The organism is Leucobacter luti (assembly GCF_004217175.1).
GTDB classification, from domain to species: domain Bacteria; phylum Actinomycetota; class Actinomycetes; order Actinomycetales; family Microbacteriaceae; genus Leucobacter; species Leucobacter luti.
In genome coordinates, this window is sequence record NZ_SHKI01000003.1 from 66,215 (window position 1) to 123,488 (window position 57,274).

Consider the following 57,274-nt stretch of genomic DNA (forward strand, 5'->3'; position numbering starts at 1 on the left):
CACGCAGGAGATCCGAACTCACGCAGGAGATCCGAACTCACGCAGGAGATCCGAACTCACGCAGGAGATCCGAACTCACGCAGGAGATCCGAACTCACGCAGGAGATCCGAACTCAGGCGGGGAGAATCGGGCGAATCCGTCCGCCTGAGTTCGGATCTCCTGCGTGAGCGCGCGTGGGTGGGCGGTTGAGCGCGCGTGGGTCGGCGGACGAGCGCGCGTGGGCGGGCGGTCGAGCACGCTTAGGCGGGCGGATGAGCGCGGGCGCGCGGCTAGGCGCGGCTAGGCGCGCGCGGGTCACAGTTCGGTCACGAGGCACGATTCGCCGAAATTCGACTTGCGCATATTTAGTTCGTTAGCTTTACTAACTTCCATGACTGCTGCGATGACGCACCCCCCGGCGCCCCGGGATCCGGTGTTCCCCGCCACCCCCGCTCCCGGCGGGGCGGGGGCCGGGGCCCCGGCGCGTGCTGGCGGCTTCGGTACCCGCGGCATGCGCCCCAGCGAGAAGGCGACCCCGGGCGGCGCGAAGCAGCACAACCGCACGCTCGTGCTCCAGACGCTGCACGGCGCCGGCCCGCTCAGCCGGGCCGATGTCGCCCGCGCGACGGGCCTCACCAAGGTCACCGTCTCCGGCCTCGTCGCCGAACTCGTCGAGGAGGGCCTGATCCGCGAGCTCGGCCAGCGCGAGTCGCCGCGCCCCGGCAAGCCCGCGATCCTCGTTGACCTCGCGCGCGACGCGTTCGCCGTCGTCGCGCTCGACCTCAGCGATCACCTCACCATGCGCGGCGCGGTCGTGACGATCGACGGCGCGGTGCTCTCGCGCGCGGAGGTCGAGCGCGCCGGTGCGACGGGCGCCGCCGCGAGCGACCTCGCGCTCTCCCTCGCGGCCGAGCTCACCGCCGCGGCAACCGTGCCGCTGCTCGGCGTCGGCGTCGGCACCCCCGGCGTGGTCGACGATGCCGGAGTGGTGCGCACGGCCCCCAACCTCGGCTGGGAGGGCCTGCCGCTGCGCGAGCTGCTCGCGGAGCACACGGGCCTGCCGACCGTGGTGGCGAACGACGCGAACGTGGCCGCGCTCTCCGAGTACAGCTTCGGCGGCACGAGCGACAGCTTCATCCTCATCACGATCGGGCACGGCGTGGGCTCCGGCCTCGTCATCGACGGCCACCCGATCGTGGGCTCGCGCTTCGCCTCGGGCGAGATCGGCCAGGTGATGGTCGGCACCGATCTCGGCCTCGACGCGCCCTACTCCCGCGATCAGGTGCTAGAGCACTGGCTTTCGGTGCCGTCGCTCACCGCGGCGACCGGAGCCACGCACACGCCGGCAGACCGCGCGCGCGTGCTGCGCGAGGCCGGGCAGCGCCTCGGGATCGCGCTCGCCCCAGTGGTGGGCGCGCTCAACCTCGCCGAGATCGTGCTCGCCGGGCCGCTCGACCTCATCGACGGCACGCTCGCCGAGGCGACCCTCGACATCCTCCGCAGGCGGACGATGCCGGACACGCACGGCGACCTCGTCCTGCGCACGAGCACGCAGGGCGCAGACCTGATCCTGCGCGGCGCCACCGCCACTGTTCTCAAGGAGCAGCTCGGGATCAGCTGAACCCGCACCCCCCAGACCTTCACAGACCGTGATCCCACACCCGTCGGATCGCACCACCCGCATTGCGCGGCACCCCCGCGCAACGCCCACCGAAAGGAAAACACCATGAAGAGAAAGCTCACAGGTCTCACCGCAGCGGCCGTGGCTTCGGCGCTGCTGTTCACCGGCTGCAGCCAGGGGGCTCAGGGTGACGGAGGCGCGGAGGGCGACGGCAAGTCGATCACCCTCTGGCTCGCCGGAGGCGACACCCCGGACGAACTCCGCGACTACCTCAAGACCGAGTTCAAGGACGAGACCGGCGCAACACTCAAGATCGAGGAGCAGGGCTGGGGCGACCTGGTCACGAAGCTCACGACCGCGCTGCCGGATCCGAACAACACCCCGGACGTTGCAGAGGTGGGCAACACGCAGTCGCCCACGTTCACGAACGTCGGCGGGTTCCTCGACATCAGCGATATGAAGGAGGAGCTCGGCGGCGACAACCTGCTGCCCTCGTTCGTTGAGGTGGGCGAGGTTGACGGCAAGAACTACACGCTCCCCTACTACTTCGGGTCGCGCTACATGTTCTACCGCAAGGACGTGTGGGACGCGGCGGGCGTCGCCCTGCCGAAGACGCTCGACGAGTTCAACTCCGCGGTCACTACGATCACGGAGAAGAATCCGAAGGGCATCGATAAGTTCTCCGGCTTCTACCTGGGCGGCCAGGACTGGCGCGACGGCATCTCCTGGATCTTCGCCAACGGCGGCGAGATCGCGGAGCTGCAGGACGGCGAGTGGGTGGCGACGCTCGACTCCCCCGAGGCGGTCAAGGGCCTGGAGCAGCTCCAGGCGATCTACCGCACCGCTTCGAATGCGCCGAACGACGCGAAGGACGCGAACCAGTACCAGTTCCTCAACGACTCCGACGAGGTGAAGGACGAAGAGGGCGAGGTCACCGAGGACCTCTCACTCGCGGCAGCCACCATCATGGCGCCGGGCTGGGCACACTGGTCGATCGGCGATCTCGTCACCGGCGAGGACGGCGAGCCCGCCCGCGAGTGGAACGACGACGTGTTCGGCACCTTCGTGCTGCCCGGGAACGACGGCAAGCCGGCGCCCGTGTTCGCTGGCGGCTCGAACATCGGCATCTCCGCGACGTCGAAGGAGCCGGAGCTCGCCAAGGAGCTGCTGCGCATCATCTACTCGGAGGAGTACCAGACGATGCTCGGCGAGAACGGTCTGGGCCCGGCGAACCAGGAGTACGCCTCCTCGCTCGGCGATGACCAGTTCGCGAAGGCGCTCATCGAGTCGGCATCGAACTCGAAGCTGACCCCGGCCGCACCCGGCTGGGCCGCGGTTGAGGCGAAGAACATCATGGAGAGCTTCTTCTCCAAGATCCGTGATGCAGACGACCTCACGAAACTGGCACAGGACACCAACGCCGAGCTCGACGCGCTGCTCAACCAGAAGTAACCGCGCTGTGGGGCGCGGCCGCGCCGCGCCCCACAGGCACCCCGATCTCTCCGAGAGGCTCGCGATGACCACGAGTGCCCCACCCGCACCGAAACGGCGCAGGATCCGGCTCACGCCGTACGCCCTGCTGCTGCCGGCAACGCTCATCGTGTTGCTCGCGCTCGGGTACCCGATCGTGTGGCAGCTCGTCACCTCGATGCAGCACTTCGGCCTCGCCCAGCAGTTTGGGCAACCGCCGGAGTGGGTGTGGTTCTCGAACTACATCGAGCTGTTCACCAACCCCACCACCTGGCTCGTCGTCGCGCGCTCGGTGGCGTTCTGCCTCGTGACGGCCGGGGTGACGATGGTGGTGGGCGTGGGCTTCGCGCTGCTGATGCAGGCGGTGTCGACGTGGATTCGGCTGACGCTCCAGATCGCCCTGCTGCTCGCCTGGGCCACCCCGGTGGTTGCGGCGATGACGATCTGGAACTGGATCTTCGACTGGCGCCGCGGGCTTGTGAACTGGCTCCTTTCGGGGCTCGGTTTCCCCGCGCAGGGCCACAACTGGCTTCAGGAGCCGCTCTCGTTCTTCGCCGTCGCGCTCATCATCGTCGTGTGGATGAGCGTGCCGTTCGTCGCGTTCTCCGTGTACGCGGCGCTCACGCAGATGCCGGGTGAGGTGCTCGAGGCCGCGCAGATGGACGGCGCGAGCCCCTGGCAGCGCCTCCGCTTCATCATCATCCCGGTGATCAAACCGATCCTCGGGATCGTGATGCTGTTGCAGATCATCTGGGACCTGCGCGTGTTCACGCAGATCAAGCTGCTGCAGGATCGCGGCTCGATCGCGAAAGACACCGACGTGCTGGGCACCTACATCTACCAGCTCGGCGTCGGCTCGAGCGACTTCGCAATGGCGAGCGCAATGTCGATCTTCGTGCTCCTGCTCACTATTGCCCTGAGCTGGGCCTATGTCCGCAATCTTGTGAAGGAGGACGAGCAGCCATGAGTCGCAGCGACACCGTCACCATGACCGCCCCGCTCGAGGTCGTGCGCCGCCGCGGCCGGACGAGGCCGCGCAGGGTGCCCCGGATCCTCCTCGGCGTCCTCGCCATCGTCGTGGCGCTCCTGTGGGCGTTCCCCGTGTACTGGATGCTCAACTCGGCGCTGCTGCCCGGAGTGGTGCTCGATAAGACCACCCCCACGCTGCTGCCGTTCGGCGGCTCGTTCAAGAACTTCGCCTCGGTGTTCGCCGACGGGAGTTTCTTTCAGGCGCTCGGGATCAGCCTCGCGGTCGCGGGGATCGCGGTCGTGTGCTGCCTCATCTTCGCGTTCCTCGCGGCGCTCGCGATCAGCCGGTTCCGGTTCAAGGGCCGCCGCAGCTTCGTGCTCGCCGTGCTGTTTATCCAGATGCTCCCCGCGGAGGGGATGTTCATTGCGCAGTACAAGCTCATGGGCTCGATCGGGCTGCTGAACTCGGTGCTCGGCGTGAGCATCATCTACATCGCCGCCGTGGTGCCGTTCACGATCTGGATGCTGCGCGGCTTCGTCGCGGGGATCCCGGCGGAGCTTGAGGAGGCCGCAATGGTCGACGGGCTCAGCCGCACGCAGGCGTTCCTGCGCATCACCTTCCCACTCCTCGCTCCCGGGCTGATCGCCAGTGGTGTCTACGCGTTCTTGCAGGCCTGGAACGAGTTCACCGTCGCCCTCGTGATCCTGCAGGACTCGAGCATGCAGACCCTTCCGCTGTGGCTGCGCGGCTTCATTCAGCAGTCGTCCTCGCGCGCGATCGACTGGGGCGAAGTGATGGCGGCGTCGACGCTCGTCGCGGTGCCCGTGATCATCTTCTTCATGTTCGTGCAGGGGCGCATGACGAGCGGCCTCGTCAGCGGGGCGGTGAAGGGATGAGCACCGCCGCCCCCTCGGCCGCGGACGAGCTCCGTCGCGCGGTGCGCGCAACGCTGATGCCGGGCTTCGAGGGCTTCGTTGCCCCGGAGTGGCTGTGCGACGCGCTCGGCGATGGGCTGCTCTCGGCCTGCGTGTACGGCGCCAACGTGCGCGACCGCGCGCAGCTCGATGCGCTCGGCGCGCAGCTGCAGGCGGCGGCCCCCGGCGCGCTCATCGCGATCGATGAGGAGGGCGGCGAGGTGACTCGGCTGCACTACCTCGACGGCGCACCCTACCCCGGCGCCGCGATCCTCGGCCGCATCGACGATCTCGCCTACACCGAGGAGATTGGGCGCCGCGTCGCCGCGGACATCCTCGCCTCCGGTTTCACGCTCGCGCTCGCGCCAGACGCCGACGTCAACAGCAACCCAGACAACCCGGTGATCGGCACGCGCAGCTTCGGTGCAGACCCCGAGCTCGCCGCGCGCCACACCGCGGCGTGGGTGCGCGGGCTCCAGAGCGTCGGCGCGATCGCCTGCCCCAAACACTTCCCCGGGCACGGGGACACCGCGCAGGATTCGCACCTGATGCTGCCGACCGTGGACGCCGACCTGGCGCTGCTTGAGGCGCGCGACCTGCCGCCGTTCCGCGCGGCGATTGCCGCGGGCGCGCGCACCATCATGACCTCGCACATCCTGCTCCCCGAGATCGATCCGAGCGGCCCGGCGACCTTCAGCCGGCCGATCCTCGAGGGGCTGCTGCGCGAGCGCCTCGGCTTCACCGGCGCAATCGTCTCGGACGCGCTCGACATGCGCGGCGCGAGCGGCGAGATCGGGATCCCCGAGGCCGCGGTGCGCGCCCTCGCCGCCGGCTGCGACCTGCTGTGCCTCGGCACCGCGACGGGGGCCGCCGGTCTGCGCGCGATTGAGGACCACGTGCTCGCCGCCGTCGCGGCGGGCAGGCTCGACGCCGCCCGAGTCACCCAGGCAGCGGCGCGCGTGCGCGAGCTGTGCGCGGTGAGCGGCGCGTCCGGGCTCGCCGAGATCCCGGCCCCGCCGGCGCCCGGCGCGGCCGAGCTCGACCGCGTCGCGCGCAGCTTCGCCGGGGCCGACGCCGCGCGCGCCTGGTGCGCCGCGCACCCCGGCGCGCGCGTGCTCCGCGTCGACACCGAGGCAAACATGGCGGTGGGACACACCCCCTGGGGACCGTTCGCGCCCGCGGCGCACGAGCTGGCGGGCAGCGCCGCCGCGCGCTCGTTCACGGCCCGGCCGCTCGTCGCGGTCACCGAGCAGACCGCCGCGCCGTGGCTCCCGGCGCCCGGCGGAGCGGTCTCGGCAATGCCCGCTCCGGCGACGCCCGCTCTGGCGACCCCGGCCGCCCCAGCGGCTGACCCCGGCACCCTCGTGATCGGCCGCGATCTGCACCGCAGCCAGTTTGCGCGGGGCGGCATCGCTGCGCTGCGCGCCGCCGGGCACGCGGTGTTCACCGTTGACATGGGGTGGCCGGCGGACCCGGGCGGTGCGTCCGGCTACGCTGATCTCGCAAGCTTCGGCTCCTCGGCGCTCGCCGGGGCCGCGCTGCTGCACATCACAGAGGGAGCTGGCGCATGAGTGCGGCACTGCGCATTGGCATGGACATCGGCGGTTCGAAAACCGCCGCCGTCGCGCTCGACGACGCCGGGACGGTGGTCGCCGCCACCGAGCTCGGCACCGTGCGCGGCGACGACGGCGTGGTCGACACCGCGGAGTCGGCGATCGTGGCGCTCGCGACGCAGACCGGGGTCGCGCCGAGCGGCTTCGCCTCCGTGGGGATCGGGATCCCCGGCCAGGTTGATCGCGGGCTCGGGGTGGTGCGCAACGCGTACAACATCGGTGTCGCCCGGCTCCCGCTCGCGCAGCGGCTGAGCGCCCGGACCGGCCTCGCCGTGAGCCTCGACAACGATGTGACGGCGGCGGCGATCGGTGCGGCGCACCTCATGCGGCTCTCGGGCACCGTTGCCTACCTCAACCTCGGCACGGGTCTGTCCGCGGGCTTCGTGGTCGACGGCGTTCCGCTGCGCGGCGCGCACGGGGTCGCCGGCGAGATCGGGCACCTCGCGGTCGATCCGCGCGAGCGCCCGTGCCCGTGCGGCCAGCGGGGCTGTCTTGAGACGGTAGCGAGCGGGTCCGCGCTGCGAACGTACTGGCCCGCGGGCGGCGACCACCCCGGCCGCGTGCTCCTCAGCGCGATCGCCGCCGGCGACGCCGAGGCGCGCGCGGCGTACGACGCCCTCGTCGCCGGCGCCGCGAGCTGCGTGCGCCTCCTCGTGCTGGCGCTCGACCCGCACACGGTCGTGATCGGCGGCGGGCTGCGCCTCCTGGGTGCGCCGCTCGTCGACGGGATCCGGGGAGAGCTCGACCTGGCCGCGGCGACTTCCCCGTTCCTCACGGAGCTCGAGCTCAGTGCTCGGGTGCAGGTGCTCCCGGCGGACTCCTCAGCCGCGGCCGTGGGCGCGGCGCTCGCCGGGAATCTGTAGTTCGCAGGGTCACGTTCGTGTCGTGGGGCTTGCGAAGAGCCGGGCAGACGCTAGCCTGGGGGTATGACCGATCTCAGGCTTGAAGAACTCTCCGCCGCGACCATCGTCGCCGTGAACACGCTCGGTCTGAAGCCTGGCCAGGAGCAGTTCATTACCCCCGTGTCCTACGCGGCCGCGGCTGCGGTGACCCCAGCCCACACCGCGTGGCAGCGCGTGATCCTCGATGGCGACGAGGTGGTGGGGTTCATCCACGGCCACTTCGACGCCGACGCGACGCAGGAGGAGTTCCGCGCGGCGCTGTGGCGCATCAACGTCGACGCCGAGGCGCAGGGCGCCGGTGTTGGCACCTTCGCGGTCAACGCGCTCATCGACGAGGCGCGCAACCGCGGCGTCTCGCGCCTCACCGTGCTCTGGGAGCGCGGCGAGGACGGCCCGGAGGAGTTCTTCCTGCACATTGGCTTCGTCCCGGTCGGGGAAACCCCGTACGGCGAGGTCATTGGCGCGATCACGCTGTAGCCGGGAGTGACCGGCACCTCCACTCCCACTTCGCGCGGAATTCTCGCGTCGGTCGGATCCTCGATCGCCTTCGCGGGCGTGTATTTCGTGACCCCGATGCTCGCGCCGGCGTCAGCCGAGTCGATCTGGGGGATTCGCAACCTCATCACGATCCCGCTGATCGCGCTCGCGCTGCTCGCGGTGCGCCAGTGGCACCTCGTCACCGACATCGCCGCCCGGATCAAGCGGCGCCCGGTGCTCGCGCTCGGGATCCTCGCCTGCGGCTTCCTCGTTTCCGCGCAGCTCTGGGTGTTCAGCTGGGCGCCGCTGCACGGCCGCGGGCTGCAGGTCGCGCTCGGCTATTTCCTGCTGCCCCTCGTGCTGGTGATCATCGGAAAGTTCCTGTACCGGGACCGGCTCGTGTGGTGGCAGTGGCTCGCGGCGGGAATCGCCGCCGTCGGGGTGGTGTTCGAGCTGGTCCGAGTGGGCGGGATCTCCTGGGAAACCCTGCTGGTCGCGCTCGGCTACCCCGTGTACTTCGTGTTGCGGCGCTCGCTCGGCACCGCGAACCTCGGGGGGATGTTCTGGGAGTTCGTTTCCGTCGCACTCTTCGCCGGGGTGTGTGTGGTGCGCGAGCTCGCGGCTGGAGAATCGACGGCCGCGAACCCCGCCCTGTGGTGGGCCGCACCGGTGTTCGCGCTCTGGACCGGGGTGGCGCTCATGCTCTACATCTCCGCGTCGCGCTTGCTGACCATGAGTCTCTTCGGCCTCCTCAGCTACCTTGAGCCGGCGCTGCTCGTGGTCGCCTCGATCCTCAACGGGGAGCGCATCGGCGCGGGCGAGTGGCTCATCTACGGCGCGATCTGGACCGCCGTGACGGTCCTGCTGGTCGGGGGCGTCTCAAAGATCCTCGCCGATCGCAGATCCCGGCCCGCCGCCGGCGCCTAATCACACCGCCGGCGGGCGCTCTGGCCGCGGTGGTGCGCGGCGGGGTCCTTCCGCGTGTATGGTTCTGGCATGAGCGATGTGACAGCAGAGACCGGTGAGCACCAGACGCACGGCTACATCGGGCAGAAAGACGATCTGCTGAAGCGACTGCGCCGGGCCGAGGGCCAGGTGCGCGGCGTGCACCGCATGGTCGAGGAAGACGTGTACTGCATCGATATCCTCACGCAGGTCTCGGCGGCGACCAAAGCGCTCGAGCGGGTGGCGCTCGCGCTGCTCGACGATCACCTGCGGCACTGCGTGTCCGACGCCGCCGCCGAGGGCGGGGCCGTTGCCGCAGAGAAGCTCGCGGAGGCCTCTGCCGCGATCGCGCGGCTGGTGCGCTAGCGCGGGCACGGGCGCAGAACCGACAGCGGGCGCGAGCGCGGACACAGAACCGGCAGCGGGCGCCACGCGGCCCCCGCGCGACGGCACAGCGGACTATCCCGGCGGGCGCGCGGTCCCCACCGCCTCACCCACCGGGCCGCGTGCCAAACCTCACACGCGAGAGTCCCCATGTTTTATTACGCGCCCTCCCCCGAGAGCGCCTGCCGGGTCCGACTGCATCCGGACCAGCGGCAGTGTCGCGCCGCTCGCCTGACTCAGGCAGCAGCACCGACACTTGAAGACTACAGAGGTCAGACGACCCGGCGCCGGTTGAACGGACCACTTCACCCCGGATTTCACCCGCGTGCGCGCGGGGCGGATCACGGCTAGATCAGTCCGCGCCGCTGGGCCTCGAGCACCGCCGCGCTGCGCTGCGATACCTCGAGCTTGCGATACACCGAGCGCAGCTGCGTCTTCAGGGTGTTGAGGGAGATGAACTGCGTTGCGGCGATCTCCTCGCGCGTGCGCCCGCTCGCGAGCAGCGCGAGCACTTCGATCTCGCGCTCGGTGAGGTGCCGGCCGGTCACCGCCGTGGCCCGCGCGAACGGGCCCGCGGGGGCGAACACCTCGGGCCACCCGGTGACCTCAGTGGCGGCGAATTCGCGCACCGCGTCGTCGAACTCGCGGGCGTCTCTGGCAGTAAACCTGCCGGGCAGGCGCAGCGCACGCTCAAGCACGTTTCTGCACTCGTCGTGCTGATCAAGCCGCAGGTGGGCGGCGGCGAGGACGCCGTGGCGCCAGAGCGCGACCTGCCGCAGCTCCCTGCCGTGCTCGGGCATGTCGAGCATCAGCTGGAGCGCGCGGCGCGGCTGGCCCATATTGAGGCTTAGGACCGCCTGCATCAGGTGCGTGCGCGGCAGCTCAGGGTCCGCGGCGTCGAGGTACGGCTCCGCGCCCCGCGGATTGTCGAGGCCGAGCAGCAGGCTCGCCCGCAGCAGGGAGACGATGCTCCCCGGATAGCCGACGCCCGGGGTGCGCGGGAACGACATCCCGTCGAGCAGTTCAAGCAGCCGCTCGGACTCCGCGTAGGCTCCCCGGTCGGCGAGTACCCGGTTGCGGGCGATCGCGTAGAACGGCCACATTTCGCCGACCTGGCCGAGCTGCACCGATGCCATGAACCGCTCGGCCGCCTCCAGATCCGGATCGAGCATTGCCTCGACGACCGCGATGATCGCGTCGACGCCGGGCTCCGACCAACTGGTCGAGCGCTCGATCACCTGCGCCTCGGTGAGGTACTGCCGCGCGAGCCCGGGGTCGCCGTCGCACGCCTCGAGCAGCGCAGCCTTCGCGCACGCTTCACGCACCAGGAACCGCAGCACCGGAGCGGGCGGGTGCATGCGCGCCTCCGCAAAGTGCAGGAGCGCCTGGGGCATGTCTCCGGCGAGCATCGCGGTGGTGCCGAGCTGCACGGAGAGGAAGAGGTTCCAGCCCCCGCGGCGGTCGAACACCGGGTGCATATGGAGGCGCCGCGCCATGATCTCCGCGCCGGCGGCCGTCGCCTCGGCGGTGCGCCCGCGCAGCCGGTGCTCAAACATGCGCGCAAACGGCTCGGCCTCCGGCAGCACCGCGTCGGCGATCCTGGTACCCCGCAGCGTGGTGGGAAGTGGGTCTCCCAGCAGGAAGGCGTACACCGCGCCGGCGATGCTGTTCTCCGGGGCACCGCGCGCCATGAGGTTGCCCAGGGTGCCGCGCAGCCGGTTCGGAACCGAGCCGAACCACACTTCAAGCGCGTACTGATCGAAGTACGAGAGCGCAATCGAGATGGGTTCCTGTGCGCAGGCGGCCTCAAACTCCCTGACCGCGTCGTCGAGTTGGCGCAACGCCGAAGAATTGCGCACAGCCACCCCCGAATCCACGCCGCCTGGTCCTTTCTTCCACCCTAACCACTGCCGCCTGAAACACCGCATTGAGCGACCCCCCGGCGGAGACGCGCCCGGGCGTCACCGCGGCCCGTAGACTGAAAAGTATCCGGACCACCCGGCACGCGATTGGAAGGTTTCCGCATGGGAGAAGCACCCCGCACGCCCCACAACTCTGAGTCGGAGCCGGAGGAGTTCTCGCTGGCGGATCCGGAACAGATCGACGTCACCCCCGAGATCGACGAGATCGCCGAGCTGCGCAACGCGGGCAAGCCCGCGGACACGCGCGCGGACGCCCCGTGGCGCCAGGGATACCCCTACGACACGAAGATCTCGCGCTCCGAATACGAATCGCGCAAGCGCGTGCTGCAGATCGAGCTCCTCAAGCTGCAGGCGTGGGTCAAGGAATCCGGCGAGCGGATCATGATCGTGTTCGAGGGGCGCGACGCGGCGGGCAAGGGCGGCGCGATCAAGCGATTCACCGAGCACATGAACCCGCGCGGCGCCCGCGTGGTTGCGCTTGAGGTTCCCACCGAGCGCGAGCAGACCCAGTGGTACTTCCAGCGCTACGTGCAGCACTTCCCCGCGGCCGGCGAAATCGTGCTCTTCGACCGCTCCTGGTACAACCGGGCGGGGGTCGAGCGGGTCATGGGCTACTGCACCCCGCAGCAGTACCTCGAGTTCACGCGCTCCGCCCCCGAGCTCGAGGGGATGCTCGTCAACTCCGGGATCCGGCTGATCAAGTTCTGGTTCTCCGTGGGCAAGGCCGAGCAGCACGAGCGCTTCATGTCGCGCTCGCAGGACCCGGTCAAGCAGTGGAAGCTCTCGCCCACCGACCTCGCGAGCATCGACAAGTGGGACGACTACACGGCCGCGAAGCAGGCGATGTTCTTCTACACCGACACCCCGCAGGCGCCCTGGACGGTCGTGAAATCGAACGACAAGAAGCGCGCCCGGCTCGAGGCAATGCGCTGGGTGCTCTCACGCTTCGATTACCCGGGCAAGGACCACGACGTGGTGGGCGAGCCGGATCCGCTCGTGATCGGCTCGCCGGCGACCGTGTATGACGACGGCGAGACGCCCAGCTTTCCCGTGGTCTCCCTGTCTTAGCTCACGATTCGTCCCGGCGCGCTCTGGTTGCTTGCGCCAGGGCGGTTGGCGCGAGAACATGAGGGTATGAGCGCAGACGCGAACCCCACGCAGGCACCGATCGAGCAGCCCGCCCACGCGGCGCCCCCGGGGGAGGTCGCGTTCTCACTGTTCGCGGTGTTCCGCCTGAGTTCTTCGCACCCGGTTGTTCTCGACGGGCGCGAGGTCCCCGAGATCGTGCAGGAGCTTGAAGACGTTGCAGCCTCGCTCGCGGCTGAGCGCGTGTTCGTGCGCGGCTGGTACGACGTCAGCGGGTTCCGCTCGGACGCCGACCTTATGGTGTGGCTGCACGGCACCGAGATCGAGGATCTGCAGTGGGCGCTGCGCCAGCTCCGCCGCTGCGCTCTCCTGCGTCCACTGATCCGCGCGTGGAGCGCGATCGGCGCTGATCCCGGCCCCGGCGACGATCTGGGGACGAGCGAGCCCGCCGAGTGGCTCGCGTGCGCGTCCGCCGAGATTTCAGACGCGACCCCGCTCTCGGGGCTCGACGCCGACGGTGATGTCGCCCTGCACGTCTTCGATGCGGCGGGGCTCACCGACGCCGGCTGGCTGGTCGCTGCGGAGGCAGACGACCCGGTCGCGCTCACGGGCCTTGTCCGCGCGATCCAGAGCGGGGCGCCGATCATTACCGACGTGCGCACCCGCTACACGGGTCGCTTCATTGAGCCCGCCGAGATCGTCGAGGTCTTGCAGTAGCAGCGGCGCCCGCCGCCGCCCGGCGTCGCACACCGAAACGACGAGTGCCGCCGCGCCCCTGACAGGGCGCGGCGGCACTCGTGCGTGTGGGGGTTAGAGCCCCGAGTAGGCGTGCAGCCCCTTGAAGAACACGTTGACGATCGTGAAGTTGAAGATCACCGCGGCGTAGGCGATGATCGACAGCCACGCCGAGCGCGTGCCGCGCCAGCCGCGGGTGGCGCGCGCGTGGATGAAGCCGGCGTAGAGCACCCAGATCACGAAGGTCCAAACCTCCTTGGTGTCCCAGCCCCAGTAGCGGCTCCAGGCAGCCTCAGCCCAGATCGAGCCGGCGATCAGTGTGAAGGTCCAGAACACAAAGCCGATGATCGCGAGCCGGTACGAGAGGTCCTCGAGCCGCACCGCCGAGGGCATCGTCGACAGGAAGCGCAGTCCGCCCGGCTCGCCCGCGGCGATCTTCGCGTCGCGGCGCGCCTGCATGAGCTGCAACACTGAGAGCCCGAACGACAGGGTGAGGAACGCCACTGCGAGCACGGCGACGAGGATGTGGATGACGAGCCAGTACGAGTCGAGCGCCGGCTGCAGCGGAACGATCGCGACGTAGAAGTTCACCTTCGTGACGCCGAGGAACAGGACCGCCATGCCCGTGACCAGGGTCCCCAGGAAGCGGAGGTCCACGAAGAACTGCACCAGCAGGAAGATCAGCATGATCGCGCAGGTCGCGGTCAGTGCGAACTCGTACATGTTTGCCCACGGGACGCGGCCGGCACCGATGCCGCGCAGCACCGTCGCCGCAAGGTGCAGCGCGAATCCGAGCACCGTGAGGGAGAAGCCGATGCGCAGCGCCCGCGACCGGGGCTGTTTCACGGCGGAGGTCGCGGCCCGGGCGCGCGTCAGTGTGCCGACGCCACCGCCCGCCGCCGCCGCGGCCGGAGCCGCCTCGCGGGCCGCCGCTGCGGCATCGCCGCTGCGGTTCGCAAGGTCCACCGCGTAAAACACGAGGGCAATTGAATACACGATCATCGCTGAATACAGCGCGATCGTTGAGAAGGTTTCCAGCTCGCTCAGCACAGTTTCTCAGGGTAGCCGCATCCGCCGCGTGCTGGCTGAGAACTCGCCCCGCTGCCGTGCCGCGCTTGCGACCGCGCACCCGGAACGCTATTGCGCTGAGACGACCACCGTGAAGCGCAGCGGCTCAACTCCGCCCTGCTCGTGCGTGAGTGTCACCTCGGTGGTGCCCACCGCAAGCGCGGTGACGCCGGGGTTGAACTCCGCGCTGTCGTCGCGGTGTCCCGCGGTAAACACGGCAACCTCGGGGTCGGACACGGCCCCGCGGTAGCTCGCGACGTCCAGGCTCGCGGTATCGATGTTGAGCGTCTGCCCCACCACCAGGTCCACGCTCGCCCCGCGCAGCGCGGTCGCGTCTTTCGTGACCGGTGCGATGACATCGCCGCCGATCAGCTCCTGCTCCTCGCTCGTGCGCGCCGCGCCCTCGTCGCGGGCGTCGCCCTGCACCGCGCCGCAGCCCGCGAGCGCCAACGCAAGCAGCACTGCCGCCCCCTGCACCACAACTCCCCGAGTTCCCATGCGCCAATTCTTGCACCGGGCCGGGCCTGGCGCCAGGGGTGCGCGGTGAGCAGCCACTCGGATTCTCGCTTGAAATCCCCGATCCGGATACCGATATGCCATACCATGATGAGCGCGAACTCCCCGCGATGAGAGGACCCCGTGACCGGCGACGAACTCACCACACTCCTCGTGCCGCTCGTAGCGGTAATTGCCCCGCTGCTCGCCGCGCTCGTGCGCCGCGTGCTCGTAATTCCCCTGGTGGTGTTCGAGATCGGCCTCGGTATGCTGCTCGGCCCGTCCGGACTTGGCTGGGTGAGCGACACCGCGGTACTCGACACGATGTCGCAGTTTGGCCTGGCGGCGCTGTTCTTCATGGCGGGAAACGAAATCGATCCCGCCACGCTGCGCGGCCCCGCCGCGCGGCGCGGGCTCGGCTGGTGGGGCGTCTCGGCGGCACTCGCCCTCGCGGCCGGCTTCGTGATCGGCGCCGACCCCGGCGCCGCAGTGATCATCGGCGTAGCCCTCACTGGCACGGCGCTCGGCACGATCATGCCGATGCTCCGCGATGCCGGGCTCTCCCGTACCCCGCTGGGCCGCGCGATCACCACCGCGGGCGCGATCGGGGAATTCGCCCCGCTCGTGGCGATCTCGGTGTTCCTCAGCGGCCGCCAGCCACTCGGCGGCACCCTCGTGCTCGTGCTGTTCGTCGCGGTTGCGGCGGTCGCGTTCTGGCTCGCCAGCCGCGGCCCGCGCGATTGGCTGCGCCGGATGGTGTCGATGACGCTGCACACGAGCGGCCAGTTCGCGGTGCGCTTCGTGCTCCTCCTCCTCGCCGCGCTCGTGTCGCTCGCGATCGCCCTCGGCGTCGACTTCCTCCTGGGCGCGTTCACCGCGGGCATGCTCGCGCGCGTGGTGCTGCAGGGCGGCGACCCCGAGGAGCTGCGGGTCATCGAGGCGAAACTCGACTCCGTGGCCTTCGGGTTCCTCGTCCCCGTGTTCTTCATCACCACCGGGATCTCGTTCCCGCTCGCGGCACTGCTGAGCGACCCCGCGGCGCTCGCGCTCGTGCCCGTCTTCGCCCTGGTGATGCTGCTGGTGCGCGGGGTGGCTGGCTGGTTCGCCGCCGGGCGGGGCGCGCCGCTCAGAGACCGGCGCACGGCCGCGCTGTTCACCGCAACAACGCTGCCGCTCGTGATCGCGGTGACCGCGATCGGCACCGACCACGGCGTCCTCGATTCGCAGGTCGCGGCAGCGATGGTGGGCGGTGCGATGCTCACCGTACTGCTCTTCCCGATGCTCGCGCTCGTGGGGCACCGCCCCGACCCCACGGCCCGGGTTGCGGGCGAGACGGCCCCGGCCGCGGCGGGTGCGCCGGACCCGTTTTCTCAGGGAGCGCACGAGTAGTCCCCCGCCACCCAATATAATTGGACATTATCCAACTTTTTGGACCGCGCGGGACGGCTGCCGCTCGGCACACACGACTCGGGGGAGCACACATGACCACGCAAGAATCACAGAGCGCGCAGGCACCGGGAGCGGCTGGGTGCCCCGTGGCGCACGGCGCCGGTACCCCGTCCCCCTCCCCCGACGCGGCGGACAGCGGGTACTTCGGGCCGGGAAGCGTGAGCTGGCGGCTGTACTCGGACCCGTCATCAAAGCTGGGCGGAATCGCCGCTCTCCTGCTGCAGTCGCTCAACCCGATGATGATGCGGGTGTTCTCGGGAACGAGCGGCTACGCCACCGACATGGAGGGGCGCGGCGAGCGCACGGGGCGCTACATTGACACCACCATTTTCGGTGACCGGGAGCACGCGGACGCGGCGGGCGCCGCGGTGCAGCGACTCCACGCGGCGAGCGTGTGGACCGACCCGCGCACCGGCGAGGAGCTTCGGGCAGACACGCAGGAGTGGCTCGCCTGGACCCACAACTGCATTGTGTACGGCGTGCTGCGCGCCGCAGACGCGTACGGCCCCACGCTCACCGTCGCCGAGCAGGATCGCTTTGTGACCGAGCAGCACGAGGCGGCGCGCATCGTGGGAATCACCGGTGACGAGTTTCTGCCAGGCTCCCGGCTCGCGCTCGACCGCTACATCGACGACAACCGGGAGTGGATGGCGCTCACCATTCCGGCCGCTGAAATCTCCCGCAGCATGCGCAAGCCGAGCCTCTCGGGCAACCCGTTCAAGGTGTGGGCGTCCGTGAACATCCAGGACGGGGTGCTCGCGCTGCTTCCGGAGTGGGCCCTCCTGCTGTTTGGCATCGAGGGGCGTCCGATGAACCTGCGCGCGGCCGCGCGCGTGACGCGTCGCCTCATCGCCTCGGCGCGCGCCGGCCGCTCTTCGGAGGACCTGATCGCGGAGGTCGCCGACCGGGTGCAGACGCACCCGTACCAGAAGCTGCGCACCCGGCGGTAGCCACGCCGCACGCGCAGAGCGCGGGGGCGCTCCTTGCACCCCCGCGCTCTGGCCGCGCTAGTTGCCCTGCTTCAGCGCCTGCAGGCGCTGGTCCACCTCGCTCAGCGAGCCGAGATCGTCAAGCTCGTTGAACTGCGCGTCGAGCGTCGAAGCGGCGAGCTCGGCCTGGCCGCGTACCATGGCCTCCTGCCGCTTGATCTTCTCCTCGAAGCGGCCCAGCTCGCTCGTCGGGTCGAGCACGTCGAGGTTCTTCACCGCGTCCTGCACCTGCGACTGCGCGTCGGCGACCTTGCCCCGCGAGACCAGCTCGTCGCGCTTTGCCTGCAGCTGCACGAGCTTCTCGCGCATCGTCTGCAGGCCCGCCTTCAGCTGCTCAACCACCTGCTGCTGCGCTGTGACGCTCGGCTCGGCGGTCGAGACCTCCTTCTCGAAGGAGATCTGCTTCGACAGGGCAACGCGCGCCAGGTTGTCAAAGCGGTCTGCGTCGGCGGCGTCGCCGCCCGCGCGCAGCGTCTCGGCCTGCGCGGACGCGGCGGCCGCCTTGCTGCCCCACTCGGTGATCGCCTTGCGATCCTCCTCGAGGTCGGCCTCCATGAGGCGCAGGTTGCCGATCGTCTGCGCGACCGAGCTCTCGGCGTCGGCGATGCTGTTCTTGTAGTCGCGCTCCATCTGATTGAGCATCTTCTCGGGATCCTCAGCCGAGTCGAGGAGCGCGTTGATGTTTGCCTTGGCGAGCTGGGTAATACGGCCAAGGATTGACTGTTTAGCCATGTCGGCTTCCTTTCATTACGTTCCACCGAACCCGCTCGGAGGAGCAGTGCACGCTGGCCCGGCCGGGCCAGCGGAGTCTTTCGCGTTTCGACGCCCGGTGGCGCCCGGGATCAGAACCGGCCGCCGCCACCGCGACGCCCTCCGCCACCGCCGCCGCCGCCACTCGAGCCGCCGCCCCACCCGCCGCGGAATCCACCGCCGCCACTCGAGCCGCTCCACCCGCCGCTCGAACCGCCGCCGGAGCCGCCGCTCAGCAGCCCGCCGAGGATCCCGCCGAGCACCGCGCCGCCAAAGCTGCCGTCCGAGCGAGCCCCGCCGCCGTAGCCGCCGCCACCGTAACCGCCCCCGCCGCCCCAGCCGTTGACATCTGAGCCCGCGAGCTGCGACGCGGCGCGCGCGTACTGCGTCGCCTGCTGGGCGCACTGGTACGAGCGTGCCGGGTCGCTCTGCGCGTAGCTCTCGGCGAGCTGCAGCTGACGCTGCGCTTCCGCGAGCCTGGTCCTCGCCTCGGCGCCGATCGCACCGCGACGGGTCTCGATAAACTGCTCGGCCGCGAGCACCTCGGCTCGTGCCGGCACGAGCGCCTCGTCGCGCGCGGCCTCCGCGCGCCTGGTCCGCTCCGCGGCCTCGCGCGCGCCGCCGATCGCGGCGTCGATCTGCACGTTGGCGGCGGCAACTGCGGTGAGTGCGCGCACCGGATCGCCCTGCGTGCCGGCTGCGAGCACCGCGTTCACCTGCTGCGCCGCGGCTTCAAGCGCCTGCCGGTCGCCCTCCGCGGCGCCGCCGATCAGCTGCGCCACCGTCTGGAGGTCCGCCCGCAGGTCCGCCGTCGCTGCGTCGAGCTGCCGCGCGCTCTCGGCGAGCTCGGCCGCGGTGGTCTCGGGCGACCGCGAGAGCGTGCTCGCCTGGTCGAGCGCCGCCTCAGCCGCGCGCAGCGTCACCGCCGCCGCGGCCGGAGTGCCGGCCGCGATCTCTTGCTCGGCGGACCCGAGGCACTCGGCAACAAACACGAGCCGGGTGTCTGCCTCGTCGAGGTTTCGCTGCAGCTGCCCCACGATGCTCTCCGCGTAGCTGGCCGCGAGCCCAGCGACCGTGGCGCGTGCGGCGTCGAGTTGCGTGCGCGCCGCGGGAAGCGCGGCACCGAGCTGGGCGAGCACCTCGGGGGCGCGCTGCTCGACCTCGCGCAGGCGCGAGAACGACTCGGTGTGCTCGTCGAGCGACGCCTTCGCCCCCGAGCAGCGGTCGATGATCTCCGTGAGCCAGGCCCGGCGGTCCTCGTCGGTGTCTGGGACGTCGTCGTCGAGCTTCTGCCGCAGCTCGAACGCGGCCTGCAGCTGCGCACGCGCGTCGGCGATCGCCGCGGCGAACGGCTCGGCCGCGGCGGCACCAAACTGGGCCTGCGCGAACCCGAGCTCCTGCTCGCTGCTGCGCACGTCGTCGTCAACGCGCACGAGCAGCCCGCTCGCCTGCGCCTCAAGCTCCTGCATCGTTGCCGCGGCTTCGCCCTCGGCCGCCGCGCGAGCGCGCTTCTTCTTGCGGGCAACCAGCACGCCAGCGGCGACACCGCCGACCACCACCACGCCACCCACCACGGCAACGGCGACCCCCGTGCCGTTCGACGCCGGGTTGAGCACCACCTGGTCGATCCCGCTGAGCGTGGTACCGACCACCCCGGTCCAGTCGCTCTGCTTCAGCGCCGGGCGCACAAAGTCGTTCGTCAGCCTGGTGTACTGCTCGTCGCTGATCAGGCTCTGCGCCGCGTTCAGGTCGAAGAGCCGATCCTCCACCGCCACGCTCAGCAGCACCCCGTCGTCGCCGAGGAAGTTCTTCTGCGCCGTCGCGGCGCCCCACGCCTCTGGATCGTTCGGGTCGCTGAAGCGATCCACATAGACCACGAAGAGCTGCACCCCGTGCTCCGCAGCGAACTCCCGCACCTCTGACTCGAGCCGCTCCTGGTCGGTGCCGAGCACGGCCTGCGAAGTGTCGTCGATCACGTAGCCACCGGCGAACTCGGGTGGGGCCGTCGCCTGCGCAGCGGCCGGCACCAGCCACGCGAGTGCCGCGAGCACCGCGAGCCCCAGCATCGTAGCGACCCGCTTCATCCCGTTCCTCCCGGCCGCGGCGCACGAGAGCGTCGCCTTGTCGTTGGTCTCAGTCTAGAAGTGCGCGGGCGCGCCCCGCCAGTGGCAAAACATTGGCTCACCTGCGGCTCTAAGCTATTCGAAGGCCCGCACTCGACGCGACACCGGGCCGGAGGATCGGGGAACGGGCATGCGGGGGAAGCGGCTGAGCATTTGGGGCGAGACCGGGGCGATCCTGCGAGCTGCCACCGCGCGCGTGCGGGCCGGTGGCGCGCGCCTTGCCGGCCTCATCCTCGCGACCCAGCTGGTGGTCCTCCTCGTGGCGCTCCCGCTGGTGCGGTGGCTGTTTCGTGAGGCGCTGCGCGCCAACGGGATGTCGGGCCTCGACCTCGGAAAGCTGCCGATCGGGCAGGGATTCCCGCTCACGGTCACCCTCATACTCGCGATCGTCGTGCTCGTGTTCTGGCTGCTCGCACTCCAGTTCACCGCGCTCGTGGTGCTTCTGCGCTGGCCCGCCCTGTCGGGCAGGCAGTTCCTCAGCGAGCTCGGGCGCGTGGCGCGAGCGCTCCTGCGCCCGCGCTCGCTCCCGCTGCTCGGCTACCTGTTTGTGCTGCTCCCCCTCACCGGCTTCGGGTTCACGTCAGCCCTCACGCGCGGGCTCGCGATCCCGCAGTTCATCTCCGGCGAGCTGTTCAAATCGCCGGCGACGGCGATCGGGTTTATAGCGTTCCTCGTGGTGCTCACCTGGCTGAACCTGCGATATGCGCTCACCGTCCCACTGTTCGTGCTGACCACCGGCCGGCGGCCCCTGCGCACCAGCTGGCGACTCACCCGCGGGCTGCGCGCTCCGGTTTCGCTCGCGCTCGCCGGGGCAGTGGTCCTCATCGCGGGCTCGCTGGCGGGCTCGGCACTCGCGCTCATCGCGCTTGCCCCCACGGCGATCGCCGACGCGGTGCTCCCCGGGGCGGCCCCGGGCGTCGCTGCGGTCTCACTCGGCCTTGCACAGGTGGCCGGGATGCTGCTCAGCGGGGCAGTGACCGCGGGCATCGCCGGGGTGCTCATCTCGCGGCTCGAGCGCAGCGCCGATCGCTTCCCGGCCGGCGTCTCGTGGGCCACGGATCCGGCGCGTGCCGAGCGGGTGCCCGCGACGGCAGGGGCGGCAGGGGCGGCAGGTGCCGCGGGCTCCACGGAGTCCGCGGGACCCGCAGTGCCCGCGGGACCCGCCGGGGCGGCGCCCGCCGGCGCTCCGGCAGCGGCCCCGCGCACGGGCCGCCTCGTCCCGGTGGTCGTCACTGCCGCCCTGCTGCTCGCGGCCGGGTGCAGCGTCGCCGGCTGGGACACGATGCACCGGCTCGCGGCGGCACCCGACACGCTGGTGCTCGCCCACCGCGGTTTCTCCGACGGGGGCGTGGAGAACACCCTGGGCGGGCTCGACGCGGCCGCGGCGGCCGGGGCCGACCTCGTCGAGATGGACGTGATGCAGACGCGCGACGGCGAGTTTGTCGCCATGCACGACGCGCGGCTCGAGCGCCTCGCCGGGGAGCCGCTCGCGGTGAAGGACCTCACGCTCGCGGAACTCACCCAGATCATGGTCACCGACGCCGCGGGGCACACCGATCTGATCCCCAGCTTCACCGACTACGTGCGGCACGCACAGGCGCTCGAGATGCCCCTGCTCATCGAGGTGAAGCTCAGCGGCGCCGAGACGCCGGACCACGTCGACCGGCTCGTCGCGGAGCTGGAAGAGCTCGGGGCGCTCGAGGAAAACATGTACCACTCGCTCGACGCCCCGAGCGTGGAGCGGCTGAAACTCCTGCGCCCCGACCTCACCGTGGGCTACACGATGGCCTTCGCTGGCGGCGGGCTGCCCGAGACCGTCGCCGACTTCATCGTCGTCGAGCAGTGGACGGCTACGTCGGTGATGCAGGACGCCGCGCGAGCCGCCGGGCTCGGATTCATGGCGTGGACCGTGAACGACGAGGCCGGGTATCGCGAGCTGCTGCGCCGCGACGCCGACGGCATCATCACCGACCATCCAGACCGGGTGCTCGCGGCCAGAGCGGAGATGCAATCGGGCAGTGGCGTCGCGGGGATTCTGGTCGACGCCCTCGCGCGCTTCGTAACCGTCGTATAGCCGGGCCCGGATCCCGCGCGGCCCGGCGGGACGGCTTGCCCGGCGGCAGGCCGTCCCGCCGGGCAGGGCCCGGATCGCGATTACGCCGGCAGCCCCTCGCGCTCGAGCCTCGCGTAGCTCGTCTCCATCCCGTCGACCATGCCGGTCGCGAGGATCATCTCGCGGGTCTCGGCGTCGGGGTACGTGATCATGAGCGTGAGGCGAGTCCCGTCCGCGGTCGGGGTGAGGGTGAGCTCGTTCAGCGTCACCGGGCCACCGCTCCCGTCCGGATTCTCCGGGGTAGTCATCGCCTCGGTGGTGACGAGCCGCACGGGCGGCACCGCCTCGACCACGTCGCCCGTAAAGCCGAAGCGGTTCGCCCCGCCCGTCTCCGCCCACTCGTAGCGGTAGCGGCTCCCGGGCTCGGCGGCGAACTCGCAGACCGGCATCTCCCAGCCGTCCGGGCCGAGCAGCCACCGCTGCAGCAGCTCCGGCTCGGTGTGCGCGCGCCACACCTGCTCGACTGAGCCGCTGATCAGCCGCGTCACCCGCGCCCGATCGTCGCCCACCCGCTGGAGCAGAGTGCCACGATCCGCGGCGTACTCGGCGAGCTCGGCGAGGACCCCGTCGATCTGGCCCATTGCCGCTCGCATCCCCTCCTCCATCTGCATGGCCATCAGCTGCTCAAGCTCGGCGAGGGAACCGAACAGGGTGGTCGTCGTGAGGCGCGAGCCGAGGGCGGTCTCGGCGAAGTCGAACACCATGCGCATGCTCGGCATGTCCGGGTGCGGCGAGCCGTCCTCGCGCGCGAAGCCGTCGCGCACCTCGAACGAGCGCCCGTCGTCGACGGACACCCACTCCCAGTAGCCACAGCTGCGGTCGCCTTCCGGACCGGTCATGCAGTACGAGCTGCGCCCGCCCGGGGCCGCGTCGTGCCGGAAGAACGTTGCCGGGTACTCGGGTGGCCCCCAGAAGCGTTCGATCTGCCGCGGATCGAGGTAGGCGTCCCAGAGCCGGCGCACGGGAACGGTGAAGTCGGCAACGACCGTGAGCGTCAGCGCTTCAGGGTCGGTGGTGACGGAGGTGATGGGCATGATCGCGCCTTTCAGTTCGGGTCGGGCTCGGCGAGGAAGGCGTCGAGTCGGTCGATTCTGGCGCGCCAGAGCTGCTCGAAAGCACCGAGGAGCTCACGCGCGTGCCGGATCGTCTCGGGGTTGCCGCGGATAATCCGCTCTCGGCCGCGCGGGGTGCGCGCCACCAACTCGGCGGCCTCGAGCACCGCGACGTGCTTCTGGACCGCGGCGAACGACATGTCGTACTCGCCCGCCAGCTCCGAGATCGAGGCCTCCGCCGTGAGCGTGCGGCGCACGATGTCGCGCCGCGTCGTATCGGCGAGGGCCCGGAAGATCCGGTTCGCTCGCTCGTCATCCACCATTTGTGCAACCATTTGGTTGTACGTTACGCCGCGCGACCGCCGACGTCAAGCCCTGAGCAGGAATTTAGTGAGCGTCGCCCTCGACCGCGGGCGCGGCATCCGACGCCGGCGTCGAATCAGCGGCCACCTCAGCCGCCCGGCGCTTCGCCCGCCACGACGAGAACGCGCGCCACAGCTCGAAGAGGATCGGGATCCCAGGGATCAGCACGAGCACGATGATGAACACCTCGCTGTACTCGCGCACGAACGGGATCTGTCCGAGGAAGTAGCCGAGCAGCGTGACGCCAACACCCCACAGCAGGGCCCCCACGGCGTTGTACACCACGAACTGGCGATAGCGCATATTGCCCACACCGGCGGCAGCCGGAACAAACGCGCGGAAGATGGGGAGGAAGCGGGCGATGATGATCGCCTTGGGGCCGTGCTTCTCGAAGAACGCGTGCGTGCGCGCAACGTTTTCGGGGTTGAATAGCCGACTCTTGTCCTTACTGAAGATCGCCGGGCCGAGTTTGCGCCCGATCATGAAGCCCATTTGATCGCCCGCAAACGCAAACACGAACAGCAGCAGGCAGGTGATCCAGATCGGGACGTCGATGATCCCGGTGGCCGAGAACAGGCCCACCGTGAACAGCAGCGAGTCGCCCGGCAGAAACGCCAGCACGAGCACGCCGGTCTCAAGGAACACGAACGCGCACGCGAGGATCAGCGCCGCCCAGCCGCCCGCCTTCAGCAGCGTCTCGGGGTCGAGCCAGTCGATGCCGAAGAGGGCAGGGACAGCTACCGAGGTTAGAGCAGCAAGCATCGAGGTCACGGGATAAATCTCAGCTCTCGTGGGGGGGCGGATCGTGGCAGCACGTGGCGTCTCCACCCCGGCACCCGTCCAGTATGCCGCGAGTCGCTGGACGCGGGCTGGTGAATCGGCCCGGGGGCACAAATCCGGGCGCGGTATCCTGAAGACACTGCGCAGTGACTCACCCGAGGGGGACGCATGAACCGCACTTCGATCCAGCAGGCCGGCGCGATCCGGGCGGGCGGCGCGCTCGCCGCAGCGGCCGCGCTCGCGCTGACGCTCACGGGCTGCGTCACCGTCAACGTGCCCCCAAAGTCGGGCACTGACTCGGACTCCGCGTCCCCGACGGTCCCCTCAGCGACCGCAGCGCCCGGCACACCATCGCCCGGCAAGAGCGACACTGACTTTCCGGCCGGCGGGATCCCCGCGGACGTGGCGTGGCCCACCGAGTGGTTGCAGACGATCGCCGACAAGTCCGTGGGAATCGACGGCGCCGTGGTGGGGATCGACCTCGACTACGACCGCGGCGCGTGGGTGTGGGAGGTCACCAGCCGGGTGCCCGGGGCCGACGCGGCAGCGGCGCGCCGCGGGCTCGGGACTGATCTCGACGCCACCGCGCTCACCCGGATCTCGCAGCGCGACGTCGAGCTCGACCGGGACGAGCTCATCGACATCACGGTCGATGCGGCCGAGGCCGCACGGATCTCGGGCGAGACCAGCCCGGGCACGCGCCTCACTGAGCTCTCGCTCGACGAGGACCGCGGCCGCGCCGTCTGGGACGCCACGATCATCGACGTCACCACGCTCGCCGAAACTGAGCTGAAGATCGACGCGCTCAGCGGCGAGGTGCTGGAGCGCGAGGCGGACTAGCGGCCGCCCCGCGCCCGCAGCTTACGCGGAGGCGCGTTCCGCCATCTCCACGACGTTCTTGAGCAGCAGCGCGCGGGTCATTGGCCCCACACCGCCCGGGTTCGGCGACACCCACCCGGCGACCTGCGCCACGGCTGGGTCCACGTCGCCCACCACGCGGCTCTTGCCCGTTTCGGGGTCGGTCTTGCGCGAGACGCCCACGTCGAGCACGATCGCGCCCGGCTTCACGTTTTCCGCGCGCACGATGCCCTCGACCCCCGCCGCGGCGACAATCACGTCGGCGCGGCGCAGCTCGGCCCCGAGATCCTGGGTGCCCGTGTGCGTCAGCGTGACGGTCGCGTTGAACTCGCGGCGCGTGAGCAGCGGCCCGATGGGGCGGCCGACGGTGATCCCGCGGCCGACCACCACGACGTGCTTACCGGCCCAGGAGAGGCCGTTGCGCTCCACGAGCTCGATCACGCCGCGCGGCGTGCACGGCAGCGGCGAGGTGATCTCGGTGTTCGCGTTGAGTACCAATCGCCCCAGATTGGTGGGGTGCAGGCCGTCGGCGTCCTTCGCCGGGTCGATGCACTCGAGGATGCGATCGGTGTCAATGTGCTTCGGCAGCGGCAGCTGCACGATGTAGCCGGTGCACGCTGGATCGGCGTTCAGCTCGCCGAGCACCGCCTCCAACTCGTCCTGGCTCACCGTCTCCGGCAGCTCACGCTTGATCGACGCGATCCCCACCTCAGCGCAGTCGCGGTGCTTGCCCGCGACGTACCACTGCGAGCCGGGGTCCGCGCCGACGAGCACGGTCGCGAGACCCGGCACGACCCCGCGCTCGGCGAGCGCCGCGACGCGCACGGTCAGCTCAGCCTTGATCGCGGCGGCCGCGGCCGTCCCGTCGAGGATCCGGGCGGTGCCCGAGTCGCTCACCGGACTCACCACTCCTCGAGGCCGGGGTACAGCGGGAACGCGTCGGCGAGGGCCGTGACGCGCGCCTTGAGCGCCTCGATGTCGCCGGCCTGCTGCAGCGTCAGCGCGATGATGTCTGACACCTCGGCGAACTCGACGTCGCCGAAGCCGCGGGTCGCGAGGGCCGGGGTGCCGATGCGCAGGCCGCTCGTCACCATGGGCGGACGCGGATCGAACGGCACCGAGTTGCGGTTGACCGTGATGCCCACCGCGTGGAGCGCATCCTCGGCCTGCTGGCCGTCGAGCTGCGAGTGACGCAGGTCTGCGAGCACGAGGTGCACGTCGGTGCCGCCCGTGAGCACGTCGACGCCGGCCGCCTTCGATGCCTCGGTGGTGAGTGCCGCGGCAAGCAGCTTCGCGCCAGAAAGCGTGCGGGCCTGGCGGTCTGCAAACTCGTCCGTCGCGGCAAGCTTGAACGCGGTCGCCTTCGCGGCGATCACGTGCATCAGCGGGCCACCCTGCTGGCCGGGGAACACGTTCGAGTTGATCTTCTTGTAGAGATCAAGATCGTTCGTGAGGATGAAGCCCGAGCGGGGGCCACCAATGGTCTTGTGCACGGTCGACGAGACCACGTGCGCGTGCGGCACCGGGTTGGGGTACAGGCCCGCGGCGACGAGCCCCGCGAAGTGCGCCATGTCGACCCAGAGCGTGGCGCCCACCTCGTCGGCGATCGCGCGGAACGCCGCGAAATCGAGCGTGCGGGGGTACGCCGACCAGCCGGCGATGATCACCTTCGGCTTGTGCTCGAGCGCCTGCTGGCGAACCACGTCCATGTCGACGAGGAACGTCTCGGGATCGACACCGTACGAGGCGACCTTGTAGAGCTTGCCGGAGAAGTTGAGCTTCATGCCGTGCGTGAGGTGGCCGCCGTGCGAGAGCTCAAGGCCGAGGATGGTGTCGCCCGGCTCGGCGATCGCGGAGAGCACCGCGGCGTTGGCCGAGGCGCCGGAGTGCGGCTGGACGTTTGCGTACGCGGCGCCGAACAGCGACTTCGCGCGGTCGCGGGCGAGATCCTCGGCAACATCGACGAATTCGCAGCCGCCGTAGTAGCGACGCCCGGGGTAGCCCTCGGCGTACTTGTTCGTGAGCACCGAGCCCTGGGCTTCGAGGACCGCGCGCGGCACGAAGTTCTCGCTGGCGATCATCTCGAGCGTGCCGCGCTGGCGGCCGAGCTCGTTCTTCAGGACCTCGGCGATCTCGGGATCGACGACCTCAAGCGGCTCGTTGAAGAAAGCTGACTGGGTGGACATAGTGCGCTCCTCATGCTGTGTTCCGCGCAGGCGGAATTGGTGTCGGATCCGAGACCCAGGCGAGCGGCCAATCCGTGAAGAGGTGTCGTTCCCCGATGGTGGACCATCTGTACGCCAGTCACGACCCACTCAGCATACCAGCGGCCCGGCGCGACACTCCGACGATTGCCAGCTCCGGAGTGGAATAGAATCGGTCGGATGAACACGATCGCTGCTTCCACGTCAGACGCCCAGTGGGTGCTCACGCTGTCATGTGTTGACGGTCCCGGTATCGTCCACGCGATCAGCGGGGCGGTGGTCGCGGCCGGCGGCAACATCGCCGAGAGCCAGCAGTTCGCATCGGCAGACACCGGCCGCTTCTTCATGCGGCTCCAGGTCGAGGCGGTTGCGCAGCCAGACACGTTCGAGGACCGCTTCACCGGCGCGCTTGCCCCGGTCACCGAGCGCTACCACATGAGCTGGCGCCTGGACCAGGTGGGCCGCCCCGTGCGCACGCTGATCCTCGCCTCCACCGCAACTCACTGCGTCAACGATCTGCTCTACCGCCAGCGCGGCGCACAGCTACCGATCGAGGTGCCGCTGATCCTCTCGAACCACGAGACCGTGCGCGACATCGCCGAGTTCTACGACGTGCCGTTCGAGCACCGCGCGATCGCGAACCCGGACGACCGCGACGCGTTCGAGGCCCGGGTCCTCGAGGCGGTCGAGCAGCACGACATCGAGCTCGTGGTGCTCGCGCGCTACATGCAGATCCTGTCGCCCGGCCTGTGCGAGGCGCTCGAGGGGCGCGCGATCAACATCCACCACTCGTTCCTGCCCGGTTTCAAGGGGGCGAACCCCTACAAGCAGGCGCACCAGCGCGGCGTGAAGCTGATCGGGGCGACGGCACACTTCGTCACTACCGACCTCGACGAGGGGCCGATCATCGAGCAGGACGTGACCCGCGTGGACCACTCATACTCGCCGCGCGAGCTGGTGCAGCTGGGGCAGGACGAGGAGGCGCGCGTGCTGCGTCGGGCCGTCGGCTGGTTTGCAGAGAACCGGATCCTCGCGGACGGCGCGCGCACCATCATCTTCCGCTAGCGCGCAGCGCGCGCTGCGGTGAGCCGCACGCGCGCGCTGCACACGCGAGCGTTCGCACGGACGCAGAACGGGCGGGGCGGATCCGACTTCGGATCCCGCCCCGCCCGTTTCACTCTCGCGAGCCGCGGACCCTACAGCAGCTCGCGGTGCTTTTCGGTGAGCTCCGCAACCGCGCGCTCAAGCGCGGGGTCGTCGCCGCGGGCGAGACCCGCGTACTGCAGCGTCACGCCGTCGTCGCTCGTGATCGCCTTCACCCAGAGGCGGCGGCGCGGCACGAACAGCGACCACATGAGGCCACCCAGCGCGGCAAGCGCAAACACGAGCACCCAGATCTGGGCGGGGTTGCGCATCACGTCGAACGATGCGTAGCGCGGAACTTCCTCGAGCGTGATCGTGCCGAGCCCGTTGGGCAGGTCGGCGGTGTCACCCACGGCCAGCTCGATCGAGTCGATATCCACCGCGCGCCCGGTCAGCTGGTCCATCTGTGCCGTGTCGAGCGCGTACACCGACTGCGCCACACCGTCGTCGATCCCGAGGTCGCCGCTGAACACGTCGAGCGTGAGCAGCGGGTTCTCAAGATCGGGGTAGTTCGAGGTGAACGCCCCCGTCTCGAGTTCAGCCTTCGTGGGGTAGAAGAAGCCGCGCAGGCCGAGCTGCGTGCGCGTGCCGTCCTCCTCGGTGATCCCGTACGGCACCTTCAGCACGCCCAGCGAGGTCATGGTCAGGTTGTCCTGCGGGATGAACGGCATCGATTCGCGGTACACGACCTCGCCCTCGGCGTTCTTGATCGTGATGAGCGGCGCGTACCCGTTGGCGATCAGGTAGATCGGCGATCCGTGTACGCGCAGCGGGTGGTTCACCCGGATCGTGTGCTCGGTCTCGGAGCCGTCCTCAGCGTCGATGAGGGTCATGTTCGCCCGGTAGTCCTTCACCTGGCCGAGCGCCGACAGGTTGCCGTCCTCCGGCGTCATGTAGTCGACGTCGAGCGAGTTGAGCCGCAGCCCGAACGGCTCAAGGCTCGACGTATCGAACGCCTGCCCGGAGTTCACCGTGTCGTAGTCGATCAGCTGATTCACCATCGTCTCGCCCTCGATGAGCACCTTCTGCCCGTTGAAGGTCATGGCCGAACCGAGGCCGACGGCGATCAGCACGCCGACGAGCGAGATGTGGAAGATCAGGTTGCCGGTCTCGCGCAGGTACCCGCGCTCAGCCGAGACCGAGATCTCAGAGGTGCCACGGCGCTCGGCACGCTGAATCTCCACGCGGTAGCGCTGCTTCTTCAGCAGGTCGCGCCCGGCCTCGACGGCCCGCAGCGCAAACTCCTCGCGCTCCGCGGGGGTCGCCTCGGGGTTCGACACCCGCACCTCAGTGAACCCGGCCATGCGCTGCAGCCGAGCCGGCGTCTTCGGCGGGGTGCCGCGCCACGCCTTCCAGTGGTGCGTGATGCGCGGCAGCACGCAGCCGATCAGGGAGATGAACAGCAGCAGGTAGATCGCCGAGAACCACACCGAGTTGTAGACATCAAACGCCTGGATCGGGAACGCGTTGAGCACCTTGTAGAGCTCCGGGTAATCCTTCGCGTACTGGATCACGCCGTTCGGGTCGGCGGAGCGCTGCGGCACGAGCGAGCCCGGGATCGCCGCGATCGCAAGCATCAGCAGCAGCAGCAGCGCCACGCGCATGCTGGTGAGCTGGCGCCAGAACCAGCGCGCCCAGCCCTTCAGGCCGAACTCGCCAGACTCGCCGCGGAGCGATCCGCCCGCACCGGTGCCGTCGTCGTAATCAGAGGGGCGTGACATATCCGCCAATCACCGCCTGCAGTGCGAACATCATCTTGCTCCAGAGTCCGGTCACCATGAGGAGACCGATGAGGATCAGCAGCCCGCCGCCGATCAGGTTCACGACACGAATGTGCCGCTTAAAGAAGGTCATCGTCTGCGTCATCCACCCGAAGCCGAACGCGGCAAGCACGAACGGGATGCCGAGTCCCAGGCAGTACGCGAGCGCCAGCACGATCGATCGGGCGACCGACCCCTGCTGCAGGCTCAGCCCCATGATCACGGTCAGCGTGGGCCCCATGCACGGCGTCCACCCGATCGCGAACACCGCGCCGAGCACCGGTGCGCCAGCGATCCCGAGCTTCGGCTTGAGGCGCAGCTTCTTCGTGGTCTGCATGCGCGAGAACATGCCGATGAACACGCCGCCCATGATGATCACGAAGACCCCCATGATGCGCGTGATCAGGCCTTCCCACTCAAGCAGCCAGACGCCGACGGTGCCCGCCGCGGCCAGGAACGTCACGAGCACCACGCTGAATCCCGCCACGAACAGGATCGCACCGACCACGAGCCGCCGCCGCGCCGGGGGTTCCCCGGGTGCGGCACCGGCGCTCGCGCTCGCGTATGCGAGGTAGCCGGGCACGAGCGGGAGCACGCACGGCGACAGGAACGACAGCAGGCCGGCAGCGATCGCGATCAGCGACGCGAAGAGGAGCTGCCCGTCGGCGACGAGGTCAGAGACGTTCACTCTGCCCGCCCGGCGGTGTCACCCGGGTCGGCGTCTGACTCTGCGGCGGCCGCGCCGCCGTCCTCAGCGAGCGTCTCCTTGATCAGTGTGGTCAGCTGCGACTCCGCGGCGAGCTGCCCGAGCACCCGATGGGCCACCCGGCCCTCTCGGTCGAGGATCAGCGTCGTGGGGACCGCGTTGAGCGGCACCTCGCCGGCGAAGGCGCGCTGCACGGAGCGGCCGCCCGGCATGTCCATGATCGACGGGTACTCGACCCCAAACTCCTCCGCGAACTGCTGGGCCTGCGCCACCTGGTCGCGAGTGTTGACGCCGAGGAACGCGACGTCGTCGCCGGCGAACTCGTCGTAGGCTGCCACCAGGTCTGGCGCCTCGGCGCGGCACGGCGCGCACCCCGCGTACCAGAAGTTCACCACGGTCACTTTGCCGAGCGTGTCCGTCGACGCAAACGTGTCGCCGTTCTCCACGGTGCCCGAGAACTCGACCGGGTCAGTGCGCTCGCTCGGGAGGAAGCTCGCCGAGGTGCCGTCCCCAGAGATGTACCCCTTCTCGTTCGACTCCTGCCACTGCTGCGCCAGATCGTTCCCGGCACCACTGCAGCCGGCGAGCGTCAGCGCGGCGGCGAGGCCGAGCGCCACGGCGGCGCTGATCCGCTTGGCCGTCATACGGCGCCCACGTCGACCGCGTCGCCGAGGAGCCCGGCGGCGGGCGTGCGGTAGTCGACCTCAAACCAGCGCTCGCCGCGCTTTTCGAAGCTCGTGATGCTCGACAGCTCGCAGCGCCGGGTCGCCGGGTTGTGGAACAGCGGCTTGCCGGCAACGTCGAGGTGCGCCATCCAGATCGGCGACTGGTGAGACACCATCACGATGTCGCCACCGCGCGTCGACTCCCAGGCGTCGTCCATCGCCTGCCGCACGCGGGCCGCAACCTCGCGGTACGGCTCACCCCAGCTCGGGCGGAACGGGTTCCAGAACTTGTGCCAGTACCGCGGCTTCTTGAACGCCGCGTCGGGCCCGGAGTTCACCATGCCCTCAAAGAAGTTGGTCGGCTCGATGATCCGGTCCTCGGTGTTGATCTCGAGCCCCAGCGCGCTGGCGATCGGCCGCGCCGACTGCTGCGCGCGCTCAAGCGGCGACGCGAACAGCTTCGCCACGAGGCGGTCGCTTCCCGCGAGCTCCAGGGCAGCGGCCTCGGCCATCTGATGCCCCCGCTCGGAGAGTCGGAATCCAGGGATACGCCCGTACAGCACCAGGTCGGGGTTGTGCACCTCGCCGTGGCGCACCAAATGCAGCAGTTTGTCGCTCACACCCCCATTGTACGATCGCTCAGGCTGAGAAAGCCGAGAGGGTGCCCCGCCGTGGCGCTCACCCGCGCGGCAACCCCGGCGCTACGCCAGCCAGGAGCGCAGCTGCGCCGTGGTGAGCTCGTCCACCGCGATCGTTTCTCCGATCGGCACGACCGTGTGCAGCACCCGATCCCCGTACAGGTGCACGAGGTTGAACCCCTGCGCGCCGTCGCGCCCCCGCAGGTGTCCGAAGGGGACGTTGAGGTCTTGCGTGTAGCAGGTGGCCGAGGCCACGGAGACGGGGATGCCGCCGACCGTGCTGAATGAGTTGTAGTGCAGGTGTCCGCCGAGCACCGCGCGCACGTCGGTGCCCGCGATCGCGTCGGCGAAGCGCTGCTGATCGCGCAGCTCGACGAGCTCGAGCGGCTCGAGCAGCGACGGCACGGGCGGGTGGTGCAGCGCGATCAGCGTGCCGTGCGGCGCCGGCTCGGCGAGCACCCCGGCGAGCCACGCGTACTGCGCATCGGTGATCTCGCCGTGGTGTTTGCCCGGCACCGTGGAATCGAGGGCGACGATCCGCAGCCCGTTCACCTCGTGCACCGCGTCAACGCTCGCTTCCCCGGCGTCCGAGTCGAGGAGGAGCTCGCGGAACGGGGTGCGCACGTCGTGGTTGCCCATCACCCAGATCACCCGCGCCCCGATCGCGGCGGCGGCGGGCTCCACGAGCGCGCGCAGCCGGCGGTACGCGTCCTCCTGGCCGGCGTCGGCAAGATCGCCGGTGAACACGATCGCGTCTGGCCGTGCCCCGGATCGCGCAAATTCGGCGAACAGCCGCCGCAGGTTCGCGTCGCTGTCGACGCTGCCGAAGAGCAGTTCGCCGTCGCCCACGAAGTGGGTGTCGCTGATGTGCAGGATGAAGTGCGAGGCCGGCGGATGCTGCGCGGTGTCTGACACGATTGAGTCCTTCCGAGCTGCACCAGCACTGGTGACTGGCGTCTGTTACTGAGGAGGGTACCCCGGCCGCCAGCCGAGTGCGGGGCCGATACTGGTCGCGAGTTCGCGCAGGATCTGTTTCCAGTCGTCGAGCTCGAACTCGAATGGCAGCTCAAACAGGTAGTCGTCGGCGGCGCGGAACGCGAGGTCCTGCCGAATGAACTCGACGATCTCGTCGGTCGAGCCGAGCACGTCTCGCGCGATGATCGTCTTCCCCCCGTGCACCCGCTCCGTGCGCGGCGTGCGCGCCTCGGCGTACGCCAGGTACTTGCGCTGCTGCTCGGGGGAGGCGCCGTCGGTGGGCACGATGACGCGCGCGACGGACGCCCGTGCCGCATCTCCCTCGGGGTGCGCGGCCCGGAACGCGTCGATCTGGGCGCGCTGCACCCGGGAGAAGTCGAGATCCCCGTCCGCCGTCGAGCTGATGTTGCTCACGAGCCAGTTGAAGCCGGCGCGGCCGGCCCACTCCGCGGACCTGAGGGAGCCGCCGCCGTACCAGAGGCGATCCGAGAGGCCCGGGCTGTGCGGTTCCACTCGTTCCGAGTCGAGGTCGCCGCCGATGCCGCTGTACACCGGAATCTCGCGCACCTGCCCGCCGTCGAGCAGCTCGCGCAGGCGCTCAATGCGGCGGTAGGTGTAGTCCTCGTCGCGCCAGCCGGCGTCGTGCACCACGTCGTTGACGGTGTCGCTGTACCCGGGCGGGTGCACGCTCAGGCCCGCGAGCACGCGGCCCCCGGAGAGCGCGTCCGCGGTCGCCAGATCCTCGGCGAGCCGGAACGGGTTCTCGTGCCCCACCGGGATCACGGCGGTGCCGAGGCCGAGCCGCTCGGTGTGCTGCGCGACCGCGGCGAAGAACACGGCGGGCGACGGCAGGCCGTACTGCAGGTGACGGGTGCGCACCCAGCCGCTGTCGAGCCCGAGCTCCTCCGCGTAGCGGAACAGCTCGATGCCGTCGCGCAGCCCGCGCCCCGGATCGGCCCGGTCGAACGGGACCAGGTGGATAAAGCCGAGGCTCCGCAGTGGGCGCGCGTCGGGGCTGGAGGTCATGCCGCTCCTCAATCGGTCTGGCGGGCAAACGGCCCGGGTGTGGGAGCCAGCGTAGGAGCCGCCCGCTCCCCCACACAGTGATGTGACCCATTATTACCGGTTATGAGAATTGAGTTCGCCCGCGCGCGAAGTGTGGCGGGCCCGGCACAGCTAGACTGTGGGAGTGACTGAGCGTGTATTGATTAAGGACCTGGCCGCCCGCGAAGACGGCACCGTACGTGTTTCCGGCTGGGTCGAGAAGGTGCGCGACCAGCGCTACGTCCAGTTCGTCGTGCTCCGCGACGAGTCGGGTGCGGTGCAGCTCGTCAACGGCGGCGTGCTGCGGGAGCCGGATCCGGAGAACCCGCGCTCCGACATCCTCGTGCCCCGCACCACCACCATCTCTGAGCTGACGCACGGCTCATTCATCACCGTGACCGGTGAGCTGCAGCACAACGAGCGCGTGAAGCTCGGCGGCGTGGAGATCCAGATCGAGGAGATCGAGGTCATCACGAAGTCGCTCCCGGACAACCCGGTCGCGGGCGACTCCGGCATCGACGTGCGCCTCGACTGGCGCTTCCTCGACCTGCGTCGCCCCGAGCAGAACCTCGTGTTCCGCGTCCAGACCACGTTCCTGCACGCGCTGCGCAACCTCTGGGTGGAGCGCGGCTTCATCGAGATCCAGACCCCCAAGCTCATGGCTTCGGCATCGGAGTCCCGGGCCGAGCTCTTCGAGGTCGAGTACTTCGAGGGCAAGGCGTTCCTCGCGCAGAGCCCGCAGTTCTTCAAGCAGATGGCTCAGGCCGCCGGCTTCGGCGGCATCTTCGAGGTGGGGCCTGCGTTCCGCGCAGACCACTCGTTCACGTCGCGCCACGCGACCGAGTTCACCTCGATCGACACCGAGCTGAGCTGGATCGACTCCCACGAGGACGTCATGGAGCTCCACGAGGAGCTCATCGTCGCGGGCCTCACCGCGGTCAAGGAGAAGCACGGCGAAGAGATCCAGAAGCTCTTCGGAGTGGAGATCACCGTCCCCGCCCGCCCGTTCCCCCGCATCCCGCTCGCCGAGGCGAAGCAGGTCGTGAAGGATCGCGGCTACGAGGTCCCGCGCGCCGACGCCGACATGGACCCCGAGGGCGAGCGCCAGATCGCCGCGTGGGCGAAGGAGGTGCACGGCTCGGACTTCGTGTTCCTCACCGACTACGACTCGTCGATCCGGCCGTTCTACCACATGCGCCACGAGGGCGACGCGAACCTCACGAAAAGCTACGACCTCATCTACCGCGGCACCGAGATCTCCACGGGCGCGCAGCGTGAGCACCGCATCGAGGTGCTCGAAGCCCAGGCGCGCGACAAGGGGATGGACCCGGCCGAGTTGGGCTTCTACCTCGACTTCTTCCGCTACGGCGTGCCCCCGCACGGCGGCTTCGGCATGGGCCTGAACCGCGTGCTCATGCTCATGCTTGAGCAGTCTTCGATCCGCGAGGTGACCTACCTCTTCCGCGGCCCGAACCGCCTGCTGCCGTAGTCACGCGGCACGCCGCCCGGCGCAACGCGTGCCCCCTGCCTCCCCGCGAGGCAGGGGGCACGCGTGCGTTCGGGGCGGGCCGGGCGCGCTGCGCAGGGCCGGATTGCGCCGAGCCCGGCAGCGCCGAGCCAGCGCCGGGCCCGCATAACCAATGGATCTGCAATGAATTTGCTTGCCGAACCGCCCCCGCGATGTTAGTGTCCAGAGCATCCGGCGACGACGCAGGAAACGGCTTCCCGCTTCGCTACCGGTACGCAACGGGGGAGTTCGCGTACCGCGATCACTGTCGAACCATCAGGCTCTCGCCCGCTGCCTAACCAGGGGAGAAAGCACATGAGCACCACACGTCAGGCGTCGCGCAAATCAAGGAAGATCGCGGCAATCGCCGCCGGAATCCTCGTCGTGGGGGTCGGCGCCACCTACACCCTCGCGTCGTGGAACGACGCTGAGTGGGTTTGGGGCGGCGCGGACGGCGACCCAAACGTCGGCACGAGCAGCTTCAACGTGCAGCAGAACGCCTCGGCACCGTTCACCACCACCGGGTGGGGCGACTTTGAGACGAACCCGGGCGACGAGCTCACGTTCACTGCGGGCTCGCTCACGCTCACGCCCGGTGACACCATCTACGCGCCGGTCGCGCTGCAGACCTCGGCCGACTCGGTCGCCGGCACCGTGCAGTTGCAGGGCGCGGTCGCGGCAACCGGGATCACCGTCTCCGACACCGGCGGCAGCCTCTGGAGCGCCATTCGCGCGACCGTGCACACGGCGACCGGGGCAACCCCGCCCGCGGCCTGCACCGCCGCGGGAGCTGGCAACGCCGGCTGGACCACGCTCGTGACGAACGCCCCGCTCAACACCGTGGGCAACGCCACACAGACCCTCGCGGCCGATGCCGGTTCGGTGCAGCACTACTGCTTCGCGCTGACGCTGCCGGCGGGCTCGCCAGACACGCTGCAGGGCCGCACCATCGCCCCCGCATGGGAGTTCGCCGCAACCTCAAATTGACGTCCGCTCGCGGTCCCCGCCCCGGGCGGGGACCGCGACAACGCAGGAGGTGGGCATGCGCAGGCACGTATTCGGCGTCGCCGGGACGACGCTGCTCGCGGTCGCGGCGATCGCGCTCGTGGGGTGGTTCGCCGTCGCCGCCGCGACAGGGGCCACGCTGGTGATCTTTCGTACGGGATCGATGAGCCCGGCGATCCCGCAGGGCGCGCTCGCAGTGTCGGTGCCGGTTTCCGCCCCCGACATCAGGGTCGGCGACGTCGTCACGGTGCAGCGGGAGACCGGCACCCTCCCCGTGTCGCACCGGGTCGTGTCGACCGGGGTGCCGGCGGTGAGCGAGACGGCGGCCGGCGCGGAGCCAGCCCCGGCGGACGCCCGCGAGCTTGTGCTGCGCGGGGACGCGAACGACACGGCCGACGCGCAACCGTACGTGGTGCGCGAGGCGCGCAGGGTGGTTGCCTCCGCACCGTGGCTCGGCACCGGCCTCACCCTGCTGCAGTCCCCGCTCGGCCTCGGGCTCCTGGTGATCGGCGCCGGTGGCATCACCACCTGGGCGTTCTGGCCGCGGGCGGCGGGCGACGCTGGCGGGCGCGGCTCCGATCCGGGTCTGGCCCAGGCCCACGACCCGGCGCGGGAGCCGGATCCTGCCCCGGAGCCCGCCTCCGGCCCCCGGCACGCCCGCGCGGAGGCACTCCCGTGAGCGCGCGGCGTACTATGACCCGCTCGGTGCTCGTCGCGGCGGCGGGGGCGCTGCTCCTCGGCGTCACGCTCACGGGGGTGCGCGCGGTCGCCGCCTACGAGCACATCGTCGATGCCGGGCAGCCCGGGCTCCTCACGCTCAGCGTCGATGCGGCGACCCCGGTCTGGAGCCGGCTCTCCGCAGGCGAGACCACGCACTGGCTCGTGCGCGCCGAACTCACCGACGCGACGACGGCAAGCTTTGGGCTCGAGCTTGTCGCGAGCGGCAAGCTCGTCGATGCGGCCGGCCTCACCGCGGCGGTGACCGCGTGCTCCGCCGGCTTCGTTGAACGGGCCGGGCGGCCGCGCTGCAGCGGCACGTCCGAGCCGGTCCTCGCGACGACCCCGCTGCGCGACCTCGCGCACACCCACACGCGCTACACGCTCGCCGATCTCACCGCCGACGCCCCGCGCGAGTTCCTCGTCACGCTGCGCCTCCCAGACACCGCAACGCGCGCGGAGCTCACCGACGCGCGCGCCCGCGTCGGCCTCGGACTCTTCGCGGCCGGCGAGACGGTCGATCCAGAGCCGCCCACCCCCGAACCGCCCGGGCCCGAACACCCCACACCCGAGCCGCCGGGACCTGCGACGCCCGGCCCCGAGACGCCAGGCGCCAAGACCCCGCCCGACCCCACCGGGGCCACACCGGCGGCGGGGCCCACCGCCGGGTCGCAGCTCGCGCTCACCGGCGGCGACGTCGCGGCGCTGGCGCTCGTCGCGACCGGCCTCCTGGGCATCGGCATCGCGCTCGCCACCCGCGGCACCGCACGGCGCGGCGGAGCCACGCACCCCGGAGGCCGGCAATGAGGCGCCGCGGTGCCGCGGCACTCGCGGTGGGAGCGCTCGCCGCGTTCGCCCTGCTCGTGCAGAGCGCCTCGCCCACGAGCGCCGCGTGGACCGACACCGAGTGGGGCGCCGAGCGGGTCGGGAGCGCGAACTGCGCCGCTGCCGCACCCGGATTCGCCACGCGCGGTGAGGGCCGCGCGCTCAGCGGCGCGCTGCTCGGCACCAACCTCGACACGGTGGCGGCGGCCTCGGGCGTGACGGTCACGAACAACGGGGCACGGGATCTGCACGCCCCGGCCTCGGCCCAGGCGGCCACCGGGATCCCGCAGGCGTGGGCAGACCCGCTCAACGTGGCGTTGCTCAATGGCGCGCTTCCGCTCAACCTCACGCAGGCGCTCCAGCTGCCCGTGAACGCCGGCACCGGAGCCGTCGGTCAGTTCGGGCAGGCGCAGAACGCCGGCACCGCGGCGGGCGCGGCCGGGTATCTCACGAGCAGCGGCGGCATCAACCTCGACGGCGCGCCCGGCGGCTACCCGAACCTCGCCACGCTCAAACTCTCGAACGTGCTGAGCTCGCTCAACTACAACCTCGGCACCCTGATCCCCGGAATCACCGACGTCTCGCTGACCGCCGGCGCCGTTGCCGGGCGCGCACAGCTCAACGGCTGCGACGCCGCGTGGCGGGGCGCCGTGCCGGTGCCGGCCGCGGGCGGCTCGGGAAATCTCTCGCGGCAGTACCTCGCCTCCCACCTGAACCTCACCCTCACCTCGCCAACGGTCAGCGCGCTCACGCAGGGAATCACCACCACGGTCACGGGACTCGAGACCGCGGTGAACGGGATCGCGGGCAACGCCGGGGTCACCACCGCCATTACCACCGGGGTGACGTCGCTGCTCAACGGGCTCATCGGCGGCAACAGCGGCTCGCTGAGCCTCGGCAACATCACGGTCGGGCCGGTCACCGCCACCGTGAACACCACTCCGCTGCGCAACTTCATCGCGGCCCCGTTCTCGGATCCGGGCGGCGTGCTCACCGTCTCCCCCGCCTCCGGGACGATCTCGGTCAATACGACCGCGCTGCTCGCCGCCGCGTACCCCGGCAGCTACAGCGCCGGACTCAACGGGCTCCCACCCAACACCAACCTCCTCGCGGACCCGGCGATCCTCACCGCGCTGACAACCGCGCTCACGAGTGCGCTCTCAGCCTGGATCGGCAGCGTCAACACCCTGCTCACCCAGACGGTGAACGGGATCGCGGTGCACGCGACACTCACCATCGATCTGCGGGCGAAGGTCCTCGTCACCCCCTGGATCCACATCGGCACGATCACGGCGACCACATCGGGCACGCTCGCGCAGCTCCTCACGCCCGGCAACACCACCACCACCGCGTCGCTCACACTCCTCAACGACCTCGGGCTCGTCGCCGACCTCGTCAACGGCCTCCTGAAACCCGTGCTCAACAGCCTCGTGACGGGACTCGTCGGCGGGCTCGGCGGCATCGTGGGCAACGCGATCTGGGCCGTCGTCGGCGGGCTCGCCGTGCTTCCCACCGCGGTTGCCACGCTCACCACCCCGATCGTCACCGCGGTCTCGACGCTGTATTCGAAACTGTTCGTCGCCGGAATCGTGGCGGTCACCGCGAACGCGCAAAACGATCCGTTCTTAGGCCTCCCCGAACCGCCGGAGTGGGCGAGCCTCCCCGCCGGCAGATACGAGGTCGCCGCGCTGCGCGTGGGCGTGCTCGACACGCTGGGCGGGCTCGGCGTGCGCCTGTACCTGGGCCGCGCGGCCGTGGGACCGGTGTGCTCGCCCGCGCGGGTCGCGGCCGGCAGCTGCGCCGGGTACTAGAGCCCGGTGCGACCGTCGGCGGCTGCACCGAGGATGAGGACCCGGTGCGGCCGCCCGCGACCGCACGCCCGGCTACGCCAACCGCTCCGCGACCACCACGCTGTCGCCGATCGTGCCGGGCGACCCGTCTGGCGCGGTGAGCGCGCGCTCGCGCACCTCGGCGACGGCGATCTGCCAGGCCGCGGGATCGAGTGCGAGTGCCGCTAGCTCCGCCTCGGGCGTGGGAAAATCGAGGTGCGCGTGCGACCCGGCGGCCACCCACGACGGGGCCGCGGCGTGGGCGATCACCACGAGGCGCCCGCCCGGGGCAACGCGCGCCGCCGCCGCGCGCAGGATCCGCTCGCGCGGCAGCTCGACCGGGGACTGCAAGAAGCTCGCGGTGACGAGGTCAAAACCGGCTTCCCCGCCGCCGTCGACCGCGGCGGGATCGGCCGCCCACGCCGCAAGGTCCGCGGCGACAAACGTCGCGTCGAGTCCCCGGGCGGCCGCCTCCGACCGCGCCCGATCGATCGCCGACGGCGCGAGATCAATCCCGCTCGCCGCCCAGCCGCGCTCGGCGAGCCAGAGCACGTCGCCGCCCTCCCCGCAGCCGAGGTCGAGTGAGCGCCCGGGCGCTGCCGCCCCCACCGCTGCGGCGAGCGCGGCGTTCACGCGTCCGGACCAGACCGGCTCCGTACCGGCGTAGTGGTCCTCCCAGAAGGCCGCGGGGTGCGTCGCGAGCGCCACCGCCACGTCGTCCTCGACGAGCGCGAAGTTCACCGCGCCGCCCGCCTGCGCGCCAGCACCCATTGCAATCGGCACGGTCGCCATGGGGTTTGACACGTTGCCGATCGCCCAGATCCGGGGGTGGCTGGTGCGCCCGGTCTGGTCCACCGCGAGGAAGCTGCCCACGGGAGTCTCGGTGCGCTCAAGCTCGAGCTCGGCGAGGAAGGCGTCGTGCGGGGTGACCGCGGCCATGGTGAAGATCGCGTCGAGCGCATGGGTCGCACCCGCCCGGGTGCGCACTCCGGTGACTCGCGCACCGTCGCCGAGCACCTCGACGACCGGGTCTGGCTCGATCACGGTGCCCCGGGCGCGCAGTTGGCGCTCGACCGCGGGGTCCAGCTCCCCGAGCGCCGCACTGAACACCGTGAAGCGGTCGCTCCACTGCCGGATCAGCGTTGCCTGGTGCAGCGAGAGCGGCGCGGTGGCGAGCACGCCCAGGCGGCCGCCGCGCACCTCCCAGCCGTGGCAGTAGGGGCAGTGCAGCACGGTGCTGCCCCAGTAGTCGGCGAGCCCGGGGACGTCTGGCAGGGTGTCGCGCACGCCCGACGCGACCACCACGGCCCGCGCGGTGGCCTGCTGCGTCGGCGCCCCGTCTGCCGCCCGTGCTCCTTCTGCCGGCGGCGCCCCCGGTGCTCCGGTTTCGGCCGGCGCCCCAGTTGCCCCCGGTGCTCCGGTTGCGGCCGGCGCCCCAGTTTCCGTTGTGCGCCACTCGACGCGCACCGTGCCGGGCTCGCCGTCGCGCACCGCCACCACGTGGCCCTGCGCAAACTCGACCCCGTACGCCGCCGCCTCGGCCCGGCCACGAGCGATGAGATCGAGCGGGGGCGTGCCGTCGAGCCCGAGCACGTTGTGCATGTGCGTGGCGAATCGGTTGCGGGGGGCGCCAGCGTCGATCACCAGGGTGCGGCGGAGCGAGCGACCGAGCGCCTGCGCCGCGCTCAGGCCGGCTGTGGCGCCGCCGATGATGATGGCGTCGTAGTGTGTGTTCGTCATGGCTCAATCCTGACCACACTGTGCGATACTGGCAATCTGATTTGCACTATTGGCAAGAAAGTGTGGTGGTGCGCATGGCACTTGACGAACTCGCGCAGCTCGGCCCGCGGCTGCGGGCGGCGCGACAGGACCGCGGTTGGACGCTCGACGAGCTCGCGGGGCGCGCCGGACTCTCGGTGAGCACGCTGTCGCGCCTGGAGTCCGGGAAGCGGCAGGCGAGTCTCGAACTCCTTCTCCCCCTCACCCGGCACCTTGGGATCCGGGTCGACGACCTGCTCGCCCCGCGCGACCGCGACCCGCGCGTGCGCCGCAGCGCAGTAACCCGCGACGGGCTGACGGTTGCCCCGCTCACCCGCGAAGCGTCGGACGTGCGCGCCTTCAGGATCACCTACCACCCGGATGCACCGGAGCGCGGGCCCCAGACCCACGACGGGCACGAGTGGCTCTATGTGCTGTCCGGGCGCCTCCGGCTCGAACTCGGCGAACAGGTGCTCGTGCTCACGAGCGGGGAGGCCGCCGAGTTCGACACCACCGTGCCGCACCGCATGCGCGCGGAGGGCGCCCGCCGGGCCGAGGTGCTGAGCATCTTCAACGCGGTCGGCGAGCGCGTGCACCTGCACTCGCACGCGGCGGCGGCGGCCGTCCCACCCGCGGGCGCCGCGCCCCCACCCGCCGCACCCGCACCCGCCGCCGCACCCGCACCCGCCGCCGCATCCACAACCGCCGCCGCAGATCCGACCCCCTAGCCCAGATCCGACCCGCCGCACGGGCGCGACGGGCCGGTGGCGCGGGTCGGATCTGGGCTCACGGGTCGGATGTGTGCGGGGCGGGGTCGGGGGCGTTGGCGCCGCACGCCAGCGGGCCCGGGCGGGGCGGGGCGGGGCAGGACGCGCGGAGCTAGCTCTCGCCGCCGGCCGTGAACGACTCGGCCCAGGCCCGCACGCGAGCCGCGCTCTCTGCCTCGGACAGATCCTCCACGCGGGTCATCACCGACCACCGCACCCCGAACGGGTCGCGCACGCTCGCGAAGCGGTCGCCGGACACAAAGTTGGCGAGCGGCTCGCGCACGGTCGCGCCGGCGGCCACCATCCGCGCGACCGTCGCGTCGACGTCGGGCACGTACAGGGCCAGCGAGTAGCAGTCGTCTTCGCCCGAGGGCGGCGCGACCAGGTGGTAATCGGGCATCGGCTCGCCGAGCTGGAGATGCCCGGCCCCGAAGTCGAGTTCCGCGTGCACCACCACCCCGCCCATCTCGGTGACATCGACGACGCGCGCGCCGAACACGTCGCGGTAGAACTCGATTGCGCCGGCCGCGCCGGGGATGGCGAGGAACGGGGTGAGGCTCGTGGCGCCGTTGGGGCGGCCGTTCGTGGTGTGCGCGCCGGTCGCGGCGCGGGTCTCGTGTGAAGTCATACGCCCACCGTAAGATTTGAGCACACTGACGCGCTTGCAGATTCGCGCCAGATCGCGGACGCGGGAGGGGACCCATGGCGGAGGATCGCCGCGGCGTGCTGTACCCCGGGCGTCTGCCCGAGTTTCACCGGATCGCGCCGCCGCCCGAACTCGCCCGCGCGGTGCGCTGGTTCTGGATCCCCGAGTGGGACCTCCCGCCCGGCACCACCTCGCGGCAGGAGGTGCTCGCGTTCCCCGCGTGCAACCTGGTCGTGGAGCCCGACGGGGTGACGCTGGTGGGGCCGCCGACGCGGCGCTCCGAGCGCGTGCTGCGCGGATCCGGCTGGGCGGTCGGGGCTCTGCTACTGCCCGCGGCGGTGCCGAGCCTGGCTCCCGAGCCCGCGCGGCTCAGGGACGCGGTTGCACCGCTCGACGAGCCGGCGCTCCTCGCTCGCGTGGCCGCGGCGATGCGGCACCCGACCGCCGCGGGGGCTGAGCGCCGCGCGGGTGCCGTCGCCGCGGTCGGCGCCTGGCTCGGCGCGCGCGTGCCCGAACCGGACGCCGACGGCCAACTCGCAAACGAGCTCGCGGCGGCCCTCGCCGACCCGGCGGTCACGCGCGTCGATCAGCTGGCCCCGCGGCTCCACGCGTCGACGCGCACCCTGCAGCGCACGGCCACCCGCTGCTTCGGGCTGTCGCTGCACGCGATGATCCGGCGCCGCCGACTTCAGGAGGGCGCCGAGCGGCTCCGGGAGCAGCCGGAACTCGGGATCGCGGCGCTCGCGGCGGAGCTCGGCTACGCGGATCACGCGCACTTCTCGACCGACTTCGCCGCGCTGCTCGGCGTCACCCCGAGCGAGTATCGCGCGAACGCGACGCGCTAGCCGGCCCATCGCGACGCCTCCCGCCGCCCGCCCGCCGCGCAGATCCGACCCGCGAGCCCACAACCGACCCGCCCGCGGCATGCCCCGCCGCCCCGCCGCTCCTGCTGCCCGCTGCTCCGCCGCCCCACCTCGCAGATCCGACCCGCTAGTTCACAACCGACCCGGTCCTGGGCGCTCCAGCCCTGAAGTACCGGGTCGGATCTGTCGAACCGGGTCGGATCTGCGAGGTGGGGGGGCGGGCGGGGCCGGGCGGGGCCGGGCGGGGCCGGGCGGGGCCGGGCGGGGCGGACGGGCGGGGCTGGCTAGGGTAGGCGGCTCTGGGCTGCCACACGCCGCCCCGCAGATCCGACCCGCTAGCCCACAACCGACCCGGTCCTGGGCGCTCCAGCCCTGAAGTACCGGGTCGGATCTGTCGAACCGGGTCGGATCTGCGGTTCGGGGGGCGGATCTTTACGGCGGCGGGGGCGGATCTGCGCGGCGGCGCGGCGGCGCGCGGCGCCGCCGCGGGCGAGGGCGGGGCGCAGGGCGACGCGGAGGGCGGATCAGGCGGCGAGCGCGGTCACGGACGCGCCGGGCCCAGCGTCACGAGCTCTCCGCCCGCAGTGCGCAGCGTGAGGCGGAACCCCGAGGCTCCGGCGGCGTCCAGCTCCACCCGCGCGACCCCGTCGCCCAGGCCGAGCGTCGCCAGCTGCGCCGACACCGCGGCAACCGCCTCGGCGCTCGGCTCGAGCCGCACAAACGACACCAGCTCGACGCTCGGCACCACCGTCTCGCCGGGCTGCGGCGTCGCACCCCAGTCGATGAGGAACGGCAGCTCACACCGCCGGCCAGCCGGCCCGTCGCCCGAGACCGTGCCGAGGGTAAGCCGCCACTCGAGCAGCGCCCCGTCCGGGGTGCGACGCGACAGCGCGGAGACGTCGCCGAAGTCGACGCCCCGCTCGCGCGCCCGAGCGACCGCCGCCTCGATGCGCGGCGGGTGCACCGCGTACGCCTGGACCCGCGGCTCGGCCAGCCGGTCGATGCCGAACGTGGTCGGCAGCTCGAGCCCGGCCCGATCGGGATCCGGCCCGATCAGCTCGATGTACTGCGGGCCACGTGCGCCGGCGACCGTGAGCGCGACCAGCGCGTTCGCCGTGCCCGTTGGGTGCGCGCCGCCCGGCGCCGGGACAACGCCGGTGTGCGCGGTGAACCAGGCGCTCAGCGCGTCGAGGTGAGGCCCAGCGATCACCACATGGTCGAGCAGCGCCGGGATCGCGGCGGCAGCAGGCACCCCGGCAGCAGGCACCCCGGCGGCAGGTACCCCGGCGGCCGGATCCCCCGCGGCGGTCACGCGCGCGCCCGTCGCGCCGGCACCTCCGGCTCGCCCAGCGAGAGCATGAGGCGGTTTGCCCAGTTAAAGAACGCCGCCCCGCTGATCACGTCGACGATCTCGGCGTCCCCGAGGCCGACCTCGCGGAGCCGGACGATGTCTTCCTGCCCAAAGCGCAGCGGGGTGTCGGTGAGCGCCACCGAGGAGGCGACCACGGCGTTCCACACGGGATCGCCGAGATCTGCGCCGACGCCCGCGTCGAGCAGCCGCTGCACCGTCTCTGCGCGGCCGGACTCCCGCGTCGCTGCCGCCGAGTGCACCGACGCGCAGAACACGCAGCCGTTGTGCCGCGACGCCGCGGTTGCGGCGAGCTCGCGCTCAGCGCGGCCAATGCCGTCGGTGACGTTGAAGAAGATGTCGAGGTCGGTGAGCGTGCGCGCCTTGAGCGCGGCCGGATCGCGGGCGAGCAGCCGGAAGTACGGCATCTTCGCGCGCTCGGGCTGGATCAGCGCGTCGAGCTGCGTCGCCGTGAGCTCGGCCTCGGCGACCGGCGCGAGCCAGGGCACCCAGCCAAGCCCCTGCTGCGTGAAGCGATCCGGTCGCGCCAGCTCCGGATACGCGGTCACGAGATCGGGCAGATTCGCGGGCGCGGGATCAATGGCGGAATCAAGCGCGGGATCGGGCACTTCGCCCGCGGCGTCGCTCGCCGGGGCGGCGGCCGACGCTGGCTTGAACGCGTCCGCCGACCCACCGAGCACGCGCAGGCCCCACGCGAGGCGCAGCTGGAAGGCGAGGAACGACACGAGCTGCGAGAGCGACACAATCGCGTCGGCACTCCAGCCGGCCGCGACGAGGGCCGCCAGCCACTCCGGCCGTGCCTCGCGCGGCCGGAACACGAGCGCGTGCGCGTGCGCGAGGCCGGCGGCGAGGTGCGCACCGAGGCGTTCGGCCGCGTCGGCGTCGGGGCGCCACACAGCGGCGTGCGTGCCCTCGGACGCGAGATCCGGCTCACGGTACGCGCCCACGGGACCACGCCCGGCGCCCGCAGCGACGACGTCCGCCGCAGCGGCGGCGATCTGGGCGGCGAGCTGCGAATCCTCGTCTCCGAGCAGGTCGGCGTAGAACTCAGCGGCCTCCGGGAAGCCGTGCAGCTGCGCCACGAACGCGGCGATCGCGTAGCGCTCCGCGAGCGAGAAGTCGCCCGGCTGCTCGGGCTCGAGCAGGGCGGTGAAGCTGAGCTGCGCGTTCTCGCGGGCCTGCGTGCGCTGGGCGCGCACCGCGGCGAGCTCGCTGCTCGGCGTGATGCCCGCGAGCAGGTCAATGATGTCGGCGCTCTGGTCGCTCATGTGGGTCTCCTTGGGGGTGGGGTGCGCGCAGGCCGCGAGCGGGCCGGCGCGTGAGTGCTGAGCGGATGCGACCGCTCGGAGTTCGGGACCGCGTCGCTCGGCTAGCCGAGCGCGGCCAGCGACGCGCGGGGATCGGTCCGCCCGGCGGCGGGCTCCCCTGGGGATCCGGCCGCCCCGGCGAGCCCGGCCGGATCGGCCAAGCCATCGGCGCCAACCGAGTCAGCCGGATCAACCGGATCGGCAGGATCAGCCGGATCGGCAGGATCAGCCGGATCGGCAGGATCGGCAGGATCAGCCGGGTCAGCGGGATCGGCCGGGTCCGCCGACGGTGCCGCGCGGGCCCCCGCGCCGGCGGCCGCGCGCGCGGCGCCACCGGGGATCGCCGCGAGGAGCCGGCGCGTGTAGTCGTGCTGCGGGCGCTCGAACACCTGCTCGGCGGTGCCGATCTCGACCTGACGCCCGTGCTGCAGCACCGACACCGTGTCGGAGATCTGGCGCACCACGGCGAGGTCGTGCGAGATGAAGACGTAGGTGAGGCCGAGCTCAGCCTGCAACCGCGCGAGCAGGCGGAGGATCTGGGCCTGCACGGTCACGTCGAGCGCGGAGACCGCCTCGTCGAACACCACGAGTTCTGGCTCGACGATGAGTGCGCGCGCGATCGCCACCCGCTGCCGTTGGCCGCCCGAGAGCTCCTGCGGCTTGCGCCGGCCCATCTCGGGGGCGAGCGCGACGAGTTCGAGCGCGTGCGCGATCCGGTCGGCGCGGTCCTCCTTGGTGCCGATGCCGAAGTTGCGCAGCGGCTCGCCCAGCGCGTCGGCGATCGTCTGCCGGGGGTCGAGTGAGCCGTAGGGGTTCTGGTAGACGAGCTGGGTGCCGCGCCTGAACGCGCGGGCGGCCCGGCCCCGGCGCACCCCGCCCGCGGTGAGGTCGGTGTCGCCCACCCGGATCGTGCCGGCGGTGGGGGCCTGGAACCCGGCGATCGCGCGGCCGGTCGTGGTCTTGCCCGAGCCCGACTCGCCGACCAGCGCGTGCGTGGTGCCGCGGGGCACGGTGAACGAGACGCCGTCAACGGCGACGAATGGCGCGGCCCGGCCCGCGACGCGGAACTCCTGCCGGAGGTCCGCGACGGTCACCAGCGGCGCACCGGCCACCAGCGGCGCACCGGCCACGGGGTCGTCGGCGGCACCACCAGCAGCAGGGCGTGGCGCGCGCTCGACCACGCGGGCGAGCGACGGCGCGTCTGCGAGCAACTCGCGGGCGTACTCTGACTCGGGTGCCGAGAGCACGCGCGCTGCCGGCCCCGATTCTTGCACCTCGCCGTGGCGCATCACCACGACGGTGTCGGCGCGATCCGCCGCGACCGCGAGGTCGTGCGTGATGAACAGCACGCCCATCCCGGTCTCGGCGCGCAGCCGGTCGAGGAGGTCGAGCACGGTCTGCTGGATCGTGACGTCGAGGGCGCTCGTGGGCTCGTCGGCGATGATGAGCTCGGGTTCGAGCGCGAGCGCGGCGGCGATCAGCACGCGCTGTCGCATCCCGCCCGAGAGCTCGTGCGGGTACTGCTTGGCGCGGGTCTCGGGGTCGTCGATGCCGACGCGCTCAAGCAGCTCGAGCACGCGCGCGTCGACCGCCCGGCGGTCCTTCCACCCGTGGATGCGCAGCGCCTCGCCAACGCTCGCGCCGATCCGCGCGACCGGGTTGAGCGAGTTGCCCGGGTCCTGCGGGATGAGCCCGATCCGGCGCCCGCGCACCTGCCGCCAGCTGCGCTCCGAGAGCCCGGCGAGCCGGTCGGTGCCGTGCAGTTCGCTGTGGAGCGTGATCTCGCCGCCGGCGATCTGCCCGTTCGCGGCGAGCAGCCCGATCACCGCTTGCGCGACGGTGGTCTTCCCCGAGCCCGACTCGCCCACGAGGGCCGTGACCGATCCCGCGGCAACGTCGAGCGACACCCCGCGCACGGCGTCGACGCGCCCGTGGTCGGTGCGGTAGGAGACGGCGAGGTCTCGGATGCTGAGCAGTGGTGTGGTGGTCATGAGTCCTGGTCCCCTCCGCGGATCGCCTGGCTGAGTCGGTTGGTGGCGAGCACGATCGCGACGACCACGAGCCCGGGGAGCACCGTGAGCCACCACGCGGTTGCCACGTAGTTGCGGCCCTCGGCGATGAGCAGACCCCACTCCGGGGTGGGCGGCGGCGCGCCGTAGCCGAGGAAGCCGAGGGTGGAGATCTGCAGGATCGCCGAGCCGAGCTGCAGCGCGGCGAGCGCGATCACGGGGGTGAGCGAGTTCGGGAGGATGTGCCGCCACAGCACGCTGCCGAAGGTGCCGCCGGATCCGTATGCCGCCTCAACGTACTCGCTGACGCGCACGCTCACCACCTGCGAGCGGGCGAGCCGCGCGAAGACGGCGATGGACGTGACACCCACGGCGATCGCCGCGTTCGTGGTGCCGAATCCGAGCAGGATCACGATGCTGAGCGAGAGCAGCAGCGCCGGGATCGCGAGCAGCACGTCGACGAGCCGCATGAGCGCGTCGTCGAGCAGCCCGCCGACGGCGCCCGCGAGCACGCCGATCGTGGTGCCCACCACGAAGCCGACGAGCACCGCGACGAGAGCGGCAACGATCGACTGCGAGGCACCGTAGATGACGCGCGCGTACAGGTCGCGACCGGTCGCGTCGGTGCCGAACCAGTGGGCGCCGCTCGGGGCTTGGAGGGCCGGGCCGACGCTCTCGGTGGGGCTCAGCGAGGTGAAGAGTCCGGGCGCGATCGCCCAGACGAGCGCGAGCAGGATCACGAGCGTCGGGAGCAGGAAGCGGGCGCGCAGCAGCGGGTGCCGCGGGCCCTGCGCACCCCGCGCGCGGCGCGTCTGCACCTCGGCGGTGCCGGGAGCGTCGGCAGAGCTCGGGCGGGTTCCGAGGAGCGTCATCGTGAGTCTCCGTTCGTCGGGGTGGGGCGCGAAGCGGCGGGCGTCGCGGCGGCGGGCGTCGCGGCGGCGGGCGTCGCGGCGGCGGGCGTCGCAGCGGCAAGCTGATCCGGATCCCGCCGGGTGCGCTTCCCCCCGCCCGCGGCCCGCGCCTGCGTGCGCAGCCGCGCGTCGAGCACCGGGTAGAGGAGGTCGACGATGAGGTTGATCACCACGAACGTGACCGTTGTGATGACCACGATCGCGAGCAGCACCGGGGTGTCGCGGTTCTCCACCGACTGCGCGGTGAGCTGCCCCAGCCCGGCGCGCGCGAACACGGTCTCAGTGATCACGGCGCCGCCCACCAGCTCACCAAAGAGCAGGCCGGCCATCGTGAGCGTGGGCAGCAGCGCGTTGCGCGCCACGTCGCGCCAGAGCAGCCACGAGGTGCTCGCGCCGCGGGCACGCACCACCGTGACGAACGGCTGGGCGCGCACCTCGTCGATCGAGCGCATGAGCACCTGGGCGAGCGGGGCGGCGATCGGTATCGCGATCGTGATCACTGGCAGAATCAGGGATTCCGGCCCGGTCGCGCCGATCGCGGGCACGAGGCCCAGCTGGAACGAGAACACCTGGATCAGGATGATTCCGATCCAGAACACGGGGAGCGAGACGAAGAACGGCGGCAGGTTGCGGAAGAGGCGACGCAGCCACGAGGCGCCGCCGTAGGTCGCGGTGAACGCGATCGTGACCGCGAGGAACACGGCGAGCGCGAGGCCCAGCACCGCGAGCAGCAGCGTGCTCGGCAGCGCCGTGGCGATGAGCGTGGAGACCGCCGCGCCGCTGTAGACCGAGTAGCCGAGGTCGCCGCGCAGGAACGCGCCGGCCTGTTCAAGGTAGCGCTCGATGAACGAGCGATCGGCCCCGTACGTCTGACGGATCTCGTCGAGCTGCTGCGGGGTGAGCCCCAGGTCGGGGTTGCCGTAGCGCGCCGCCACCGCGTCTCCGGGGAGCGCTCCGAGCAGCACGTACACCGCGGTATAGGCGAGCGCGAGCACCAGCAGCGCCTGCAACACGCGCCTCACGACGTACCTCATCTGTGCGGATCCTTCCTCGGGGTGTGGGGTGCGCAACCGGCTGCGCGGGGTGACGCCGAGTCGGCGTCACCCCGCGCGATCGGCTACTTGTTGAGCCAGGCGCTGTAGAACGTCGGCCGCCCGACCGACTCGGTCGCGAAGCCCTGGAGTGCGTCGGTGAGACCGAACACCTGCGGCTCCTCGAGGATCGGCAGGATGTATGCCTGCTCAGCGAGGCGCTGCTGGGCGGCGGCAGAGGCGGCGGCCCGGTCCTCCGTGACCGGCTCGGAGGCGACGTCGGCGAGCAGCGAGTCGAGCTCCTCGTCGCCGATGCTGCCGTCGGCGGTGTCGAGGTTGAGCAGGGTGTTGCGGTTCGCCGAGAAGAACTGTGACTTCAGCACGTCGTAGTCTGCGCGGCCGACCATCGAGTGGTAGACCTGGATCGTGTCGAGCTCAAGCCGGGCGGCGTCCTGCGCGGCCTGGTCGCCACCGAAGAGCTTCACCTCGACGCCGAGCTTGCCGAGCTGCTCCTGGATCAGGGTCACGACCTCCTTCGAGCGCGGCTGCGGGAGCGCCTCGTTGAAGGTGAGCGAGAGCCGCGCGCCGTCCTTCTCAAGGATGCCGTCGCTGCCGGCCTTCCAGCCGGCCTCGTCGAGCAGCTTCGCGGCCAGCTCGGGGTCGTAGACGTAGTACTCGGAGGTGTCCGTGTAGCCGAGCGCCGTTTTGGCGAGCGCGCCGGTCGCGAGCGGGTAGCTCTCGGTGAACAGGGTGTCGACGATCGCCTCGCGGTCGATCCCGGCGATCAGCGCCTGGCGCACCTTGATGTCTTCGAGCAGCGGGTGGCGGAACCGGAAGTTGAGGCCGTTGTTCACGCCGTTGGTCGACGCGGCGACGATGGAGAGCCCGTCGGCGGCGAACTGCGCCTCGTCGGGTGCGTCGATCTGGCGGGCGAGATCCGCCTGCTTCGAGACGACCGTGCCGACCCGGACGCTGCTCTCGCTCGCGACCACAAAGTTGATGCCGTCGAGGTACGGCCGCCCCTGGTGCTCCACCGACGGCGGCGCCCAGTCGTAGTCGTCGCGCGCCTCCAGATCGATCTGGGTACCCACCTGCTCGTCAGCGATCACGAACGGACCGCTGCCGACGATGTCGGTCGCGTTCCCGGGGCCGAAGCCCTCGCTCGTGAGATCGAGCGTCGCGTCGGAGACGAGGCCCGAGTTGATCGTGGAGACCGCCTGCGCGAAGCCCGGTGAGGGGGCGGTGAAGAAGAACTTCACGGTCGTGTCGTCGACCACTTCGCCGCGGTCGTAGTTGTTGATTGCCTCGGACACGGTGAGCGCGCGGTCCTCGTCCCCGCCACCGTAGAGGTCGAGGTTCTTGACCACGTTCTCCGCGGTGAGCGGGGTCCCGTCTGAGTAGGTCACGTCGTCACGGAGCGTGAAGGTGTACTCGGTCGCGTCGGCGTTCACCTCGGGCAGCGCCGTCGCGATCCACGGCTCGAGCTCGAGGGTCTCGGGGTTCTGGTAGAGCAGCCGGTCGGTCACGTTGTTAATCACGCCACCGTTCGGGTAGAAGCCGGCGGCCGGCGGGTACAGCGTGTTCCAGGTCTGCGGCTCAAGGTAGGTCAGCGTGCCGCCGGTGACCGGGTCACCGGCCGGGGCTGCGCTGCTGTCGGCGCTGGCCGAGCACCCGGCGAGGAGCGCGGTCGTGGCGGCCAGGGAGAGCGCGGCGAGGGCCGAGCGGCGTAAACGTGACATGTGTTTCGGTCTCCGGGAGTCTGAGTGGGTGAGCGCAAGACATGCGCTGTACTTCTACGAGGTATTGCCAGACGTTATTGTTCCATGCCCGGCGCCGAGCACACAAACCGCGCCGCACACGCCCCGTCACACGGCGTAACCCCCGCACCCCCGCCCACCGGGGACCCAGCAACCCCAAGCTAGAGTTATGAGAAGCATAATTGAGACGAAAGCGATCCGGACCCAGACACCATGCCCCACACCCCTGTGCGCACGCATTCGACCGCCGCCACGAGCATCGCCATCGTGGGACTCGGACCGCGGGGCACCTCGCTCATCGAGCGCCTCGGCGCCCACCTCGACGCGGCCGCCGCGCGGGGCGACGCACGCGCGGACGCCCCGCTCGATCTGCACCTGATCGACGATGCGCAGGCGGGCGCCGGGCGGATCTGGCGCACCGACCAAACGCGCGAGCTGTGCATGAACACGCTCGCCGACGCGGTCACGCTCTTCACCGAGCCCGGCAGCACGGTCACAGGGCCGATCCGCCAGGGACCGACGCTCTACGAGTGGGCACTGCTGGTGCGCGACGGCGCGAGCGCCGCCGTCCCCGCGGCGCACGCGGCCGCGTTCTCGGCGCACCCAACGCGGCAGGGGCTCGCCGCGGACTACCGCGCCGAGCTCGCCGAGCTTCGCCCCGAGTCTCACCCGAGCCGGGCGCTCTACGGCGAGTACCTGGTCTGGTGCTTCGACCGCGCCATCGCCGCGCTCCCCGCGAGCGTGCGCGTGGTGCACCACCGCGCCCGCGCCGAGCGTATCGCCCGAGTCGATGGCCGCGAGCGCCTCACCCTCGACACCGGCGCAACCGTGGCCGCCGACGCCGCCATTCTCGCCACCGGCTGGCTGCCGCGCACGAGCACCCCGGCGGAGCGGGCGATCGAGGCGAAGCTTGCGGATCACCCCGGCCTCACCTGGGTGCGACAGGGCAGCCCCGTCGATCAGGACCTCAGCGGGGTCCCCGCGGGCGAGCCGGTGATCGTGCGCGGGCTCGGCATGGGATTCTTCGACACGATGGCGCTGCTCACCATCGGCCGCGGCGGCGTCTTCACCCCGGATCCGGCTGCGCCGGGCGGACTGCGCTACGCGCCGTCGGGTCACGAGCCGATTATCCACGTGACCTCGCACCGCGGCGTCCCCTTCCGCGCAAAGTCGCTGTATCGCTCGCTCCCGCCGCGGGCGGCGCAGACGCTGCTGCGGGAAGTCGAGTGGGACTCGATCCCCCGCCCCATCAACTTCGACCAGCTCCTGTGGCCGCGCATCGTGGGCGACGGCTTCATCGCGCACGCCACCGCGCTGCGCGAGATCCGCCCGGAGGCACTTGGAACCGACGCTGCGCGCGCCGACGCTGCGCTCGGTGCCATCGCCGACGCGGTCCGCACCGCGATCGCCCCGATTCTCGCCGGCGCAGCGTCGGCCGCCCCCACCGCGACCGTCGACGCCGTGGCCGCCGCCGTCGCACCGCACATCCCCAGCCCGGCCGACCGCTTCGATCTTGCCGGGGAGCTCACCCCGGTCGACGTCGCCTTCAGCGGCCCGGCAGCGTTTGACGCCTGGGTCGCCGAGCGCGTCGCCGCCGACCTGCGCGCGGCCGAGCAGGGCCGGGCCAACGCGCTCAAGGCCGGGCTCTGGTCGATCAGCTCGGCGCGGGCAGTCTCGAGCCGGATCGGAACGCTCGGCGGATTCGACGCGGAGTCGCGCCGCGGGGGCTACGCGCTCCTCCTCGCCGTTGGCGGGATGGTCGGCTCGGGTCCGCCCGCGTTCCGCAGCAGCCAGCTCCTCGCGCTCGCGAGCGCGGGGATCGTGCACTTCATCGGGCCGGAAGCCGCGCTCACCGTCGACGATCGCGGGTTCGTCGCGAGCTCGCCGCTCGTCGCGGGATCCGAGGTGGTCGCCCCCGCGCTCATCGACGCCTGGATGCACTTCCACCGCCTCGCCGAGACCGCCGATCCGCTGAGCCACAGCCTCGTCGAGGCCGGGCGCGCACGGCCGTTCACGGTCGCGGCTCGGGCGAGCGGGCCGGCTGCCGGCACGCGCCTCACGACCGGCGGCATCGACATCGACGGGCCCACCGGCCGTCTCCGCGGCGCCGACGGCACGGTGGACGCCGCGGTGCACGCCTCGGGCATCCCCGTCGACGAGACGCTGCACGACACGGTCATCAGCCCGATGCCCGGCACCGATCCGTTCATGCTGCGCGAGACCGACCGCGTCGCGCTGAGCACCCTCGAGGCCGCCCTCGCGGCGACCGCGGCACCCACACTCACCAGCACAGGAGCCACGCATGACTGACCACACCCCCGTAGCACTCGTCACCGGCGCGACCGGCGGGATGGGGTCTGAGATCGTGCGCGAGCTCGCGCGCACCCACCGCGTGATCGCAGTGGGCCGCGACGCGGAGCGCCTCGCCGCCGTGGCCGCGCAGGCCACCGCCGCGACCGGCGGCGAATCGGCGGGCGGCGCCGGGTCGGCGGGCGTCGAGACCTGGGAGCTTGAGCTCACCGACGCGGCGGCCCTCGCGGCGCGCGTGGCGCAGCTCGACCGGCTCGACCTGCTCGTGCAGGCCGCGGCGATCGCCCAGCCGTTCAGCGTGGAGTCCGCGCGCCCCGCTGACTGGGAGCGGCACTTCGCGGTGAATGTCACCGCCCCGGCCGAGCTGACTCGCCTCGCGCTGCCGCTGCTGCGCGCCGCTGCCGGCACGATCGTGTTCATCGGCTCGGGCGCCGGCACCCGACCCGTGCCCGGCAACGTCGTGTATTCAGCGAGCAAGCACGCGCTGCGCGGGCTCGCGGATGCGCTGCGCATCGAGGAGGAGCCGCACCGCATCCGCGTCGTCACGCTGGCCCCCGGCCAGACCGACACCGCAATGCTCCGCAGCTCGGTCCCCGCCGCCGACTACGACGCGGCCCGCTACATCAGGCCGGAGTCGGTCGCCGGCGCGCTCCGCTTCGTGGTTGACGCCCCGGCCGACGTGCAGATCACCGACATCGCGGTACGCCCCCGGCAGGAGATCGCCCGGCTGTAGCGCCGGCACCCGCCGCGGGCGGGTGCCGGCTGGACCGAGCCTAGCGCGCGGTGGTTCGGCGGCGCAGCACGATCACGGCCCCGAAACCGAGCAGCACGAGCCCGGCACCGAGCAGCCAGAGCGGATCCGCCGCGCCCGTCTGCGCAAGCTGGGCGCTTCCGGCGCCGGCCTGCGTCTGCGCCGGAGCATCCGCTGAGCCGCTCGTTCCGGGCTGCGCGTCGTCCGTCGCGCCCGGGGCCGTGGTATCCGGGTTCGTGGTGTCCGGGCCGGTCGTGTCCGGGTTCGACGTGTCCGGGTTTGACGTACCCGGCGGGGTCACCGGCGGGGCTACGGGCGGCGTCACCGGTGGCGTCACAGCCGCGTTCGCGGTCACGGTCAGCGGGAATTCGCGGGTGTCAGAGCCGAACACGTCGGTCACGGTCACAGTGAGTACGTAATCGCCCTCGGCCTCTGGGGTGCCCGAGAGCACACCGGTTGCCGGGTCGAGCGCGAGCCCGACGGGAAGCCCGGGGGTCGTCCGCGTCATGCCGTCAACAGACCACTGCAGATCCGCCTGACCACTCGCCGTGATCGCCGTGTCCTCGTACGCCTCGCCGACGACGCCCGCGGGAAGCGGGGTGTCCAGCGTAATCGCCGGGGCGGGGGTAACGATTCGTGCCGCAGCGCTCTCTCCAGATGCGCCCCAGAACGCATCCGACCAGCGCACGCGATAGCTCTGCGCGAGAGTCTCCGCGTTCACCGCGACCGCGAGTTCGTCGCCGGTCGCGCCGGGTACGTCCGCCCACTCGACACCGTCGTCGGAGCTTTGCCACTGCAGAGCTCCGCCGCCGCGCGGCTTGATTCCGGTTACCGCGGTGGTGAAGACCGCTTCGCCCTCCAACGCAGTGATCGCGACGTCCGCCGGATCAGTCACGCCCGGCGCGTACACGATCGACACTGTGCTGCCTTTGACGCCGTTCGACCAGCCGGCGTTCGCGGACAAGAGGTCTCCAGTGGCAGGGTTCGAGGACAGCGAGAATGGAGCGGTCGGAGTCGCACGGTAGCTCTCGGAGCGCGCTCCGGTATCGAAGTTCGCCGACATGATCATGTCCCAGTACGGCACGTTGCCGTACGCCCGATTGTGTTCGTCCGATCCAACGATCATCGCCATCGGGTTTCCCACGGGCGCCGAAGCGAGCAAGACACCGCTCGCGGGATCGAGCACGCCGAGCCGTGATCCCGTCGAGTCAGACACGTACAGGCGGGAGGGGTCAGTGTCGTAGCTCAGATCGCCCACGCTCGTAAAGTTCGGCAGAGCGATCGCGCGCTGAATAGTGAGGTCGTCCGCACCGACGACCTGGATCACTTTCTCCCCACCGACCAGCAGTTCGGCTCCGTCGGCGGCGAACGTGAGTCCGTGGTAGTTCGTGCCCGGCACCTGCCCCTTGGCGAGCACCGTCCCGTCTGCCGGATCGAGTCTCGCGAGCTGCCCGTCGAGGCCGAGTGCGTAGAGGCGCTCACCGTCCGCCGAGACGGCGAGCCGCTGGGGGTAGCGGACACTCGATGCGAAGCTCCTCGCGAGGGAGCGGGTGGCAAGATCGACCACCGCGATCTGCCCGTCGCTCAGCACGAGATAGGCGGCGGCTCCGTCGGGTGACAGTTCGATGAACCTGCCACCCTCGGCCGGCAAGGCGATGCTGCCGGTGACGGTTTCCGCGGCCAGGTCGAGAAAATGCAGCGTGCTGTCGGTTCGCGTC

49 protein-coding genes, 1 pseudogene and 1 riboswitch (1 of these 51 only partly in view) are annotated in these 57,274 nt (G+C 71.2%); of the genes and pseudogenes, 25 read left to right on the forward strand and 25 right to left on the reverse strand.

Features of this window, described 5'->3' with window-relative positions:
- Positions 1–383: 383 nt before the first annotated feature.
- The 9 genes from EV139_RS03400 (at position 384) to EV139_RS03440 (ending at position 9,258) form a co-directional block, all read left to right on the forward strand.
- Positions 384–1,601: an ROK family transcriptional regulator gene (locus EV139_RS03400; protein ID WP_198677437.1), complete on the forward strand. Its 1,218-nt coding sequence runs from the start codon at positions 384–386 to the stop codon at positions 1,599–1,601.
- Positions 1,602–1,706: 105 nt separating this feature from the next.
- Positions 1,707–3,053, forward strand: coding sequence for an extracellular solute-binding protein (locus EV139_RS03405; RefSeq protein ID WP_130452938.1), 1,347 nt, complete (start codon positions 1,707–1,709; stop codon positions 3,051–3,053).
- A gap of 64 nt (positions 3,054–3,117) precedes the next feature.
- Positions 3,118–4,038, forward strand: a complete 921-nt coding sequence (locus tag EV139_RS03410; protein WP_130452939.1) for a carbohydrate ABC transporter permease — start codon at positions 3,118–3,120, stop codon at positions 4,036–4,038.
- Positions 4,035–4,937: a carbohydrate ABC transporter permease gene (locus EV139_RS03415; protein ID WP_198677438.1), complete on the forward strand. Its 903-nt coding sequence runs from the start codon at positions 4,035–4,037 to the stop codon at positions 4,935–4,937. Before EV139_RS03410 ends, EV139_RS03415 begins: the two co-directional genes overlap by 4 nt.
- Positions 4,934–6,526, forward strand: coding sequence for a glycoside hydrolase family 3 protein (locus EV139_RS03420; RefSeq protein WP_130452940.1), 1,593 nt, complete (start codon positions 4,934–4,936; stop codon positions 6,524–6,526). Before EV139_RS03415 ends, EV139_RS03420 begins: the two co-directional genes overlap by 4 nt.
- Positions 6,523–7,431, forward strand: coding sequence for an ROK family protein (locus EV139_RS03425; RefSeq protein WP_237464541.1), 909 nt, complete (start codon positions 6,523–6,525; stop codon positions 7,429–7,431). Before EV139_RS03420 ends, EV139_RS03425 begins: the two co-directional genes overlap by 4 nt.
- Positions 7,432–7,494: 63 nt before the next feature.
- A complete protein-coding gene (locus EV139_RS03430) occupies positions 7,495–7,947 on the forward strand; it encodes a GNAT family N-acetyltransferase (RefSeq protein ID WP_130452941.1) in 453 nt (150 codons plus the stop codon).
- 6 nt (positions 7,948–7,953) lie between these two features.
- Positions 7,954–8,874, forward strand: coding sequence for an EamA family transporter RarD (gene rarD, locus EV139_RS03435; RefSeq protein ID WP_130452942.1), 921 nt, complete (start codon positions 7,954–7,956; stop codon positions 8,872–8,874).
- Positions 8,875–8,943: 69 nt separating this feature from the next.
- A complete protein-coding gene (locus tag EV139_RS03440) occupies positions 8,944–9,258 on the forward strand; it encodes a metal-sensitive transcriptional regulator (protein ID WP_130452943.1) in 315 nt (104 codons plus the stop codon).
- A gap of 365 nt (positions 9,259–9,623) precedes the next feature.
- Here EV139_RS03440 and EV139_RS03445 read toward each other — a convergent pair whose 3' ends face one another.
- The gene (locus EV139_RS03445; RefSeq protein WP_130452944.1) at positions 9,624–11,117 is read right to left on the reverse strand and encodes a helix-turn-helix transcriptional regulator; all 1,494 of its coding nucleotides are present in this window, start codon (positions 11,115–11,117) and stop codon (positions 9,624–9,626) included.
- Positions 11,118–11,300: 183 nt separating this feature from the next.
- Between EV139_RS03445 and ppk2 the strand changes: the two genes are divergently transcribed.
- Positions 11,301–12,266, forward strand: coding sequence for a polyphosphate kinase 2 (gene ppk2 / locus EV139_RS03450; protein ID WP_130452945.1), 966 nt, complete (start codon positions 11,301–11,303; stop codon positions 12,264–12,266).
- Positions 12,267–12,332: 66 nt separating this feature from the next.
- On the forward strand, positions 12,333–13,001 hold the full coding sequence (locus EV139_RS03455; RefSeq protein WP_130452946.1) for a chlorite dismutase family protein: 669 nt from the start codon (positions 12,333–12,335) through the stop codon (positions 12,999–13,001).
- Between the two features lie 93 nt (positions 13,002–13,094).
- Here the strand turns inward: EV139_RS03455 and ccsB are convergent, their stop codons facing one another.
- Positions 13,095–14,069 carry a c-type cytochrome biogenesis protein CcsB gene (gene ccsB, locus EV139_RS03460; RefSeq protein ID WP_241988959.1) on the reverse strand — a complete coding sequence of 325 codons (975 nt, stop codon included), beginning with the start codon at positions 14,067–14,069 and terminating at the stop codon, positions 13,095–13,097.
- Between the two features lie 87 nt (positions 14,070–14,156).
- A complete protein-coding gene (locus EV139_RS03465) occupies positions 14,157–14,585 on the reverse strand; it encodes a pilus assembly protein N-terminal domain-containing protein (protein WP_130452947.1) in 429 nt (142 codons plus the stop codon).
- 141 nt (positions 14,586–14,726) lie between these two features.
- Here EV139_RS03465 and EV139_RS03470 point away from each other — a divergent pair, with 141 nt between their 5' ends.
- Positions 14,727–15,971 carry a cation:proton antiporter gene (locus EV139_RS03470; protein ID WP_130452948.1) on the forward strand — a complete coding sequence of 415 codons (1,245 nt, stop codon included), beginning with the start codon at positions 14,727–14,729 and terminating at the stop codon, positions 15,969–15,971.
- 92 nt (positions 15,972–16,063) lie between these two features.
- On the forward strand, positions 16,064–16,981 hold the full coding sequence (locus EV139_RS03475; protein WP_130452949.1) for an oxygenase MpaB family protein: 918 nt from the start codon (positions 16,064–16,066) through the stop codon (positions 16,979–16,981).
- A gap of 57 nt (positions 16,982–17,038) precedes the next feature.
- On the opposite strand, the gene EV139_RS03480 is transcribed toward EV139_RS03475, so the two are convergent.
- Positions 17,039–17,752, reverse strand: coding sequence for a PspA/IM30 family protein (locus EV139_RS03480; protein WP_130452950.1), 714 nt, complete (start codon positions 17,750–17,752; stop codon positions 17,039–17,041).
- Positions 17,753–17,862: 110 nt separating this feature from the next.
- On the reverse strand, positions 17,863–19,854 hold the full coding sequence (locus EV139_RS16200) for a TPM domain-containing protein (RefSeq protein WP_130452951.1): 1,992 nt from the start codon (positions 19,852–19,854) through the stop codon (positions 17,863–17,865).
- 169 nt (positions 19,855–20,023) lie between these two features.
- Between EV139_RS16200 and EV139_RS03490 the strand changes: the two genes are divergently transcribed.
- Positions 20,024–21,967, forward strand: a complete 1,944-nt coding sequence (locus tag EV139_RS03490) for a glycerophosphoryl diester phosphodiesterase membrane domain-containing protein (protein WP_130452952.1) — start codon at positions 20,024–20,026, stop codon at positions 21,965–21,967.
- A gap of 80 nt (positions 21,968–22,047) precedes the next feature.
- Here the strand turns inward: EV139_RS03490 and EV139_RS03495 are convergent, their stop codons facing one another.
- From EV139_RS03495 to EV139_RS03505, 3 genes are all read right to left on the reverse strand, one after another.
- Entirely contained in the window at positions 22,048–23,040 is a 993-nt protein-coding gene (locus EV139_RS03495) for an SRPBCC family protein (protein WP_130452953.1), read from the reverse strand.
- Between the two features lie 11 nt (positions 23,041–23,051).
- Positions 23,052–23,381, reverse strand: a complete 330-nt coding sequence (locus EV139_RS03500; protein WP_337248746.1) for an ArsR/SmtB family transcription factor — start codon at positions 23,379–23,381, stop codon at positions 23,052–23,054.
- Between the two features lie 64 nt (positions 23,382–23,445).
- A complete protein-coding gene (locus EV139_RS03505; protein WP_130453473.1) occupies positions 23,446–24,183 on the reverse strand; it encodes a VTT domain-containing protein in 738 nt (245 codons plus the stop codon).
- A 186-nt stretch (positions 24,184–24,369) separates the two neighbouring features.
- On the opposite strand from EV139_RS03505, the gene EV139_RS03510 reads away from it, so the two are divergent.
- On the forward strand, positions 24,370–25,041 hold the full coding sequence (locus tag EV139_RS03510; protein ID WP_130452955.1) for a PepSY domain-containing protein: 672 nt from the start codon (positions 24,370–24,372) through the stop codon (positions 25,039–25,041).
- Between the two features lie 21 nt (positions 25,042–25,062).
- Here the strand turns inward: EV139_RS03510 and EV139_RS03515 are convergent, their stop codons facing one another.
- Together EV139_RS03515 and glyA are read right to left on the reverse strand one after the other, a co-directional pair.
- Entirely contained in the window at positions 25,063–25,956 is an 894-nt protein-coding gene (locus tag EV139_RS03515; protein WP_130452956.1) for a bifunctional methylenetetrahydrofolate dehydrogenase/methenyltetrahydrofolate cyclohydrolase, read from the reverse strand.
- A gap of 5 nt (positions 25,957–25,961) precedes the next feature.
- A complete protein-coding gene (glyA, locus tag EV139_RS03520) occupies positions 25,962–27,245 on the reverse strand; it encodes a serine hydroxymethyltransferase (RefSeq protein WP_130452957.1) in 1,284 nt (427 codons plus the stop codon).
- 46 nt (positions 27,246–27,291) lie between these two features.
- Positions 27,292–27,377: riboswitch (ZMP/ZTP riboswitch) on the reverse strand.
- Between the two features lie 66 nt (positions 27,378–27,443).
- On the opposite strand from glyA, the gene purU reads away from it, so the two are divergent.
- On the forward strand, positions 27,444–28,328 hold the full coding sequence (purU, locus tag EV139_RS03525) for a formyltetrahydrofolate deformylase (RefSeq protein WP_130452958.1): 885 nt from the start codon (positions 27,444–27,446) through the stop codon (positions 28,326–28,328).
- Positions 28,329–28,459: 131 nt separating this feature from the next.
- On the opposite strand, the gene resB is transcribed toward purU, so the two are convergent.
- From resB to EV139_RS03555, 6 genes are all read right to left on the reverse strand, one after another.
- Positions 28,460–30,127, reverse strand: a complete 1,668-nt coding sequence (resB, locus tag EV139_RS03530; RefSeq protein ID WP_130452959.1) for a cytochrome c biogenesis protein ResB — start codon at positions 30,125–30,127, stop codon at positions 28,460–28,462.
- Complete coding sequence (locus tag EV139_RS03535) at positions 30,111–30,854, reverse strand: cytochrome c biogenesis CcdA family protein (protein ID WP_130452960.1); 744 nt, start codon at positions 30,852–30,854, stop codon at positions 30,111–30,113. Before EV139_RS03535 ends, resB begins: the two co-directional genes overlap by 17 nt.
- Positions 30,851–31,516, reverse strand: a complete 666-nt coding sequence (locus EV139_RS03540; protein WP_130452961.1) for a TlpA disulfide reductase family protein — start codon at positions 31,514–31,516, stop codon at positions 30,851–30,853. Before EV139_RS03540 ends, EV139_RS03535 begins: the two co-directional genes overlap by 4 nt.
- Positions 31,513–32,157, reverse strand: coding sequence for a histidine phosphatase family protein (locus EV139_RS03545; protein ID WP_130452962.1), 645 nt, complete (start codon positions 32,155–32,157; stop codon positions 31,513–31,515). The genes EV139_RS03540 and EV139_RS03545 overlap by 4 nt, the downstream gene beginning before the upstream one ends.
- 81 nt (positions 32,158–32,238) lie before the next feature.
- The gene (locus EV139_RS03550; RefSeq protein WP_241988960.1) at positions 32,239–33,090 is read right to left on the reverse strand and encodes a phosphodiesterase; all 852 of its coding nucleotides are present in this window, start codon (positions 33,088–33,090) and stop codon (positions 32,239–32,241) included.
- 45 nt (positions 33,091–33,135) lie between these two features.
- Positions 33,136–34,176: an LLM class flavin-dependent oxidoreductase gene (locus EV139_RS03555; protein ID WP_130452964.1), complete on the reverse strand. Its 1,041-nt coding sequence runs from the start codon at positions 34,174–34,176 to the stop codon at positions 33,136–33,138.
- A 178-nt stretch (positions 34,177–34,354) separates the two neighbouring features.
- Here EV139_RS03555 and aspS point away from each other — a divergent pair, with 178 nt between their 5' ends.
- The 5 genes from aspS (at position 34,355) to EV139_RS03580 (ending at position 40,059) form a co-directional block, all read left to right on the forward strand.
- Positions 34,355–35,683 (forward strand): aspartate--tRNA(Asn) ligase, encoded by a 1,329-nt coding sequence (gene aspS / locus EV139_RS03560; protein WP_130453474.1) that lies wholly within the window; start codon positions 34,355–34,357, stop codon positions 35,681–35,683.
- Between the two features lie 333 nt (positions 35,684–36,016).
- A complete protein-coding gene (locus EV139_RS03565) occupies positions 36,017–36,688 on the forward strand; it encodes a SipW-dependent-type signal peptide-containing protein (RefSeq protein WP_237464544.1) in 672 nt (223 codons plus the stop codon).
- Between the two features lie 55 nt (positions 36,689–36,743).
- Positions 36,744–37,385 (forward strand): S24/S26 family peptidase, encoded by a 642-nt coding sequence (locus EV139_RS03570; RefSeq protein WP_130452965.1) that lies wholly within the window; start codon positions 36,744–36,746, stop codon positions 37,383–37,385.
- Positions 37,382–38,230, forward strand: coding sequence for a hypothetical protein (locus EV139_RS03575; protein ID WP_206750806.1), 849 nt, complete (start codon positions 37,382–37,384; stop codon positions 38,228–38,230). The genes EV139_RS03570 and EV139_RS03575 overlap by 4 nt, the downstream gene beginning before the upstream one ends.
- A complete protein-coding gene (locus tag EV139_RS03580) occupies positions 38,227–40,059 on the forward strand; it encodes a choice-of-anchor G family protein (protein ID WP_130452967.1) in 1,833 nt (610 codons plus the stop codon). The genes EV139_RS03575 and EV139_RS03580 overlap by 4 nt, the downstream gene beginning before the upstream one ends.
- A 72-nt stretch (positions 40,060–40,131) precedes the next feature.
- Here the strand turns inward: EV139_RS03580 and EV139_RS03585 are convergent, their stop codons facing one another.
- Positions 40,132–41,817: a bifunctional NAD(P)/FAD-dependent oxidoreductase/class I SAM-dependent methyltransferase gene (locus EV139_RS03585; RefSeq protein ID WP_130452968.1), complete on the reverse strand. Its 1,686-nt coding sequence runs from the start codon at positions 41,815–41,817 to the stop codon at positions 40,132–40,134.
- A gap of 74 nt (positions 41,818–41,891) precedes the next feature.
- Here EV139_RS03585 and EV139_RS03590 point away from each other — a divergent pair.
- Positions 41,892–42,440: pseudogene (locus EV139_RS03590) on the forward strand (helix-turn-helix domain-containing protein); the annotation flags it as partial.
- Between the two features lie 274 nt (positions 42,441–42,714).
- On the opposite strand, the gene EV139_RS03595 reads toward EV139_RS03590, so the two are convergent.
- Entirely contained in the window at positions 42,715–43,230 is a 516-nt protein-coding gene (locus EV139_RS03595) for a VOC family protein (protein ID WP_130452970.1), read from the reverse strand.
- Positions 43,231–43,304: 74 nt separating this feature from the next.
- Here EV139_RS03595 and EV139_RS03600 point away from each other — a divergent pair, with 74 nt between their 5' ends.
- A complete protein-coding gene (locus EV139_RS03600; protein WP_130452971.1) occupies positions 43,305–44,093 on the forward strand; it encodes a helix-turn-helix domain-containing protein in 789 nt (262 codons plus the stop codon).
- 559 nt (positions 44,094–44,652) lie between these two features.
- On the opposite strand, the gene EV139_RS03605 is transcribed toward EV139_RS03600, so the two are convergent.
- The 6 genes from EV139_RS03605 to EV139_RS03635 form a co-directional block, all read right to left on the reverse strand.
- Positions 44,653–45,423 carry a VOC family protein gene (locus EV139_RS03605; protein WP_420029115.1) on the reverse strand — a complete coding sequence of 257 codons (771 nt, stop codon included), beginning with the start codon at positions 45,421–45,423 and terminating at the stop codon, positions 44,653–44,655.
- On the reverse strand, positions 45,420–46,748 hold the full coding sequence (locus tag EV139_RS03610) for an alkylhydroperoxidase domain protein (RefSeq protein WP_130452972.1): 1,329 nt from the start codon (positions 46,746–46,748) through the stop codon (positions 45,420–45,422). The genes EV139_RS03605 and EV139_RS03610 overlap by 4 nt, the downstream gene beginning before the upstream one ends.
- A gap of 101 nt (positions 46,749–46,849) precedes the next feature.
- Positions 46,850–48,778: a dipeptide ABC transporter ATP-binding protein gene (locus EV139_RS03620; RefSeq protein WP_198677439.1), complete on the reverse strand. Its 1,929-nt coding sequence runs from the start codon at positions 48,776–48,778 to the stop codon at positions 46,850–46,852.
- Complete coding sequence (locus EV139_RS03625; RefSeq protein ID WP_130452973.1) at positions 48,775–49,668, reverse strand: ABC transporter permease; 894 nt, start codon at positions 49,666–49,668, stop codon at positions 48,775–48,777. The genes EV139_RS03620 and EV139_RS03625 overlap by 4 nt, the downstream gene beginning before the upstream one ends.
- Positions 49,665–50,741 (reverse strand): ABC transporter permease, encoded by a 1,077-nt coding sequence (locus EV139_RS03630; RefSeq protein ID WP_130452974.1) that lies wholly within the window; start codon positions 50,739–50,741, stop codon positions 49,665–49,667. The genes EV139_RS03625 and EV139_RS03630 overlap by 4 nt, the downstream gene beginning before the upstream one ends.
- An 83-nt stretch (positions 50,742–50,824) precedes the next feature.
- A complete protein-coding gene (locus EV139_RS03635; protein ID WP_130452975.1) occupies positions 50,825–52,477 on the reverse strand; it encodes a TIGR04028 family ABC transporter substrate-binding protein in 1,653 nt (550 codons plus the stop codon).
- Between the two features lie 231 nt (positions 52,478–52,708).
- On the opposite strand from EV139_RS03635, the gene EV139_RS03640 reads away from it, so the two are divergent.
- Both EV139_RS03640 and EV139_RS03645 read left to right on the forward strand, forming a co-directional pair.
- Positions 52,709–54,805, forward strand: coding sequence for an FAD/NAD(P)-binding protein (locus EV139_RS03640; protein ID WP_130452976.1), 2,097 nt, complete (start codon positions 52,709–52,711; stop codon positions 54,803–54,805).
- The gene (locus EV139_RS03645) at positions 54,798–55,538 is read left to right on the forward strand and encodes an SDR family oxidoreductase (protein ID WP_130452977.1); all 741 of its coding nucleotides are present in this window, start codon (positions 54,798–54,800) and stop codon (positions 55,536–55,538) included. The genes EV139_RS03640 and EV139_RS03645 overlap by 8 nt, the downstream gene beginning before the upstream one ends.
- Positions 55,539–55,578: 40 nt before the next feature.
- On the opposite strand, the gene EV139_RS03650 is transcribed toward EV139_RS03645, so the two are convergent.
- Positions 55,579–57,274, reverse strand: the 3' portion of a protein-coding gene (locus EV139_RS03650) for a putative Ig domain-containing protein (protein ID WP_130452978.1). Its footprint extends 269 nt past the window's final position; 1,696 of the gene's 1,965 nt are visible here — the last part of the coding sequence; the start codon falls outside the window, past its right edge; its stop codon occupies positions 55,579–55,581.

Coding starts and splice junctions, on each gene's coding strand:
- EV139_RS03400 (WP_198677437.1), top strand. CDS start 384: ATGACGCACCCCCCGGCGCCCCGGGATCCGGTGTTCCCCGCCACCCCC.
- EV139_RS03405 (WP_130452938.1), top strand. CDS start 1,707: ATGAAGAGAAAGCTCACAGGTCTCACCGCAGCGGCCGTGGCTTCGGCG.
- EV139_RS03410 (WP_130452939.1), top strand. CDS start 3,118: ATGACCACGAGTGCCCCACCCGCACCGAAACGGCGCAGGATCCGGCTC.
- EV139_RS03415 (WP_198677438.1), top strand. CDS start 4,035: ATGAGTCGCAGCGACACCGTCACCATGACCGCCCCGCTCGAGGTCGTG.
- EV139_RS03420 (WP_130452940.1), top strand. CDS start 4,934: ATGAGCACCGCCGCCCCCTCGGCCGCGGACGAGCTCCGTCGCGCGGTG.
- EV139_RS03425 (WP_237464541.1), top strand. CDS start 6,523: ATGAGTGCGGCACTGCGCATTGGCATGGACATCGGCGGTTCGAAAACC.
- EV139_RS03430 (WP_130452941.1), top strand. CDS start 7,495: ATGACCGATCTCAGGCTTGAAGAACTCTCCGCCGCGACCATCGTCGCC.
- EV139_RS03440 (WP_130452943.1), top strand. CDS start 8,944: ATGAGCGATGTGACAGCAGAGACCGGTGAGCACCAGACGCACGGCTAC.
- ppk2 (WP_130452945.1), top strand. CDS start 11,301: ATGGGAGAAGCACCCCGCACGCCCCACAACTCTGAGTCGGAGCCGGAG.
- EV139_RS03455 (WP_130452946.1), top strand. CDS start 12,333: ATGAGCGCAGACGCGAACCCCACGCAGGCACCGATCGAGCAGCCCGCC.
- EV139_RS03465 (WP_130452947.1), bottom strand. CDS start 14,585: ATGGGAACTCGGGGAGTTGTGGTGCAGGGGGCGGCAGTGCTGCTTGCG.
- EV139_RS03475 (WP_130452949.1), top strand. CDS start 16,064: ATGACCACGCAAGAATCACAGAGCGCGCAGGCACCGGGAGCGGCTGGG.
- EV139_RS03480 (WP_130452950.1), bottom strand. CDS start 17,752: ATGGCTAAACAGTCAATCCTTGGCCGTATTACCCAGCTCGCCAAGGCA.
- EV139_RS16200 (WP_130452951.1), bottom strand. CDS start 19,854: ATGAAGCGGGTCGCTACGATGCTGGGGCTCGCGGTGCTCGCGGCACTC.
- EV139_RS03490 (WP_130452952.1), top strand. CDS start 20,024: ATGCGGGGGAAGCGGCTGAGCATTTGGGGCGAGACCGGGGCGATCCTG.
- EV139_RS03495 (WP_130452953.1), bottom strand. CDS start 23,040: ATGCCCATCACCTCCGTCACCACCGACCCTGAAGCGCTGACGCTCACG.
- EV139_RS03500 (WP_337248746.1), bottom strand. CDS start 23,381: ATGGTGGATGACGAGCGAGCGAACCGGATCTTCCGGGCCCTCGCCGAT.
- EV139_RS03505 (WP_130453473.1), bottom strand. CDS start 24,183: ATGCTTGCTGCTCTAACCTCGGTAGCTGTCCCTGCCCTCTTCGGCATC.
- EV139_RS03510 (WP_130452955.1), top strand. CDS start 24,370: ATGAACCGCACTTCGATCCAGCAGGCCGGCGCGATCCGGGCGGGCGGC.
- glyA (WP_130452957.1), bottom strand. CDS start 27,245: ATGTCCACCCAGTCAGCTTTCTTCAACGAGCCGCTTGAGGTCGTCGAT.
- purU (WP_130452958.1), top strand. CDS start 27,444: ATGAACACGATCGCTGCTTCCACGTCAGACGCCCAGTGGGTGCTCACG.
- resB (WP_130452959.1), bottom strand. CDS start 30,127: ATGTCACGCCCCTCTGATTACGACGACGGCACCGGTGCGGGCGGATCG.
- EV139_RS03540 (WP_130452961.1), bottom strand. CDS start 31,516: ATGACGGCCAAGCGGATCAGCGCCGCCGTGGCGCTCGGCCTCGCCGCC.
- EV139_RS03555 (WP_130452964.1), bottom strand. CDS start 34,176: ATGACCTCCAGCCCCGACGCGCGCCCACTGCGGAGCCTCGGCTTTATC.
- EV139_RS03565 (WP_237464544.1), top strand. CDS start 36,017: ATGAGCACCACACGTCAGGCGTCGCGCAAATCAAGGAAGATCGCGGCA.
- EV139_RS03570 (WP_130452965.1), top strand. CDS start 36,744: ATGCGCAGGCACGTATTCGGCGTCGCCGGGACGACGCTGCTCGCGGTC.
- EV139_RS03580 (WP_130452967.1), top strand. CDS start 38,227: ATGAGGCGCCGCGGTGCCGCGGCACTCGCGGTGGGAGCGCTCGCCGCG.
- EV139_RS03585 (WP_130452968.1), bottom strand. CDS start 41,817: ATGACGAACACACACTACGACGCCATCATCATCGGCGGCGCCACAGCC.
- EV139_RS03595 (WP_130452970.1), bottom strand. CDS start 43,230: ATGACTTCACACGAGACCCGCGCCGCGACCGGCGCGCACACCACGAAC.
- EV139_RS03600 (WP_130452971.1), top strand. CDS start 43,305: ATGGCGGAGGATCGCCGCGGCGTGCTGTACCCCGGGCGTCTGCCCGAG.
- EV139_RS03610 (WP_130452972.1), bottom strand. CDS start 46,748: ATGAGCGACCAGAGCGCCGACATCATTGACCTGCTCGCGGGCATCACG.
- EV139_RS03620 (WP_198677439.1), bottom strand. CDS start 48,778: ATGACCACCACACCACTGCTCAGCATCCGAGACCTCGCCGTCTCCTAC.
- EV139_RS03625 (WP_130452973.1), bottom strand. CDS start 49,668: ATGACGCTCCTCGGAACCCGCCCGAGCTCTGCCGACGCTCCCGGCACC.
- EV139_RS03630 (WP_130452974.1), bottom strand. CDS start 50,741: ATGAGGTACGTCGTGAGGCGCGTGTTGCAGGCGCTGCTGGTGCTCGCG.
- EV139_RS03635 (WP_130452975.1), bottom strand. CDS start 52,477: ATGTCACGTTTACGCCGCTCGGCCCTCGCCGCGCTCTCCCTGGCCGCC.
- EV139_RS03640 (WP_130452976.1), top strand. CDS start 52,709: ATGCCCCACACCCCTGTGCGCACGCATTCGACCGCCGCCACGAGCATC.
- EV139_RS03645 (WP_130452977.1), top strand. CDS start 54,798: ATGACTGACCACACCCCCGTAGCACTCGTCACCGGCGCGACCGGCGGG.